Below are 57,149 nucleotides of genomic sequence, written 5' to 3'. Positions count from 1 at the left end.
CGGTGGATGCGGCGTTGCAGCAGCGGCTGCTGGCAATGGACGGGGTAAGCGAAGCGATGGTGGTGCCGGAGGAGCGCAGCGTCTATGTGAAGATAGACAGCAAGGTGACCAACCGTTTTGAAGTGGAACAGGCGGTTGCGGGTTAAAGGTGAAGCGCCCTCCCCCGCACGGGAGAGGGCACACCATTAATCGCGGAAGTTCTTAAACTGGAACGGCTGGCCTAAGTTACCGCCGCGCACCAGCGCCATGGCGGCCTGCAGGTCGTCACGGGCTTTACCGGTCACGCGGATCTCTTCACCCTGAATCTGCGCCTGCACCTTCAGTTTGCTCTCTTTAATCAGCTTGATGATCTTCTTCGCCGTTGCGGCGTCAATCCCCTGCTTGAGCTTCGCTTCAACAAACCAGGTTTTACCGCTGTGGACAAACTCTTCCGGCACTTCCAGCGAGGTGCCTTCAATGCCGCGCTTTAACAGCTTGGCGCGCAGGATATCGAGCAGTTGGTTGACCTGGAAGTCAGACTCGCTTAGCACCTTGATGGTTTTGTTGGTTTCGTTTAATTCAAACGTCGCTTCAATGTTGCGAAAGTCGAAACGCGTGGCCAGTTCACGGGTCGCATTCTCAACGCCGTTTTGCACTTCGCGCAGATCAATTTCGGAAACAATATCGAAAGATGGCATCTTTTCTCTCCCTCTGTAATTTCAGCGATGCATAATACCCGCACTGTGTATTAACACAATCTTGAATACTGGAAGCTTAGCTGACAGCGCTATACTTATCGCTGTAACACCTGGCGCAGTTGCAGGTGAGGAGGAATAATGAGAATTACCGTACTGGGATGCGGCGCCTTAGGGCAACTGTGGTTAACAGCACTGTGCAAGCAGGGACATGAGGTACAGGGCTGGTTACGTATCCCGCAACCTTATTGCAGTGTGAACCTGGTTGAAGAAGACGGCACGATTTTTAACGAGTCCCTGACGGCTAACGACCCCGATTTCCTGGCCCGCAGCGATCTGCTGCTGGTCACACTTAAAGCCTGGCAGGTCTCCGATGCGGTAAAAGGGCTGGTTGCCTCGCTCTCGCCCGCCACGCCGGTGCTGCTGCTGCATAACGGCATGGGCACCGTTGAAGAGCTGAAATCCCTGCCCAATCCGCTGCTGATGGGCACCACCACCCATGCTGCGCGCCGCGATGGCAATGTGATTATTCACGTCGCCAGCGGCATCACCCATATTGGCCCGGCGCGCGCGCAGGATGGCGAGTTCAGCTACCTGGCCGACACGCTGCAAATGGCGCTGCCGGATGTCGCCTGGCACAACACCATTCGCCCTGCACTGTGGCGCAAGCTGGCGGTGAACTGCGTGATCAACCCGCTGACGGCGCTGCGCGACTGCAAAAATGGCGATCTGCGCGACGCGCCGGAAGAAATAGAGAAAATCGCCCGCGAAGTGGCGGCGGTGATCGAGCGCGAAGGCCACCATATCTCCGCCGACGAACTGATCGCCTATGTTCACCAGGTGATTGAGAGTACGGCGGAGAATATCTCATCGATGCTGCAGGATGTGCGCGCGATGCGCCATACCGAGTGCGATTACATTACCGGCTATCTGCTCAGACGCGCCCGCGCGCACGGCATCGCGGTGCCTGAGAATGCCCGGCTGTTCGACCTGATTAAACGTAAGGAGAGTGAATATGAGCGCATCAGCTCTGATATGTCTCGCCCCTGGTAGTGAAGAGATGGAGGCGGTCACCACTATCGATCTGCTGGTGCGCGGCGGGATCGCAGTGACCACCGCCAGCGTGGCCAGCGACGGCGAGCGCGTCATCACCTGCTCGCGCGGCGTAAAGCTGCTGGCCGACGCGCCGCTGGTTGAGGTAGCAGACGGCGATTACGACGTTATCGTGCTGCCAGGCGGGCTTAAGGGCGCGGAGTGCATGCGCGATAACCCGCTGCTGGTAGAGACCGTGCGCCAGTTTCACCTCTCCGGGCGCATCGTTGCGGCGATTTGTGCCGCCGCCGGCACCGTGCTGGTGCCCCATGAGATCTTCCCGATCGGCAATATGACCGGTTTTCCTGGGCTTAAGGAGACGATCCCGGAGGCGCAGTGGCAGGATAAGCGCGTGGTATGGGATCCGCGCGTCAATCTGTTGACCAGCCAGGGGCCGGGCACGGCGATTGATTTTGGTCTGAAGATTATCGATCTGCTGGTCGGGCGTGAAAAAGCCCACGACGTGGCGTCACAGCTGGTGATGGCGGCAGGGATTTATAACTACTACGAAGCGTAAGCTTTGGCGCTGAATGCCGGATGGCGCTGGCGCTTATCCGGCCTACGGGTAGGTGCGGTCTGTCTGCCGGATGGCGCTGACGCTTATCCGGCCTACGGGTACGTGCGGTTTGTGTGCCGGATGGCGCTGACGCTTATCCGGCCTACGGGTACGTGCGGTCTGTCTGCCGGATGGCGCTGGCGCTTATCCGGCCTACGGGTAGGTGCGGTCTGTCTGCCGGATGGCGCTGACGCTTATCCGGCCTACGGGTAGGTGCGGTCTGTGTGCCGGATGGCGCTGGCGCTTATCCGGCCTACGGGTAGGTGCGGTCTGTCTGCCGGATGGCGCTGACGCTTATCCGGCCTACGGGTAAGTGCGGTCTGTCTGCCGGATGGCGCTGGCGCTTATCCGGCCTACGGGTAGGTGCGGTTTGTTTGAATGCTATGCGGTAAACGATTGATGGCATGTTGCACCGCGTAGGCCGGATAAGGCGAAGCCGCCATCCGGCACAATCCACGGTGCTATCCATGGCACAACGTAAAACTACGGGCGATAAACCTTCACATTGGTAAAGCCCTGCTCACGCAGATAGAGCGCCTGCAGGCGGCTCATCACGCCGCGCTCACACCACAGCAGCCAGGTTTTGCTCTGATCGAGATCGCCAAACTTGGTGCTCAGCTTGTAGAACGGCAGCGACACCACATCTACGCCTTCCAGCTGCAGCGGCTTGTCATCCTGCTCGTCGATGGAACGGATATCAAGGATCGCGTCATTTTCACCGAAGCCGGTTACCGTTTCGACTTCCACCACCTCTTCCGAGGTCTGCTGCGCGATTTCACGAATATCGATATTGCTCGCTTCCGCGACCACTTTCTCAAGGATCGAGAAATCGAAGTTCGCCTCTTCCGCTTCAATCTTCCCTTTAACCGCTTTTACCGTCGGTTTTTTGGAGATCACGCCGCAATACTCCGGCATGGTGCGGGCAAAATCTTCGGTGCCGATTTTGCGCGCCAGATCGATGATGTGCTCTTTATCGTGAGAGATAAGCGGGCGCAGGATCAGCGTATCGGAGACGTTATCAATCAAACGCAGGTTGGTCAGCGTCTGGCTGGAGACCTGGCCCAGCGCTTCGCCGGTCACCAGCGCCTGCACGCCGTAGCGCTCGGCTACCTGAGAGGCTGCACGGACCATCATGCGTTTCAGCACCACGCCCATCTGGCCGTCGTCGACTTTCTCGAGGATCTCGCCCACCACCGGCTCAAAGTTGATCGCCACAAAACGCACGCGATGGGAACTGCCGAAGCGGTTCCACAAATAGTGCGCCACCTGACGGACGCCGATTTCATGCGCCGCGCCGCCAAGGTTAAAGAAGCAGTAGTGTACGCGGCAGCCGCGACGCATCAGCATATAGCTGGAGACGCCGGAGTCGAACCCGCCGGAGATGAGCGACAGCACATCTTCCTGCGTGCCGATCGGGAAGCCGCCAATACCTTCATAACGGCCCTTCACCAGCAGCAGGCGATCGTCTTCAATCTCCAAATGCACGGTCACATCCGGGTGGGTCAATTTAACCTTTGCCGACGCAACGTGTTGATTAAGGCCGCCGCCGATGTAGCGTTCTGCTTCGATCGAGCTAAACTCATGTTGCCCGCGGCGTTTTACCCGCACGCAGAAAGTTTTGCCTTCAATCGCATCGCGATACTGCGCCAGCGCTTTCTCAAAAATGTCATGCAGAGAGGTAAAAGGAACATCCTCTACTTCCAGCACATGGTGAATGCCCGGCACGCGGGTCAGCGCATCGCGGATGGCCAGACGTTGGTTCTCGTCTTTGGCGCGCACTTCAATATGGTCCCAGTGGCGCACAACGGCGAGCGCCTCATCGTAGTGCTTCAGAACGTTACGAATGTTCCCGGTCAGAATTTTAATAAAGCGCAAACGCACAGATTGGCTTTTGATGGTGATTTCCGGGAACAATTTAATGATAAACTTCATGGCGGCAATGGTTCGTTGGCAAGCCTGCAAAGGCCTGTAGAGGAAAATTTACAGCAGCCCTTACCCGCGGCTGCATCCAGGCGCGGAAGTATACCACCATCGCGAAGATCATGTGCAACGCATTACCACTGAGCGTTATTTGCTATGTGCCCCGACTTCGCTACCATAACGTAGTCGGAATAATAGAAGAGTCAGACATTCACTATGCCAAAGAAAAACGACGCACCCGCCAGTTTCGAAACCGCACTGAGCGAACTGGAACAGATTGTCACTCGTCTTGAAAGCGGCGAACTTCCGCTTGAAGATGCCCTGAACGAATTCGAGCGCGGCGTCCAGCTGGCCCGCCAGGGACAGGTTAAGCTTCAGCAGGCGGAACAGCGCGTACAGATCCTGCTCTCCGATACCGAAGAGGCGCCGTTAACCCCTTTCGCTCCGGATGCTGAATAGATGGATTTCAATCAACAACTGCAGGCCTGCGTTGAACAGGCCAACGACGCGCTGCGCCGTTTCATCGATCCCCTGCCCTTTCAGAACACTCCGCTGGTTGAGGCGATGCAGTATGGCGCACTCTTAGGCGGTAAGCGCCTGCGCCCCTTTTTGGTTTATGCCACCGGCCGCATGTTCGGCGTCAGCCAGCAAACGCTGGACGCGCCCGCCGCGGCGGTGGAGTGCATTCATGCTTACTCATTAATGCATGACGATCTGCCGGCGATGGACGACGACGATCTGCGTCGCGGTCTGCCCACCTGCCATATTAAATTTGGCGAAGCCAATGCCATTCTCGCGGGCGATGCCTTGCAGACGCTGGCCTTCTCGATCCTGACGGAAGCGCCGATGACGGATGTCGCCGCAGAAGATCGCCTGGCGATGGTCGCCACCCTCGCAAACGCCAGCGGCGTTGCCGGGATGTGCGGCGGGCAGGCGCTGGATCTGGCGGCAGAAAATGAGCAGGTTTCTCTGGAAGGGCTGGAGCAGATCCACCGTCATAAAACCGGGGCGCTGATCTGCGCGGCGGTAAAAATGGGCGCGCTGAGCGCCGGGCAACGCGGTCGCGACGCGCTGCCGCTGCTCGAACGCTACGCACAGTGTGTCGGCCTGGCGTTTCAGGTTCAGGATGACATCCTCGATGTGGTCGGCGATACTGCGACCCTTGGCAAACGCCAGGGTGCTGACCAGCAACTGGGTAAAAGCACCTACCCCGCACTACTGGGCCTTGAGCAAGCCCGCACGAAAGCCCGCGATCTGATTGACGATGCCCGCCAGGCGCTGAGCCTGCTGTCGGCGCAATCGCTGGATACGACGGCACTGGAAGCACTGGCGAATTACATAATCCAGCGTGATAAATAACGATATAACACGATGAGTCCGAGTCTCTGATGAGTTTTGATACAGCCAAATACCCGACGCTGGCGCTGGTTGATACCACGCAAGAGTTGCGCCTGCTGCCGAAAGAGAGTTTGCCGAAACTGTGCGACGAGCTGCGTCGCTACCTCCTCGACAGCGTAAGCCGCTCCAGTGGACACTTCGCCTCCGGGCTTGGCACGGTTGAACTGACCGTGGCGCTGCATTACGTCTATAACACGCCCTTCGATCAGTTAATCTGGGACGTCGGCCACCAGGCCTATCCGCACAAAATCCTCACCGGCCGCCGCGACAAAATCGGCACCATCCGGCAGAAAAACGGCCTGCACCCCTTCCCGTGGCGCGGCGAGAGTGAATATGACGTGCTGAGCGTCGGTCACTCCTCTACCTCCATCAGCGCCGGGATCGGCGTGGCCGTGGCGGCAGCGAAAGAGAATAAGCAGCGTCGTACCGTCTGCGTGATTGGCGATGGCGCCATCACCGCGGGTATGGCGTTTGAGGCGATGAACCACGCCGGGGATATTCGCCCCGATATGCTGGTGGTTCTCAACGACAACGAGATGTCGATCTCCGAGAATGTTGGCGCGCTGAATAATCATCTGGCGAAGCTGCTCTCCGGCAAGCTCTACTCCACCCTGCGCGAAGGCGGGAAAAAAGTGCTCTCCGGCGTGCCGCCGATCAAAGAGTTGCTGAAACGCACTGAAGAACATATCAAAGGCATGGTCGTGCCGGGCACGCTGTTTGAAGAACTGGGCTTTAACTATATCGGCCCGGTGGACGGTCACGATGTGCTGGGCCTGGTGCAGACGCTGCGTAATATGCGCGATCTGAAAGGCCCGCAGTTCCTGCATATCATGACCAAAAAAGGGCGCGGCTATGAGCCGGCCGAGAAAGATCCCATCACTTTCCACGCGGTGCCGAAGTTCGATCCGACCAGCGGCACCCTGCCGAAAAGCAGCGGCGGTATGCCGAGCTATTCGAAAATCTTCGGCGACTGGCTGTGTGAAACCGCCGCGAAAGATAACAAGTTAATGGCCGTTACCCCGGCGATGCGCGAAGGCTCCGGCATGGTTGAGTTCTCGCGCAAATACCCGGGGCAATATTTTGATGTCGCCATTGCCGAGCAGCACGCGGTCACTTTTGCCGCCGGGCTGGCAATCGGCGGCTACAAACCGGTGGTGGCAATCTACTCCACCTTCCTGCAGCGCGCCTACGATCAGGTGATCCACGACGTGGCGATCCAGAAGCTGCCGGTGCTGTTTGCTATCGATCGCGCCGGGATTGTTGGCGCGGACGGCCAGACCCACCAGGGGGCGTTTGATATCTCCTATCTGCGCTGCATCCCGGAGATGGTGGTGATGACGCCAAGCGATGAGAACGAGTGCCGCCAGATGCTCTTTACCGGCTACCACTACGCGGATGGCCCGAGCGCCGTGCGCTACCCGCGCGGTAACGCGGTCGGCGTGACGCTGGAGCCGCTGGCGAAACTGCCTATCGGTAAAGGCGTGGTGAAACGTAAAGGCGAGAAGGTGGCGATCCTTAACTTCGGTACTTTGCTGCCGGAAGCAGCTAAAGCCGCCGAGGCGCTGAATGCGACGCTTATTGATATGCGCTTTGCCAAACCGCTTGATGAAGCGCTGATCCTGCAGGCGGCTTCGCAGCATGAGGTGCTGGTAACGCTGGAAGAGAACGCCATTGCGGGCGGTGCCGGTAGCGGCGTTAACGAAGTGCTGATGGCGAAGCGCAAACCGGTGCCGGTGCTCAACCTCGGCCTGCCGGACTTCTTTATTCCGCAGGGTACGCAGGATGAAGCGCGCGCAGAGATTGGCCTCGACGCGGCCGGTATCGAATCGCGCATCAAAAACTGGCTCGCCTGATTCCGCCCTTTTCCGCTCCTGCTATGCTTAAGCCTAATTCGTGACCAGCAGGAGTGGAACCATGCAATACAACACATTAGGGAAAACAGACCTCAAGGTCTCCCGCCTTTGCCTTGGCTGTATGACCTTTGGCGAGCCGGACCGGGGTAAACATGCCTGGACGCTGCCGGAAGAGAGCAGCCGCCCGATTATCCAGCGCGCGCTGGAAGGCGGGATTAACTTCTTTGATACCGCTAACAGCTACTCCGACGGCAGCAGTGAAGAGATCGTTGGTCGTGCGCTGCGCGATTTCGCCCGCCGCGACGAGGTGGTTGTTGCTACTAAGGTTTACCATCAGGTCGGCGATCTGGCTGAAGGCCTCTCCCGCGCGCAGATCCTGCGCTCCATTGATGACAGCCTGCAACGCCTCGGCATGGAGTATGTCGATCTGCTGCAAATCCACCGCTGGGACTACAACACACCGATTGAAGAGACGCTGGAAGCGCTGAACGATGTGGTGAAAGCGGGTAAAGCGCGCTATATCGGTGCATCTTCCATGCACGCCAGCCAGTTTGCGCAGGCGCTGGCTTTGCAGGAGCAGCACGGCTGGGCGCGCTTTGTCACCATGCAGAATCACTACAACCTTATCTATCGTGAAGAAGAGCGCGAGATGCTGCCGCTCTGCTACAAAGAGGGCGTGGCGATTATTCCGTGGAGCCCGCTGGCGCGCGGACGTTTGACCCGCCCGTGGGGGGAAACCACCGCCCGCCTGGTTTCTGATGAGTTTGGCAAAACGCTGTATAGCGAAACGGATGCTAACGATGCGCAGATCGCCGAACGTCTGGCAAGCGTGGCAGAAGAGCTGGGTGCGTCGCGTGCGCAGGTGGCGCTGGCATGGTTGTTGAGTAAGCCAGGCGTTGCCGCACCGATTATTGGCGCGTCCCGTGGGGATCAGCTGGAAGAGCTGTTAGGCGCGGTAGCGTTAACGCTGAAGCCGGAGCAGATTGCCGAGCTGGAGATGCCCTATAAACAGCACCCGGTGGTGGGGTTTAAGTAACGCGCGGATAAGTTGCCGGATGGCGGCTTGCGCCTTATCCGGCCTACGCCCAAATGTTAATTCGGTGTCGTAAGCCTGATAAGCGCAGCGCCATCAGGCATTTTCCACCGCATCCACATGCCAGCCCGGAATCGTAGGCCTGATAAGCGCAGCGCCATCAGGCAATTGCCACCGCATTCACATGCAAGCCCAAAACCGTAGGCCTGATAAGCGCAGCGCCATCAGGCAATTTCCACCGCATTCACATGCCAGCCCGAAACCGTAGGCCTGATAAGCGCAGCGCCATCAGGCATTTCCACCGCATCCACATGCCAGCCCGGAATCGTAGGCCTGATAAGCGCAGCGCCATCAGGCATTTCCACCGCATCCACATGCAAACCCGAAACCGTAGGCCTGATAAGCGGAGCGCCATCAGGCATTTCGCCGCAGCCTGATAGTGCTAAATCAGCCCAATCGGCCAATGATGACCAATCACATAGAGCAACCCGGCGGCGACAATCCCGGCGACGATATCGTCGACCATAATCCCCATGCCGCCATGCACGTTGCGATCGAACCAGCGGATCGGCCACGGCTTCCAGATATCAAAAATGCGAAACAGCACAAACCCAAGCGCGACCCACTGCCAGTCATTAGTGGGCAGCGCCATCAGGGTGATCCACATGCCGATAAACTCATCCCAGACGATACTGCCGTGATCGTGCACGCCCATATCTTTTGCCGTCTGATGGCAGAGATAAACACCCAGCGAGATCCCCAGCATCACCAGCAGCGAATAGAGCTGCCAGGGCAGGAAGGTCATCAGCCACCAAAAAGGGATCGCCGCAATCGAGCCCATGGTGCCGGGCATAAACGGGATTAAACCGCTGCCAAACCCGGTCGCCAGCAGGTGCCACGGGTTACGCATAGTGAGACGGCTTTTGGCGATATCTTTATCTTTAGTGCGCTGCAAAATGGTCATATCCTTTCCAGTCGAGGGTGACGGCTTTTCCCTCGCGAGTGAAGTAGAGCCCCTCCCCGTCCGCGCCCATCTGCCCGATGCAGGTAAACGGTGCGCCCAGCTGTCCAATCGCCACATCCAGTGCGCCGCGATTCAGCTCAGGTACGGTAAAGCAGAGTTCATAATCCTCTCCGCCGGACAACGCCCAGCGCAGCGCCTGATCCGGCTCGACGTGCCGACGCATGGCATCCGATAACGGCATCGCATCAAGATCGATCCGCGCGCCAAACCCGCTCGCTTTCAGGATATGCCCGAGATCGGAGATAAGCCCGTCAGAGAGATCGATGGCCGAGCTTGCGAGGTTACGCAGCGCCTGGCCCTGCAGCACGCGCGCCGTCGGGCGCAGATGGCGCTTCATAAGATAAGCCGCATCATCGCTGTCGCTGACGGTTAAACGGTTTTGCAAAATCGCCAGCCCGGCAGCGCTGTCGCCCGGCGTACCGGTGACATAGATCCAGTCGCCCGGCTTCGCGCCGGAGCGCTTCATCGCGCGGCCTGCCGGCACGTAACCATGAATACCAATGGTCATCGACAGCGGCCCGCGGGTGGTATCACCGCCGATAAGCTGCATATCGTAATAGCTGATTTGCTCAAACAGACTGTCGCTGAAAGCCTGCAACCACGCTTCGTCCGCTTCCGGGAGCGTTAACGCCAGCGTCAACCAGGCAGGATCGGCACCCATCGCCGCCAAATCGCTAAGATTAGAGGCCATTGCTTTCCAGGCCAGATCGGCAGGATCGATATCGGGGAGAAAATGGTTACCCGCCACCAGCGTGTCGACGCTGATCGCCAGGGTCTGTTTTTCGGGGACATTGAGCAGCGCACAATCGTCACCGATACCGGTTTCGACGTCGCGACGTGAAGTTCGTACGCGGTCAAAATAACGGGCAATCAGGGAGAATTCACCGCATGCCATACGTTATTCCTCTGTAGAAAAAAGAAAAAGCCGGGACCGGCGCGCTGAAAGCGTCGCCCGTCACCGGCTTGCGGATCACTTCTTGTGGGGACGGATCGCAGGTGCGGCTTTATCCAGCACGCCGTTCACAAACTTATGGCTGTCTTCAGCGCCAAAGGTTTTAGCCAGTTCGATAGCTTCGTTGATCGCCACTTTATAGGGCACATCATCACGTTTTGAGAGTTCGAACAGCGCGATACGCAATACCGCTTTCTCAACCTGACCCAGCTCTTCGAGCAGACGGGAGAGGTATGGCTTCATCAGGCCATCGAGATATGCGCTATTAGTCGCCACCCCGTTCAACAGTTCACGGAAGTACACGACGTCAACATCTTTCACGTCCTGTTCCGCCAGGAACTGGTATTCAACATCAGTGATGTCGTTCTGGGACAACTGCCAGGAGTAAAGCGCCTGAACGGCACACTCACGGGCGCGGCGACGAGCAGCAGGTTTCACGTAATTCCCCTTACAAAATTCAAGCCTTGATGGCTTTCAATACATTAATCATTTCAAGCGCGGTCAGTGCGGCTTCCGCACCTTTATTACCGGCTTTGGTGCCAGCGCGTTCGATGGCCTGTTCAATACTTTCTGTGGTGAGCACGCCGAATGCGACCGGAATGGCGCTCTCCTGCGCGACATGCGCCAGGCCATTGCTTGCGCCGCCTGCCACATACTCAAAGTGCGCAGTACCGCCGCGAATCACGGTGCCGAGCGCAATCACGGCATCATATTTGCCGGTTTTCGCCAGCTCGCCAGCGGCCAGCGGCAGCTCGTAAGCGCCCGGAACCCACACGACGGTGATGTTATCGTCCTGCACCTGACCAATACGTTTCAGGGCATCGATCGCGCCTTCCAGCAGACTGTCATTGATAAAGTTGTTGAAACGCGCAATGGTGATGGCGACGCGAGCGTCCGGAGCAGCAACGTTGGCTTCAATAATGTTCATACACTTCCTTCACAGGTTCAGTTCGGACCCCGCAGGGGGGCGGATTTTAGCATACTATTTAACGCGCTGCTTCCCTTTTACAGCAGGCTTCACGCGTTGGTGAGGTGCAGGCAAACATCAGGGCCAACCTGCCGTATCTCACTGAAATTAAAGCGCGGCGCATCGGCAAGCGCCATTAATCCTGGTAACTGGCAGAGCCCGCGCGCATCGCTGCCTAACAGTTTAGGCGCAAGATAGACCACCAGCTCATCAACCAGACCCGCGTTCAGCAGCGCGCCAGCAAGCTCTGCGCCCGCCTCGACCCAGACGCTGTTAATCTGCTGTTTACCGAGCATCATCATCAGCATCACCAGATCGGCATGGCCGTTATGTTCCGGCACGATGATTTCGCGCACGCTCTCAGGCCACGCGCGCGCATCGGCTTTGGTGCGCGCAAACCAGGTCTCCCCCGGCTGGCTGACGACGTTATGCTGCGGCGTCACGCGGTTCTGGCTATCAATAATAATGCGCAGCGGCTGGCGCAGATCCGCTTCGGGATAGCACGCCTGGGTATCGCTGTTTAATTCGTTCCAGCGCACGGTCAGCGACGGATCGTCTGCCAGCACCGTGGCGCTGCTGCTGAGAATGGCATGGCTTTGCGCGCGCAGCTGCTGCACGTCGCGTCGCGCCTGCGCAGAGGTGATCCACTGGCTTTCGCCGCTCGCCATTGCCGTGCGCCCGTCGAGCGACGCGCCGAGCTTAAGCTGAAGATAGGGAAAACCGGTGCGCATACGTTTGAGAAAGCCTTTATTCAGCGCTTCGGCCTCGCTCATCATCAGGCCGTGGCTCACCGCAATCCCGGCCTGCTGGAGACGATAAAGCCCACGCCCGGCAACCTGCGGATTGGGATCCTGCATGGCGGCAACGACCCGCGCTACCCCGGCGGCAATCAGCGCATCGCAGCAGGGCGGCGTACGCCCGTGGTGGCTGCAGGGTTCCAGCGTCACATATGCGGTACCGCCGCGCGCGCGATCGCCCGCCATGCGCAGGGCATGTACTTCCGCGTGCGGCTCACCGGCGCGGTAGTGAAACCCTTCACCGACAATCTCGCCACCGTTAACAATCACGCAGCCGACGCGCGGATTCGGATGGGTGGTAAAGCGGCCGCGCTGCGCCAGTTTCAGCGCGCGCGCCATGTAGATTTCATCCTGCATGATCAATCCTGTAGACGGGCGATCTCTTCGCCAAATTCGCGGATATCCTCGAAACTGCGGTAGACGGAGGCAAAGCGCACATAGGCCACTTTATCGAGCTTTTTCAGCTGCTCCATCACCAGATTGCCGATCATCTTACTCGGCACTTCGCGTTCGCCGGTTGCGCGAAGTTGCGATTTAATATGGTTTAACGCCATTTCTACGTCATCGGCGCTTACCGGACGCTTCTCCAGCGCTTTCAACATGCCGCTGCGCAGCTTGTCTTCATTAAAGGGTTCACGCACATCATTGCTTTTTACTACGCGCGGCATCACAAGCTCTGCCACTTCAAAGGTGGTGAAACGCTCATTGCAAACCAGACACTGCCGACGGCGGCGAACGGATGAACCTTCTCCCACCAGGCGAGAATCGATGACTTTGGTGTCCACGGCGAAACAGAATGGGCAATGCATACGGGGTCCTGACGTGAGAGTTAACTGAAATCTATTTTAACCTGAAGTGGCATGACAACAAAGGCAGACCCTTTTTGAGACAATGGATCGATGGCAAGGCCGCGGTTGCGATCTACCATTACAGCGATCCTCCCCTTCAAGGAAACAGACGCAATGACAAGACGTTACCTAAGAACACTGTTGCTGGGAAGCCTTTTTACCCTCAGCGCCTGCGCTCCGCAAAGCGAAGTCCGCCAGCTCCACCAAAGCGTCAGTACGCTCAATAAAGAGATGAGCAAGCTGAACCAGGAGACGGTCAAAATCACACAGCAAAACAGCCTTAACGCCAAATCAGGCAGCGGCGCCTATCTGCTGCCCGGCGCCAATACGCCTGCGCTGCTGAAGAGCCAAATCGGCACACTGCGTATGTCGCTGAAAGATATGGCGCCAAACGCCGCCGGGACGCGCGTTGTGCTGCATATTCAGGGCCAGTCCAACGATCCGCTGCCCGCCTTTAGCGGCACCATTGAGTATGGTCAGCTTCAGGGCACTACCGAGAACTATCAGGAAGTAAATGTACAGAATCAGTTGATCAACGCCCCGGCCAGCACGCTGGCACCGAGCGATGTCGACATTCCGTTGCAGCTTAATGGCATCACGCCTGAGCAACTCGGTTTTGTGCGCGTTCACGATATCCAGCCGGTTAACGCGCAGTAACCTCTCTTCTGCGGGCGAGCCTCTCGCCCGCCCTTTCGCGGCTCCGTTTTTTTAGCCACTCTGCAACGTTGATATTCATCAATTGGCATTATCAATAAATGTCAGTACAATCGCCGCCGTTTAAACGACGCAAACGTGAACGCAATCGATTACGTATATGTCAATAATGTGAAACAACACATATTTTTGTGAGCGTGGATACTTATAATAGGCACGCAGAAATATGAAACATTTAGCAATTTAATGCGTGCTTACTTTCACTCCCGTCTGGGATCTTAATCAGTGGCGTAATGATGAAAAAAACTCTCCTCGCAGCCGGTGCCGCACTGGCGCTTACCGCTTCTTTCTCTGCCAGCGCAGCGGAAACCAGCAAACCTGAATTTGTCTCCGACTGGTGGCATCAGAGCGTGAACGTAGTGGGCAGCTACCACACCCGCTTCGGGGCTATTCCGCGTAACGATACCTATCTGGAATATGAAGCCTTCGCCAAGAAAGATTGGTTCGACTTCTACGGCTACCTGGATGCGCCGGTCTTCTTCGGCGGCAACTCCGGCGCGAAGGGGATCTGGAACCACGGCTCTCCGCTGTTTATGGAGATCGAACCGCGCTTCTCCATTGATAAGCTGACCAACACCGATCTGAGCTTCGGCCCGTTCAAAGAGTGGTACTTTGCCAACAACTACATCTACGACATGGGCCGTAACGCCGGTGGTCGCCAGAGCACCTGGTACATGGGTCTGGGCACCGATATCGACACCGGTCTGCCGATGAGCCTCTCCCTGAACGTCTATGCGAAATACCAGTGGCAGAACTACGGCGCGCCAAACGAAAACGAGTGGGACGGCTACCGTTTCAAAGTGAAATACTTTGTGCCGATCACGCCACTGTGGGGCGGCCAGTTGAGCTATATCGGCTTCACCAACTTTGACTGGGGCTCCGATCTCGGCGATCGCCGCTACTACAACAATGGCCAGCAGCAGCGTACCAGCAACTCGATCGCCTCAAGCCACATTCTGGCACTGAGCTACGATCACTGGCACTACTCCGTCGTTGCCCGTTACTGGCACAACGGCGGCCAGACCAAAGATGATGCGATCCTGAACTACGGCGCGGGCGATTTCAGCGCCCGCACTACCGGCTGGGGTGGCTACCTGGTGGTTGGCTACAACTTCTAATGTAACGCCTGAAAAGCCGACCTCGAGTCGGCTTTTTTATGCCCGAACGCCGCTGAATAAAAATCTGAAAACAGACCTTTCCAGTACACCAGTACCAATCCTCCCCATCCATTGCTCATCGCCATGCTTTAAAATCCGCTCCTGAGAGGAATTTACTCTAAGGAAAAGAGAACCATGTGGGCCGTAGAAATGGAGGGCATCAGTAAGAAATATTTACTGGGCCAGGTGTGGGTAGATGCCCTTAAAGACGTCACGCTCAACATTGCAGCAAACCGCTTTACCGTCCTGTCCGGGCAATCCGGCAGTGGCAAAACAACCCTGCTTAATTTAATCGGCGGCATCGATCGGCCCGACAGTGGTTATCTGGCAATTGCCGGCCAGCCGATGGCGGAGCTGGATGATGACCAGTGCAGCGACTTTCGCGCCCGCCACCTCGGTTTTATCTTCCAGAACTTCAACCTTATCCCGGTGCTGACCGTGCGCGAGAACATTGAAGTTCCGCTGCTGATTCAGCATAAAAACCCGGCATATCGCCAGCAGCGCATCGATGAGATGCTCGACAATGTCGGTCTGGCGCATAAGGCCGACTCGCTGCCGAATCAGCTCTCCGGGGGGCAGCGCCAGCGCGTTGCCATTGCCCGGGCGCTGATCCACCGTCCCGCGCTGATTGTCGCCGACGAACCTACTGCCAACCTCGACAGCAAAACCGGTGCCGCCATTTTGCAGCTGCTGCGCCATTTACAGCGTGAATACGCCGTGACAGTGGTCTTCTCCTCCCACGATCCGCAGGTGATTGCCGCCGCGGACGATCTCTATGTGGTGCATGACGGCAGCGTCACGCGCCCGGCAATGGTGTAAGGGGGGGATAATGCAAACCACAACGCTAATGAAACATGCCCTGCGCAACTTACTGCGCAGCCGCCGACGCACGCTCTCGACCCTCTGCGCCATTATCGTCGGGGCGATAGGCATTCTGCTGTTCGCAGGCTATAACCAGTCGATTGAGTACAGCCTGCAAACTACCTTCGTGCGCGACAAAGGCCATCTGCAGATCCAGCAGCGGGACTATCTTCTGCACGGCACCAGCAACCCTGCGCTGTACAGCATTCATAACTATCAACAGATCGTCGATATCCTCATCCGCGATCCGGTGCTGAAAAAGATGATCGCCGTTACCACGCCGGTCCTCTCCCTGACCGGGCTCGCGGGCCACTACGCGGTTGGCACCTCGCGTCCGGTGTTGATCTATGGCACAGAGGCCGTCGGACAGGCGCAGCTGGATAAGTGGGATGAATATCAGATAGGCGCAGACCTTATCGTCCGCAAACCGCTGACGGGTACCCAACCGGAGGCTGCGCTGATTGGCCGCGGGCTGGCCCGTCTGCTGCTGCTGTGTGATTTTGTAAAAGATCAGCCCTGCGCGCCGCCGCCGTCGAGAGAGAACAATGCCAGCGCACTACCTGACGATCTGCTGGCGCTGTCGCAAAGCGCCCGCGATACGCGTCCACCGGCTACGGGATCGCATATTGAGCTGCTGGCCGCCTCCGCCGCCGGTGCGCCGAATATTATCCGCGTCAACGTGCTGGGCACCCAGCCGCAGCAGGCGCGCGAGCTGGATGACACCGTAGTCAGCCTGCATCTGCGTCAGGCACAGCAGCTGCTTTTCGGCCAGGAGACGCCCGGCGTGACGGCAATCCTGCTCCAGCTGCACAGCACCAAAGAGATGGAGGCCGCACGGGCGCGCCTGCGGCAGATCTTCGCCAATAAACTCTCCGGCGAACCACTGGCGGTGTATGACTTCACACAATTACAGCCGCTCTACAACCAGGTGCTGGCGATGTTCGGCAAGATCTTCTCATTCCTGCTGGCGCTGATCCTCTGCATTGCGCTCTTCACCGTCGGCAACACCATGAATATGGCAGTGATGGAGCGCACGGTGGAGATCGGCACCCTGCGCGCGGTGGGGCTAAAACGTGGCGATATCCAGCGCCTGTTCCTGAGCGAAGGCGCGCTGCTGGGCGCGATTGGCGCAGTCTCTGGCGTGCTTATCGCGCTGGCGCTGGCCTGGCTTATTAACCGCTCCGGGATGACATGGCAGCCACCGGGCGTTACCTCGCCGCTGCCGATCCGCATCAGTATCTGGGGAGAGTGGCGCATGCTGGCCAGCGTCACGGGCACCCTGCTGCTGGTGACCGTGCTCTCTTCCTGGTGGCCTGCACGACGCGCCTCGCGGGTGTCGATTGTTGAAGCGCTACGCCATATCTGATGCAACACCCTGAATAAAAAGGAGGAATTCATGTCATTACGGAAAAAGAGCCTGACATCAGCGTGGCTGACCATCCTGTTGATCGGCGCCGCACCGGCGTACGCGGCGCTGAGCGCCCAGCAGATCCTGAAAAAAAGCGATGAGGTACGTAACCCGGATCGCTCCTTCAGCCTGGTAACCACGCTTATCAGTTATAAAAATGGCAAACAGCATGAAACCAGTGAACTGATACTCTACTCCCGGGTTGCGCCGGACGGCGGCCAGTTTCGCAGCCTGCTGCGCTTTATCAGCCCGCAGCGCGATGCCGGTAAACTGACGCTGAAAAGTGGTCGCGATTTGTGGCTTTACGATCCCACAAGCCAGGCCAGCGTGCCGATTTCGCCGCAGCAGCGGCTGATGGGGCAAGCCTCCAACGGCGATGTCGTTACCGCAAACTGGGCGGCGGATTACCAGGCAAAGCTGGTGGGAGAAGAGCGCATTCAGGATGGCGAGCGGCAGATGCGTGACTGCTACCACCTGCATCTGGAGGCGCAAAACAGAGATGCGGCCTATCCATCGATGGATTTATGGGTCGATAAAACCGACTTTAAGAGCCGCAAAGCGGAGTTCTATGCCGTTAACGGCAACCTGCTGAAAACCACCTTCTATCGCCGCTATGCGCCCGTACTGGGCGGCATCCGCTCGACGGAAGCGGTAATTATTGATGGGGTTAATGCGCACTGGGTTACCGTGCTGCGCCAGAAGGATTTTCAGTGGCGCGATGTGCCGGAGTCCTGGCTGCAGCGTGATTTTCTCGCCCATTTTCGGGATGCGAATTCATGACACGATCGCCCCTTTCCCTTCTCTGGCTTCTGCTTCTCGCCGCACTGCCGGCAGCACCGGCGCTGTCGCAGCAGGATGAGACCCTGGCAGCCCTCGATCTGGCTGACAGCGCCGAGTTTAACCCCGACGCCTACCAGGCGCTGAATATGATGTTTGAAGCGGCCAGCAGCATTAATCAGCAGCAGGAGAAAGAGCAGCGGCTGTCGCTGGATATGCGTCTGGATGCGCCGCTGGGTGAGAAGTGGCGGCTGGTGCTCTCCAACCGCCTGGATAGCCGGTTTACCCACCGGCTTAGCGAAACCCGCTATACCAATACCCTGCGCGAAGCGTGGCTCAGCTACCACCTGACGCCACAAACGATGCTGGATATGGGCCGCATCAACACGCGCTACGGCGTCGCGCTGGGCTATAACCCAACGGATTTTCTCGGTCGGGGCACCGTGCGATCCATGACCTCTGCCGATCCGGAAACCCTGCGTAACAACCGGATGGGCAATGGGATGGTGCGCCTGCAGCACTTTTGGGACAACGCCGCCGTTAGCGCGCTCTGGGCACCTGAAATCCGCAGGGGCAGCGCCGATCGCAGCGCCAGCCTCGACTGGCAGGCCAGCAACCCGCGCGACCGCCTGCTGCTTAGTGCCAGCTACCGCTTTGCGGAGAATTTCAACCCGCAGTTACTGCTGTTTAAAGAGCAGCAGCGCGAGCCGCAGTTTGGCCTCAATCTTTCGCGGGTGCTCTCCCGCTCAACGCTGATTTATGGCGAATGGGCCGGCGGGCGTCAGCCCTACAGCTGGCAGGAGACGCTGCTGCCAGAGAGCCAGTGGGATATCGCCTGGCGTAACCGCGTAGCGGCGGGACTCACCTGGACCGGCGAGAGCGATCTGACGCTGCGGCTCGAAGGGCACTACAACGGCAGCGCCCAGCCGACCGTAGCCGGGCAGGATCCCCGCCGCAGCGTGCTGTTGCAGGCTTACTGGAAAGACCTTTTCGCACAGTACGATCTCAACCTGATTGCGCAGCGGGATCTGCAGCGGCATACCAATATGGGCTTTGCCGAACTGCGCCGCCATCTTGGCTCGCTGGATGTGGCATTGCAGTGGCAAAAGGTCTACCTGCTAAATCTGAGTGAGCGCCGCTGGCAGATCTCACTGGATTACTGGCTGTAAACCATCGCCCAGCCGATGCAGGCGAGAATAATGGCGGGGCCAAATGGAAAGGGCTGCTGGCGCGCGGCGCGAAACAGCAGCAGCCCGCTCGCCAGCCCGATGAGTGCGGCGATCAGCATAATATCGAATAGCGCCGGTAAGCCGTGCCATGCGCCGATGCCGGCAAAGAGTTTCATATCCCCTCCCCCGATGCCCTCGCACCCGCGCCAGCGCGCAAACCCATAGTTGAGCAACCACAGGATAGAGAAGCCGACCGCCGCGGCCAGCATATGTTCCTGTAGCATCGCAAGAAGTGGCTGGCGGCACCAGGTGCAGAGTAGCGCCAGCAGTATAAAGGGATACGTCAGCACATCAGGCAGCAGCATATGGTCGATATCGATAAAAAACATCGCCACCAGCAGACTCAGCAGCGCCAGCGTCAGCAGCGCCGCCAGGTTGACGCCATCATGGGCTATCACCGCCGCAAACAGCAACGCCATCAACACTTCAACGGCCGGGTAGCGAACGCTTATCCGCTTGTGGCAACAGCGGCTGCGCCCGCGCAGCCACAACCAGCCGAGCAGCGGAACATTGTCGCGCGCGTTTATCCGTGTCCGGCAGTGGGGGCAGAACGACGGCGGCCAGCTCAGGCTTATCGCTTCCCCCTGCATTTTTCGCGGTAAACGGTAGATCACCACATTAATAAAACTGCCGAAAATCGCGCCGAGCAGCGCAAAAAAGAGGCTTTCCACAGGGTTATCGCTCCGGTTTATTAAGCAGCGAGCGGCAGGCAGAAGGGAGCGGTGCGGAGAGCACCTCCGGGGTTTTGAACAGCCACTGTTCGTAGCGCTCCGCCTGTTTGAAGTTCTTTATCTCAGGTGGGAAGAGCGTGTGGCGCAGCGGCGTACCGTGGCCTTTGCTGTAGACACCCACCCAGCGCCCCTGTTTGTCATAGCTCATCCCCCAGTCGCGCGAGCCGGTGAGCGGATCGGCAAACCACTGCCGCAGATGGGCGACGGGCTTTTTATCGCGGCTATCCTGTAGCAGATCGTCAAAGCCGAGCGGAAAACAGCCGCTGCCCTTTTTCTGATAACTGTGGATCGCATTGCGGATCTGCACGCCGCGAAAAAAGAGCTCCTCCTCCTGCTGCTGGCGAAAGTGCACCTCGCGCGAGCGGGTCTCTTTCAGCAAGGAGAGCGACAGCATGGTGAGCATCAGCAGCACCCACAGGTAGGTGAAACCGCCCTGCGCTGCGGGCTTACTCCTGTGCATTTTCCTGCTCCGGCAGGGAGGGCGAAGTAACATCGATAATCTGATCGTTCTCATCACGCTTCACTTGCCAGTTGTTGCGTCGCTGGGTGACGGGATCTAAGGGAATATCAAACAGGTACCCCTGCTCAACCAACTCCTCCAGTTGCTCCGGCCCGCTCAGACGATCGTGACGCCAGGCGGCAATCGCCGCGCGCAGAGCGTTACGGTTATGCTGCAACACCACAATTTTTGCGCGCTCGGTTTGATTAAAAAAGCGCGGAGCGACCAGCGTCATCAGCGTGGCGATAATCGCCATCACCACCAGTAACTCGATCAGCGTAAAACCCTTTTCACCACTGCGCATACGGCACTCCATTCAGTCCGGGCTGCATGCTGGTGGAGCTGACATCCCAGATATCCTTCCCGCCGGTGCTTTCACCGGGTGCCTGCGTCGAGGCGCGCAGCCGCCAGGTCTCGCTGTTCGGCTTGCCTTCACAGTCGCAGAAGGGATCGCGCGGGATGGCGCGCAGCAGGTAGATCTTCTCCCGGTTGGCCGACTTTTTATTGATCACGCCATCCACCAGTTGATTCAGCGACACCGGCCAGTTCGACATACCCGCCTCTTTTTCGATAATCCCCTCTTCGCTCAGTTGCGCATAGCGGTCGAGAGCGGTGCGGATCTGGCGCAGCGCCACGCGCAGCGCCTCTTCGTTGCGCTGCTGGATCTGACGCTGGTAAATCGGGATCGCGGCGCTGGCAAGCGTGGCGAGCAGCGCCAGCGATACCAGCATCTCAATCAGCGTGAAGCCGTTGCGCCGCGCCATTACGGCTTGCCTTTGGCAAGGGTTGGCGCCGGCACTTTTTTCAACGCCGGAAAGGTGGCCGGTGGCGTCAGCGGCGGTGGCGCAAAGTGCGAGGCTTCAGGCGTCTCCTCTGCGGCAGGCGGCAGGTAGGCGCTTTCACCCGGCGCATCTTCGCTGCCCATCTCAATGGTGTTGATATGGGTGCCCGGCAGGTCGATGCTGCGCTCAATGGTCGGCGTGATCAGCAGCACCACTTCGGTTCGCTCATGGTTACTTTCATGGCTGCCGAAGAATTTGCCGAGCAGCGGCAGATCCGCCAGCCCAGGCAGACCGTTCAGCCCTGCACTGTCGCTCTCTTTGATCAGCCCCGCCAGCATCTGCGTCTCCCCGTTCTGGCTGCTGAGCACGGTGGCCGCGTCGCGGTTGTTGGTACGATAGTAAGCGACGCCATCTTTTGAGTGTTCGGCGCTGCCGATGGTGCTGAGGTTAAACTTCACATCCATCGAGATGGTGTTATCGACGCTGATATCCGGCGTGACTTCCAGTTTCAGGCCAACATCCTGATACTCCACCTGCTCTTGTGAAAAGCTCTCAGAGATACTGCTGGTCAGCACCGGGATGCGCTCGCCAATCTCCACCACCGCCTTTTTATTGTTTTTCACGCGGATGCGCGGGTTCGCCAGCACGCGTCCATGGGAGCGGATCTTCTGCATATTGGCGCTCAGCCCCTGGCCGGAGCCGAGATTGACGAACATATTATTTTTATTCAGGGCGTTAATGGCGATATTGCTGTTGCCGGACTCGATAGCGTTAAAGCCTATGCCAATCTGCCCGGGGAAGTTGATGCCCAGGGTTTCAACATCTTTGGCGTCCACTTCCAGCACCTCTACCGCCAGCGTCACCTCCGCTTCCGGACGGTCGAGGGTCAGCAACAGCTGCTCGGCTTTTTCCACGCTTTCACGCGGGCCGCGAAAGGTCACCGAGTTGGTGCGCTCATCGACATGCACATCGCGCAGCTTAATCAAATTACGCAGCGCCACATTCAGCTCTTTCGCTTTGGCGTAACCGAGAAAGACCGTTTTCACTACCGTATCTCGGTAGAGCTTCTCTTTCTGCATCGTGGCGGGATAGATCAACAGCGTGTTGCCATTGAGGATCTTTTTACGCAGCTGGTTGGAGAGCAGCAGCAGATTGAGGGCGTTCTCCGCGCTGGTATCGTGGGCGATCAGGCTGGCGGTGGCCGCATCGGAGACATCCTTATCGTAGATGATATTGATGCCGGTAATCTGGCTGATGGCGGCAAAGATCTCCTTCAGATTATGTTTGCTGAAAGTGAAGCTAACGGGCTTGCGCAGCTCGCGCTTGATCTTCTTCTCCGGCTGATTCTGCACGGCTATCTCACGCATCAGACGGTCACGCATCTCTGCCGCCTGCGGCCAGCCGGGCGACTCTTCCAGGATCTGCTGGATTTTGGCTAACGCCTGCTCCGGGTCGGTTTGATACTGCGCCCGCGCCTGTTGGTAGAGCTTATCTAGTACGCGCAACCGGTCGATTTTCTGTAACCCCTGCTGCGCGACAAAGTGGCCGGGCTGATAGCGCAGCACCGCTTCCCATGCACGGCTCGCCGCAACATAGTTATTTTTCGCCGCCGCCTGGCGGGCGGTCGTGATATAGCCCTCCACTAACTGCGTCACCAGCAACTGCCGCTGTGTTCGCAGCTTCACATCCTGGGGGTGGCTCTTAAGCTGGCTATCGATACGCTGCAACGCATCACGCAGCGACGCCGTATTGACGGGGGCGGCATCTTCCGGTGCGACGGGTTTGCTGCTTGCGCAGCCGGTCAGCAGCGCAAGCGCACACACCATAGTGAGAATCGGTTTTTTCATTGTGTTGTTACGGCTTGTGTAGTCAAAGAGTTAAGGCTGATGCTGTACGGCTCATGCCCCGGTAATGATTCAAAAAGCAGGCTGTCCTGCGCCATCGCCTGCAGTCGCCAGTCGGGAGTGATCAGGCCGCCTGGCCGGATATACCCCGCTTTACGACAGGCGTCACAGAGCAGCCAGTTACGTGCGCCATCCGTCAGGATGACGATGCGCATGCCGTTGCGGATCCACAGCCCCACCGCGCGAAAAGGGAACGTGACGCGCTGCACCTTTGCCACCGGCGCGGGCGCGGCCGCTTTCGTTGCCGGTGCGTTATAGACCGGGAAGAGATCGGCAATCGCGCTGGCATCATCCGTGACATGCAGCGGCCGGTTCGCCTGGCGCGGCGGGCGCGTCTCATCTGGCGCAGCCTGGCTCATCTCGGGGCCGTTTTCTGCACCTTCGTCGGTGACATGCACCCAGAGAAGCAGCCCGGCGGTCAACAGCAGCAAGATTTTCAGATATCGCGGCAGCTTCATGACGCCTCCAGACCCGATGCCAGACTCAGTGTTAACTGCAGCGTGATCAGCAGATGGGCGCTCTCCGGGCTGGCGCGGCTGATGGCGAGCCTGTCGACATGAAAGATCAGGCTCTTACTCATGGTGATGAGGGATCGCGTCAGGTTTTTCCACTCGCCCTGCAGCGGAATGGTCAGCGCCAGCGCGCGTTGACGCCCTTTGCCGTTTTTGCCGAATTGATAGCGGCTGCCGTCAACCTGCAAATGGTTCTGCTGAAAAATGTCGAACACCGCTTTCACCTGCTGATACTCGGTGTCATTCAGCGTGCGCTGTAAGAGCGCCGCGCTATTGTCAGGCTGTGGAGAGAGCGCCAGTGGTTTATCTAACTGCAGCTCCAGCTGCGCATTTTCACCGAGAAGCTGGCGCTTTTCCGGCGCGAGCGCGCACTGCCAGTAAGCGGCCATCAGCAGTGGTACGAGCGCCGCCAGCAGCGGTGCCCTGCCCGTTTTTTCCACGACAGAGGCCAGCGACCAGCGTAGCCAGGGTAAAGAGTGGGAAAATCTCATATGTTCACTCAGAGCCGGGGGTTGTTGGGATAGATGACTATCAGCGTGGCGTTGACCGCCCATTTCTGGCTGAGCTCCTTTGACGGCGTGTGGTTTTGCAACTCAACTCGCGCCGGGATAGCCTCCAGACGGGTGCTGAAATCGAGCAGCGCCTCAAGAGAGATCGCTTTGACCTGCAGCCGCACCACTTTTTTCTCCGGCTCAACGCTGACGTTCATGATCGCTACATCGGGCAGGAGTAATTTCGCCAGCGGATTCAGCATCGCCACCACCTGCATGGCGGCTCTCGCATCGGGCTGATGTTTTTTCATGCGCGCTGACAGACCGCGAACAATTTCATCCCGCTTCGCCACCGTCTCCAGCAGGTGCTGATGCTGGCGCTGTAGCGCGTCGCGCCGTTGATAATCGTTGATACTCGCCAGCAGCAGCCCGCCGGTCAGCAGCAGCACGACACTCATTACCGGCCAGGCGGCGCGAGGACGGTAGTGAAAACAGGGAGCGGGCCAGCTTTTAAAAGCCGATATGGAAAACATCCTTACTCCCTTGTGGCATCAATATTGTTGAGAAAGAAGTGCGGAACGGCGCTATCCAGCCCCATCAGCCGCGCGGTCTGGGCAACCTGCTGCCGCGCGCTCACGCCCGCGTCATTGTGCAGACACCACGCCTGCTGCCACTGCCCGTGCTGGCGCGAGACAAAGATTGTCGACTGCTCATCACGCAGACAGAAGAGTGCATCGGCAGGGAGTGCGCCGCGCCACGCGCGAAGCTTTTGGTGCAGCGCCACATGAATACCGCCCACACGCAGTTTCCATTTACGGGCGGTGAGCAGTAACGCCTGCCAGAGCGCTTCATCAATCGCCGCCGCCAGCGCCGTTGCGCCGAACTGCACCGAGATAAAGGAGGTTTTACACGCCAGAACATGGCGCCAGAAGGGTTGCCTGGCGGCCTCGGTGGCGGCGAAGCTGCGTAACTCCTCCGGCGTGTTCAGCCCGGGCTGCCAGGGCACGGTAAAGTAGTGGATCCGGCTGCTGCTCAGGCAGAAGCTGAGCTTTCCCCACCAGGGCAATCCTGAGGTGTGGGCGCGTAACAGCTGGTCGAGCGCCTCATCCAGCGCGGTCTGTGCGGTTAACGCCTGTTCGCCAAGCACCCGGTTGCCCCGGCGCAGCACCAGCCGCTGCGGATGAATGTCGCACTGCAACTCAGGCGGGAGGAGTGATAACACGGTTGATCTCCGAAAAAGTGGTTTTGCCCTCCAGCACCGCGCGAATGGCAACGTTATGCAGCGGGACAAAGCCTTCTGCTAAAGCGATTTCGCGCATCTGGCGCACCGAGGCGCGCATCTGGAGCGCCTCTTTCATCCTGTCGCTGAACGGCAAAACTTCCGCCAGCGCCAGCCGGCCACGAAACCCACTCTGTCGGCAGGCCGGGCAGCCGCGCCCTTTACGCCACACCGGCGTCAGGGTGTGTAGCGCGCTCTGCTGCCACTGATGAAGATCCTGCTCGCTCGGCTGCGCCTCCTCCAGGCACTGCGGGCAGATGCCGCGCACCAGCCGCTGGGCCAGCACGCCGCGTAGCGCGGAGAGCAGGCTGTTGGCATCGACGTTCATATAGAGAAAACGCTCCAGCACACTGAAGACATCGTTGGCGTGAACGGAGGAGAGCACCAGGTGCCCGGTGAGCGCAGCCTGCACGGCGATGCCGGCGGTTTCGCTGTCGCGGATCTCACCGACCAGAATGGTGTCGGGATCGTGGCGTAATATGGCGCGCAGGCCGCGGGCAAAGGTCAGCCCTTTTTTGTCATTGACGGGAATTTGCAGCACATCGTTAAGCTGATACTCAACCGGATCTTCAATGGTGATGATCTTATTGTCGCCGGTGTTCAGCTCGCTCAGCGCCGCGTAAAGGGTGGTCGATTTGCCGCTGCCGGTCGGCCCGGTGACCAGCACCATGCCGTGCGGCTGGTGGGTTAACAGGCGGATTTCGCGCAGCGTATGGTCGTCAAAACCGAGCGTTTCCAGGCTCAGGGTGCTGCTATGGGACTTGTCGAGCACGCGCAACACGGCATCCTCGCCGTGAATACCCGGCACCACCGAGACACGAAAATCGACCGGGCGCTGGTGGATCATCGCTTTAAAGCGACCATCCTGGGGAATGCGCCGCTCCGAAATATCCATGCTGCTCAGCACTTTAATGCGCGAAATAATCTGACCGGACGCCTGAATACCAGGGCAGTGACGAATAGCGTGAATGACACCATCAACGCGGTATTTGACCGCCAGGCCGTCCGGCGCGGCGCTCAGGTGGATATCGCTGGCGCGGCTCTGGATCGCATCATAGAGCGTGGCATTAACCAGCTTGATAATCGGGTTGCTCTCACTGGCGATATTGCCGGGGGTGATCTCAAGGATCACCTCATCTTCGCCCTCTTCATTTGCCTGCTGCTCAAGCTGATCGAGCGTGCGCTGCTGGCGGGTCAGCGCCTCAAGCTGCTCGCGTAACCAGCCGGGCGAGGCAATGGCAAGCGTAACCGGCAGCCGCTGCGCCCACTGGCGTAGCGCCAGCGAAAAGGGATCGCTCAGCAGCAACCACTGGCGATCGCGCCAGCACACCGGCAGGACATGCATCGCCAGCGCGTCATTGAGGGGAATATGCTGAAAATCGACGGTGACCTCATCCTCCGCCTCCGGGGCAAAGAGCGCGATACCGAGTGCCGCGGCAAGCGCGGGTAGCGCGGCGGGTTCGGCGTCAATCAGCTTCTCAAACGCCTCGCTGCGCCCGGCTTCATCAACTGCCAGCAGGTCATCAATCAGGGTGGAAACTTCCGGCTGCGACATCATCAGGACATACTCCCGGCCATCTCAAAAATGGGCATATAGAGCAGAAACACCACCAGACCGACGATGCCGCCGACGATCATCATCAGTAACGGCTCAAAAATGCGGGTGAAGGTGTCGATGGCGCGCTCCAGCGCCTCGTCATAAAAGCCCGCGATGCGTTCGCACATACCGGCTAACTCCCCGCTGCGCTCGCCGACTTGCAGTAAACGCATCGCCACCGGGGTGGTTAAATGCTGGCTTTCCAGCGACTCCGAAACGCTCTTGCCCGCCATCACATGCTCCACCACGGTGTTGAGCTGGGAGTGGTGGCTGACCGGGATCACCGACTGGGCAAGGCGCAACGCATGGGTAACCGGTACGCCGCCATCGAGCAGCAGACCAAGGGTGCGATAGAAACGCACCAGAATGGTGAGGAACTGTTGCTGGCGCAGCTGGGGGATTTTCATAGCAGCGCTCATCAGTAGCTGTTTGGTCCAGCTCTGTTTACACACCACGATCAGCGCGCCAATCGTGGCGATGGTGCCCATTAACAGCTCCGGCCCCGACTGCTTAACCAGCTGTCCCCACCACAAAATCAGCTCGGCGCTGCGGCTGAGGGTATTCACCCCTTCAAACACCTGTGAAAAGCTGGGCACGATAAAGCCCAGCAGGAAACAGACAATCAGCCCGCCAACCGTCAGCACAATCAGCGGGTAGGTTAAAGTGCCGCGAATGCGCTTACGCAGCTGTTCGAGGCGCTGTTCATAGAAGTGGTAGCGTTTCAGGGCGTTGGCCAGTTGGCCGGTTTGTTCAGAAGAGGCGACGGTATTGACTAACAGCGGTGGAAAAATGTCGGGCTGGGCGGCCATCGCCTGGGATAACTGGCTCCCGGCGTAGAGCTTCTCCAGCAGCCCCTCCAGCATCTCCAGCGCCTGTTCATCGCTGGAACAAGCGCAGAGTGTCTCGATCGCTTCGGTCACCACCAGCCCGGCATCCAGCAGCGCCATCAGCTCCTGCGTAAAGAGCGTCAGCGAGACGCGCTTTGTCGGGTGCTGAACCTGTTGCGCCACGCGCAGCACCACATAGCCTGCCTGTTGTAACTGGTGTCTGGCTGAAATGGGCGTATCGGCCTGGGTGCGGATTTTTTTGCGTTTACCCTTTTCTAAATAGGTCACTTCCCAGGTGCTCATTTTTCCCATGCCGCGAACTCCTTATCGTTACTTTTCAGCCCCTGATAAATACGCGCCACTTTTTGGCTATAGCGCAGGCGAGCTAAATGCGTTTTCCTGTTACGGGCGTTCCCGGCGTTATAGGCGCCAACCGCTTCCCAGTTATAACCAAACTGGCGAATTTGCCCGGCCAGCACCCAGGCGCCCGTTATTACGTTTTGGCAAGGGTTAGTAATAAGCGAGCGCGCGGTGATGTGATATTGCCTGAGCTGCGCAAAATGCTGGCTGTTGATCTGCATTAAGCCGACATCCGTGGAGCCATTACGATTTTTATGCACCGCCGTTGGTGATAATCCCGATTCAACCACAGCGATCGCTTTTAATAATGCCGGCTCAATACCGTAACGCGCGCCTGCGCGTTGCCAGCAATGCGCTTCAGCGCTATGCCCCGCCAGCAGAATAAGTACCAGCATTAGCCGAATCATTATCAGAAGCCGTAGACAATGGCCTTGCCATTATTATCAGTGGTAGAAATATCCACTTCGTAGACGCTTTGCGATTGTCGACTCGGGTTGTGCCACTGATACTCTTTGCCCCACGGATCATGAGGAATTTTTTGCGCAAGATAGGGGCCGTTCCAGTTATTGACGTTATCGGGCTTCTCAACCAGCACATTTAACCCTTCTGACTCTGAAGGATAACTGCCGGTATCCAGCCGATATTGCGTTAATGCATCGGCAAAGGCATGCATCTGTCGTAACGCGGTTTTTTCTTTTGCCTGATCAACATTGGAAAATAATTTCGGGCCAACAAAGCCGGCCAGCAGCGCAATGATCATTAATACCACCAGCAGCTCAAGCAGTGTAAAACCCTGCTGCTGATTAATCCTAAGGCGTTGTTGATAATTCATGATTCACTTGCTCACTCAAAGAATTGCCGTTTACCGTGGCTATTCTCCCCCGATGCAACAGAGACGAAAGCTGATTGCTCCCGCGGCATTAAAGAATGCTCTACCCGCGCGCGGAAATCTCTTTTCCGTAAAAGGCCGCTGATTTTTCTTACTGGTCAGATAGAAATAACGTCAGGAACGCCGTATGGTGCTTTTGTACTCTTCATTCCTACAGGACGTTGGGAGGATAATTAATGCCAATTAATATATTGATTGCCGATGAGCATACGATAATACGCCGGGGGATGACCTCAATGATTAACTCTCTGAAAGCCAGTAATATCAACACAGAGAGGTTAGATATAGAGGTTGTCGGCGACACACATGAACAAACAGAACTACTGAATATTCTCGCAAATAAACAAGTTGACCTTCTTTTCCTCGGCTACGGGCTGACCACAATTAAAACCGGAAGCCCCTTATCAGAATTAGATGGCATCGCGCTGGTTAAATGGATTTCAGGCCGCTACCCCAAAACAAAAATCATCTTCTTATCTCCGTATAACAACACCAATCTTATTAGAATTGCCCTCGAAGCCGGCGCCAAAGGGTATATCAGCCGTAATACCAGTGAGCGCACATTATGGCGCGCCATGGCCACTGTCTTAATGGATGAAGTCTATATTGAGCGCGGCTTAATGGACTCTCTTTTCCGCCGCGATGCCATCACGCCGCAGGAGCTCTCCACGCGCGAAAGTGAAGTATTACGCCTGCTCTGCCGTGGTCTCTCATTAACCACCATCTCCAGACGTATGAATATCAGCATTAAAACAGTGAGCGCACATAAACTGCGGGCAATGGCGAAACTGAATGTGCGAACCGACTGTCAGCTCTACTGCCTGCTGTTCCAGACGCGGATGTTTGATATCGCGATGTAACTACAAGGCCAGCCATTTCACTTAACACCGCCACTGCGCCAGCGTAATAAAACAAGGCCATCCACTTTGCTGTATGACCTTGTTTTTTCTACCGCACCCTATTTCACTTCGCTCCAGACTTCATGCACACCCGGCTGGTTGCCACGCGTCCACCAGCGCGCCTGATACTCTTTGCCGTTCCACTTCACTCTGTCGCCGCCAACATAGACGGTGTCGCTGTGCCACTGCGCCGGGAGATCGCTCTGGGGATCCTCGTCCGGGGCTGGTGCGGGCGCGTTATGGCCGCCGAAATCGACATCAATCACGTTGTAAAAGGTAGCGCCTGTATCAGCGACATCCCACGCCGCGAGGATCACATGGTAACCCTCCCGTTCGGGGATCGTGCACTCATGAGGCATATCCGGACCGGCGCTGGGCCGAATGTTATTCCCTTCGATATGACAAAATGGCTTGCTCTCAAAAGAGGCGCGCGTCAGCGGCTGGGCAGGGTTCCAGTCGCTCTTCGTCAGGTAGTAATCCCACGATTTGGTTTTGTGCGGCGCGGTATAGGTCCAGGTGAAAGCATGTTTGCCCGCGCTAATAGGATGTTTCGCCCAACGCGTTTCACTCTGCTCATCCAGCCGCCCCATGGAGGCTAATCCCGCGCTGGCGAGATGACCATCCGCAGGCCCTCTACTGGCCGCAGGAAAACCATCAGGCCCTTCAACGCTCTGCATCTCATACAGCGGACCGCTGCCGCAATCTTTATTTTGGTAGCCCATATTGGCATTGCACATATATGCGCGTGATGCCGGGAGAGAGACATAACCATGCGCCAGCGCACCGCCTGCCATACATAATGTAATAACCGCCAGGCCTATTTTTGAATAAGTCATACGTGCTCCGTTTAGTAGGGAAATAGATCCACGCAGTTAAATTAATCGCTTATCGCCCTCGCAGTAATATCAACCTTCTTTTATCCCTTCAGAGGCAGCGTAATAAAGCGAGGAAAATTCCCAGCCGGGACAAATAAAAAAAGGCCGCAATGAAAATATTGCGGCCAAAACATCAAAAAGATTAACTCAACTAGAACTTACTCAATTACCTGCCACACTTCATTCGTGCCTGGCTCATTAGCACGGGTCCACCAGCGTGCTTTATACTGCAGCCCTTTCCACGAGACTTTATCACCGCCGACATAAATCTTATCGTACTTCCACTCATCAGCAGCCACGGGATTATCCGGGATAGTGACGCTGCCCTCCTCCGGCACATGCTTAATGGTCAACGTCAACGGCAGGGAGTCATGCACGCCATCGTTTACCGTCAGATTGAAGACCAGCGTGCTCTCCTGATCCGGCGCATTGAGCGTAAAACTCGCTTTCTGCTGGTTAGCATTAGTCAGTGTCACATGCGGGCCAGAAACCTGCGTCCAGCTCCAGCTAAGTGCTGCACCCTCTGGATCCGTTGATGCCGAACCATCAAGCACCACAGTTGCGGCGCCGGTCACCGTTTGCGGATAAACGGCGTTCGCCACGGGGATATGATTCTCCACTTGCGGTACATCGCCGCCCGCCGCCTGTTTCATCTCATTGAGGTAGCTCACCTGGTCCGGGAAACTGAGCTGAACATTATTGGAGCCAAGCGCCCAGACGAAGACACCGCCGTAACCCTGCTCTGCCTGCCAGGCCGCACGCGTCAGGTTATTCTCTTTGGATTCAACATAGCGGCCTTCCGGCCCCCACTGGGAGTTGATGGTATTGCCGAGAATAATCTTCTTCTTGTCGCCCACCGCACGCGCGTAGTTGGCCATCGCGACGTCATAGCGGAAACGCGGACCGGCGTCATAGGTCATGACATTAAAGAAGTCGAACACATCGCGCCCGGCGGTGAGCAGCCCCAGCACTTCGCCGTGATGCGCCGAACGGGCATCCTCAATAAATGAGCAGTTTTCCATCACCGATGGGCTGGCGCAGGATTCAGGATCGGCCCCGACGTGATAGGTCGTCAGGCTCAGCACTTTACCGCTGTTCGGCCCGAGCAGCGACTTAACGCGTTTCGCGAGGATCAGCAGGTTTTGGTTCTCCTGCGGCGTCAGGCGGGCCACTTTTTCATAGTCGAAATCGATGCCGTCCAGTTGAACCGTGCCTGCTTTCTGAAAACTCGCCATATTGCAGGTTTTATCCCAGTTGGCGCTTAAGCAGCCGCCGACCATCTCTTCCGGCTTCATATCCTTTTTGTAAACCGGGAAGTCGGTTTTCAACAGTTTAACCAGCCCCTGCGCAATCTTTTCGCGGCTCGCGGCATCGGCAATATAGCCCCACATTCTTTCATAGGTCTCCCCCCCGAAAGCAACCAGCATACGTTTAGAGGGCGCAGCCAGCTTGGTCTGTGTCCAGGAGGTATAGGAAGGAGAGAGCCAATACGGGTCATACTCAGCAGGCTTAATGATGTTGTCAGAAGAGGAGATCTCACCATTCTGATTCCAGCCGCCAAAGGAGAGGAAGAAAGTATCAACATTGGACTTCTCTAACTGGGTCGCGGCGTCCTGTGGAAGACCCCAGGATGTCAGGTAACTCATGATGCGGTTATTTTCAGCCGCTAACGCAGATTGCGTCAGTAATACTGAGCCAATCAGGGCAGCTAAAGAGAGCTTTTTCAATGTAACCTCCTGTTACAGGGTAAGTAATTATTCTGTCCTCCATATTAATCCCGGCCATTAATAATCCTATTAGCGCCCTCTTTTCCGGATTGAGAAGCGAGAGGTATTAACAAGGAAAATTCCTGGCAACAATTGATGCTGTTTTTCACTCGCCAATTAGCGCCGCGTTTATATTATCCATTGTGCAATCTCCTGCTGGCTGCAGGGTTTAAATAAACAGCCATCCATCCCCGCTTGCTGGCACTGCTCAATAATCTCTTGCTGGGCAATAGCGGTAAAACCCAACAGCGTCGCACGGGAAATAGCCTGCTGCTGCTCCTGCAGACGAATGGTTTTCGCAAGCGTAAAGCCATCCATCAGCGGCATATTGCAATCCATCAGAATGTAATCAAACGGTTTATGGGCATGCCATGTTGCCAGCGCCTCTTCTCCGCTTTGCGCTTCGATCACCTGGTGGCCGAGCAGCTCAAGCTGGTGGCGCAGCAGCAGCAGGTTTGGTCGGTAGTCATCAACAATCATCACCCGCCTGCCTTTGACGGTCGAAACCGGTATCGCGGGCAGGCTTCGCTGCGCGGGACAAGGGCCATGTGACGGCGGTAACGTGAGTTGCAGGGTGACGCAGGTGCCTTTGCCTGGCGTGCTGTTCAGGGTCAGTTTCCCCGCCATTAACTCGCACAACGCCCGGCAGATGGCGAGGCCAAGACCCGAACCGTTTCGAGCACCATCCTCATGGGGGCCGAACTGTACAAAAGGGGTAAAAAGCCGCGCCTGGTGCTCTGGCGCAATGCCCGGCCCGGTATCGGTGACGCTCAGCGAAACCGCAACCCGCTGTGCATCCGTTATCTGGTGGGAGAGCGTAATGCGGATCTCCCCTTCACGGGTGAATTTAATGGCGTTACTCACCAGGTTGGAGAGGATCTGCTTGTAGCGCCAGGGGTCAATCAGCACCGGACAGCGCGCGCCGCCCACAACCGAAAACCGGAGAGCAAGCTGCTTCTGCTCGCTTGCCTCTTCAAAGAGCAGCACCACGGATCGGGTCAGGCTAACCAGCTCCTGCGCAGAGGGTTCAAGGGGCATATGACCCGACTCGATGCGCGACATATCCAGCACATCACCGACTAACGCCAGCAGATCTTTAGCCGCGTCGTGCGCCACCTCCAGCATCGGCTGGGCACGTTGACTCTGCGCATTCTGTTTAATTTGTAACTCCAGAATGCCCAGGATCGCATTGAGCGGCGTACGGATTTCATGGCTTACCATGGCGAGAAAGTGGTTTTGCATAAGATTTGCGGCTGCCTTCTCATCGCGCGGCAGGTTGTGCCTGCGCTTTCTGCGCTGTGCGAGCCCGTAAAACAGCAGCAGGAGAAGCACGCCCATACATATGGCGCTCAGCAAACCCGCATCATGCCAGCGCGCAGGGAGAGCGGCACGTGCAGGCAGAGAGAAGAACAACAGCCCCGGCACACAAGTAAGCCATAAGAGGCGAGAACATGGATCGCTGCGCATCATCTGCTCCGCTTAAATAGGTTCACCATTAAGAACAGGGAGAGCTATTAAACCGTCAGCATCGCGTTAACAGTGCGCGGGTAACAGCCTCCTACATTGACGAAGCGACGCAAACAGCACTGAAATAAAATTGATGCGCATCTTTTCGCTCTCCTGCGTGCTTATGACCCCGTTATCCAGCAGCGCGGGCAGGCGTTCCATAATGATGCAGCTGCGTCTGGCGTGGCTCATGCCCAGCAGATGCCAGGAGGATTTCATTCGGTGGGCGATGTCAGCGATTGCCGTGAACGGCGCCTGCGCAGGCAGGCTGGCGAGGTGCTGGATATCGTCATTAAGTGTCTGAATTAGCACCGGGATCATCGCGTTAACTACCGCCTGCTGCCCGCCGGCAAGCGCGTTTAGCTCACTGAGGTTCAGCATCGGTGGCGCGCTACCGGGCAAGGTGTCGGTTATCGGTAAAGGAAGCAGCCTGTCAAAACCGTTAAGACGCAGCAGAGAGGGATTTAAGGTTTCCAGGGTTGCGCTACAGGCCAGCAGCAGCGCTGGTGGCGCGAAGGTGCCGATCAGCCCGGCCGCCAGCACCCTGTCGATAAGCATCAGGCCCGGAGTGGGTTGATGGGTTAAATCAATCAGTAAGGCGTTCCAGTGCCGGGAGCGCAGCGCGCAAATGGCAAATTCACCCTCAATGACGTCGATCTTATTAAGAACATCTTGCTTACACTGCTGCGTTAAACGCTGCTGTTGCGATGCGCTAAAGGTGACGAGCAGGTTTGCTGGCTTCTTCATCTTTATGTCTAATCAGCTGGCCAGCCCAAGCTGTTGCAGCTGTTGATAGAGCTCATATTCGGAGGTGACGCCGAGCTTGCGCATTGCGCTCTTTTTTTGTGCGCTGACGGTCTGTTTGGTGCGGTTAAGGCGGGTGCTGATATCGCTCACCGTTAAGCCGCGCAGCAGCAGACGCAGCACTTCACTCTCTTTTGGCGTCAGGCTGATGCCGCTCAAGGCCGGTGCGTCGGCGGAGGGTTTGCTGGGGGCAAACGCGCCGGTGAGCCCTTTTATAAAATGCACTAACTCCGTTGAGAGCCCCGCTTTACTGAGCACGGCATGTACGCCGAGCTGGCGTAACGCGCGCTCAATTCCAGGGTTGTTGATCATTGTCACCACAATAATCACCAGTGCGGGCCAGCGCCGCTTAATTAGCTGAATAAGCGCAAGGCCATCGTTATATTTATCCCCTGGCATACTGAAATCGGTAATCAGAATATCGATATCATCACGTTCGAGTTTGCTTATTACGTCATCAGTGGTGAGCGCTTCGTCAACAATGTGATATTGCCCGGCAAGCGGTGTGAGTAATGCGCGCAGCCCCATTAAATAGATGGGGTGATCGTCTGCTATCAGGATCTTTTTTTCCATTACCATGCTTACGGATGTTGAGGTGGCATCGTCGTTACGAGAGTGGCGGCTACTCTAGCAAAAACCTTCCGGTGGAGGGTGAATATTTATTAGTAATAACGCAAGAGAAGTGAATAAATTTGCAGAAATAATATATATAACGAATAAAAATAATTAACCAATAAACGCTATGTATATTTCAGGCAAAAAAAAACCGCAACGTTACGCTGCGGTTTTTTATTATTGCTCGTTTGTTACGGCAGAATCGAGGGCTGATCCGCGCCCTCTTTTTCCACTTTCTGCTGCAGGAGATGCTCGCGCTTCATCCCAAGTTTCAGCGCCAGCGCTGAAGCAACATAGATGGAAGAGGCCGTACCGATAGAGACACCGATCAGCATCGTCAGCGAGAAGCCTTTCAGCATCGCGCCACCGAAGAGATAGAGCATCAGGATCACTACCAGCGTTGTGCCGGAGGTGATCAAGGTACGATGCAGCGTCTGCGTCAGCGAGATGTTGAAGATCTCATACGGCGTACCGCGACGGATCTTACGGAAGTTCTCACGGATACGGTCCGATACCACGATACTGTCGTTGAGCGAGTAGCCGATCACCGACATCAGCGATGCCACGATGGTCAGATCCACCTCGATCTGGAACAGCGACAGCACGCCCATGGTAATGATGACGTCGTGCGCCAGCGCGATAACCACGCCCGCCGCCAGACGCCATTCAAAACGGAAACCGACATAAACGAGGATGCTGATCAGCGCCACCAGCAGCGCCATGCCGCCGGTTTGTGCCAGATCCGCGCCTACGCTCGGGCCGACGAACTCAATACGCTTCACGGCGGCATTCTGGCTGGTCGCTTCGTTAATCACGCTAACCACTTTGCTGCCCAGCAGCTGCCCGCCGTTATCGCTCTGCGCAGGCGGCATGCGTACCATGATGTCGCGGCTGCTACCGAAGTTTTGCAACAGCGGATCCTGGAAGCCCGCTTTCTCCAGCGCTTCGCGCATTAAGTCCATATCCGCCGGTTTCTCCAGCGAGATCTCAATGACCGTACCGCCGGTAAAATCCAGGCCCCAGTTAAAGCCGCGAACACCCATCACAACGATGGAGAGGATCAGCAGCGCGCCGGAAATGATAAAAGCCCAGTTGTCCCAGCGCATAAAGTCCCAGACTTTACGGCCATGGTTCAATTGTTCAACAGTATAATCCTGTGCCACAACGCACTCCTCAGATAGACAGCTTGTTAATGCGTTTGCCGCCGTACAACAGGTTGACGATGGCACGGGTACCGACAATAGCGGTGAACATGGACGTCGCCACACCGATACCGGTGGTGATTGCAAAGCCTTTGATTGAGCCAGTACCGACCGCGTAAAGGATAAGCACTTTGATCAACGTGGTGATGTTGGCATCGAAAATGGACGAGAACGCGCCCTGATAACCTTCGTGAATCGCCTGCTGTACGGATCGCCCGTTGCTCAGCTCTTCTTTGATACGTTCGTTTATCAGTACGTTAGCATCCACCGCTACCGCAAGGGTTAGCACGATCCCCGCAATCCCCGGCATGGTCAGTGTTGCACCCGGCAACAGGGACATAATGCCGACAATCAGCACCAGGTTCGCCAGCAGCGCTGAGGTCGCGATCAGGCCAAACTTCTTATAGAAGAAGAGCATGAAGATGATCGACACCGCCAGACCAGCCAGACACGCTTCCAGACCCTGAGTGATGTTCTGCGCCCCAAGGGTTGGACCGATGGTACGCTCTTCCACGATCTGAATCGGCGCAATCAACGCACCCGCGCGCAGCAGCAGTGACAGCTGACGCGCTTCGTTGGCGTTTTCGATACCGGTAATACGGAAGCTGTTGCCAAGGCGAGACTGGATATTGGCGATGTTGATCACCTCTTCCTGCTTCACCAGCACCGAACGACCGTTAGCATCTTTTTTACCGCTGTCTTTGTACTCCACAAACAGGGTCGCCATCGGTTTATTGATGTTGTCCTTGGTGAAGTTAGACATGATGTTACCGCCCGCGCTGTCCAGTGAAATATTCACCTGCGGCACGTTGTACTCATCCATACTTGAGGTTGAGTCGGTAATGTGGTCGCCGGTGAGGATCACGCGTTTGTACAGCACAACTGGCCGCCCATCACGTGTCTCTTTCACTTCGGAATCACCCGGAATACGGCCATTTGCCGCAGCGGAAGCATCGACATTGGTGTTAACCAGACGGAACTCAAGCGTAGCGGTCGCGCCAAGGATCTCTTTCGCGCGCGCCGTATCCTGAATACCCGGCAGTTCAACCACGATGCGGTCAGCGCCCTGGCGCTGCACCAGCGGCTCGGCAACACCAAGCTGGTTTACACGGTTACGCAGGATATTGATGTTCTGCTGAACAGCATATTCACGGGCTTCGCTCAGGCGCGCATCGCTCATCACCACGCGCAGCACGTTATCGCCCTGATTAGAGAAGACGAGATCGCGATGACGGCCGGTCAGGTAGGTATTCGCCTGGTCGCGCGCCGCGCTGTCGCGGAACTGAATGCTAAGACCATAGTTATCTTCCTTACGCACGGTGGAGTAAGGAATGCCTTTTTCCCGCAGATCGCTGCGCAGGCTGTCGATATTCTGTTCCTGCAATTTGCCCAGTGCCGTTTGCATATCCACTTCCATCAGGAAGTGAACCCCGCCACGCAAGTCGAGGCCGAGTTTCATCGGTTCCGCTTTCAGGAGGGAGAGCCAGCGAGGCGTTGCCGGTGCGAGGTTGAGCGCGACAACATACTTGTCGCCTAATGCGCTAAGCAGGACTTCGCGGGCGCGCAGCTGGGTGTCGGTCGATTCAAAGCGAGCAAGTACCGTGCCCTCTTCCATCGCCACAGATTTCCAGCTGATCTTTTCTTTTGTTAGTTCGTTCCGGACCTGGATCAGAGTTTGTTCGCTGGCGGCGACACCGCGCGCGCCAGAGATCTGAACAGCCGGATCCTCACCATAGAGGTTGGGAAGTGCGTAAAGCAGGCCGACGATAAGGACGACGACCAGCATGATGTACTTCCACAAAGGATAACGGTTTAACACGGCAGTTCCCTTTGGGAAAAACGAAAATTACAGCGCCTTCATGGTGCCTTTCGGCAGAACGGCAGCTACGAAGTCACGTTTGATTACCACTTCAGTGGTGTCGTTCAGTGCGATAGCAATGTAGCCGGTTTCCGCTACTTTGGTTACGCGCCCAACCAGGCCACCGTTGGTCAGCACTTCATCGCCTTTCGCGATGGAGTCCATCAGCTTTTTATGCTCTTTGGTACGTTTTTGCTGCGGGCGCAGGATCATGAAGTAGAAAATCAGACCAAATACAACCAGCATCAGGATCAGAGACATCGGGCTGCCCTGTGACGGCGCGCCAGCTGCCGCTACCGCGTCAGAAATAAAAAAGCTCATTCAAATTCCCTCATTATTAAATTAATCAACGTTCAAAGGTGGAACCGGTCGACCCTGACGCTGGTAAAAATCTGCTACGAAGCTCTCTAATTTACCCTCTTCAATAGCCTTGCGTAAACCAGCCATTAAGCGCTGGTAGTAGCGCAGGTTATGAATGGTATTGAGACGCGCGCCCAGTATTTCGTTGCAACGATCGAGATGATGCAAGTAGGCGAGCGAATAATTGCGACAGGTGTAGCAATCACACTCGGCATCGAGCGGGCTGGTGTCGCTCTTATATTTTGCGTTACGGATTTTCACCACGCCGTTGGTCACGAACAGGTGGCCGTTACGCGCGTTACGCGTCGGCATGACGCAGTCGAACATGTCGATGCCGCGACGCACGCCTTCGACCAGATCTTCCGGTTTACCTACGCCCATCAGGTAACGCGGTTTATCTGCGGGGATCTGCGGACAGACATGCTCCAGAATGCGGTGCATATCCTCTTTCGGTTCGCCCACAGCAAGACCGCCGACAGCGTAGCCATCAAAGCCTATCTCTACCAGACCTTTGACGGAGATATCGCGTAAATCTTCGTAAACACTGCCCTGAATAATGCCGAACAGCGCGTTTTTGTTGCCCAGCCCGTCAAAGCGGTCGCGGCTACGTTTTGCCCAGCGCAGAGACATCTCCATTGAACGTTTTGCGTAATCCCAGTCCGCCGGGTACGGCGTACACTCGTCAAAGATCATCACGATATCGGAGCCGAGATCGTACTGAATCTCCATCGACTTTTCGGGATCGAGGAAGATCGGATCGCCGTTGATCGGGTTACGGAAGTGAACGCCCGCTTCGGTGATTTTGCGGATATCGCCGAGGCTAAACACCTGAAAGCCGCCGGAATCAGTGAGGATTGGCCCTTTCCACTGCATAAAGTCGTGGAGATCGCCGTGCAGCTTCATGATCTCCTGCCCCGGGCGCAGCCACAGGTGGAAGGTGTTACCCAGAATGATCTGCGCACCGGTGGCTTCAACCTCTTCCGGGGTCATCCCTTTCACGGTACCGTAGGTGCCAACAGGCATAAACGCCGGCGTTTCAACCACGCCGCGCTCAAACACCAGCCGGCCGCGGCGGGCGCGTCCGTCGGTGGTATCCAGTTCGAATTTCATCTTTTCTCCAACACCAGATAGACAGTCTGATGATTACTCTCTGTTGCGGATTCACTCCACAACCTCGAATTGACCAATCCGCACGCAAGGCGTTATTGGCGCAGCCACTCTGGACGCGGGCACTGCCCGGGTCCAGAAGGGCACGTAAAATAGCCCTGTTAAGGGCGCTCTAAAATCGCCTGCGGATTGTACGTGATAAACATCGCGTCCCCGTAACTAAAAAAGCGATATTTTTCAGCAACTGCGGCGCGGTACGCATTCATGGTGTGTTGATACCCGGCAAAAGCAGAGACCAGCATGATCAGCGTCGATTCCGGCAGGTGGAAGTTGGTCACCAGCGCATCAATCACTTTGTATTGATAGCCCGGATAGATAAAGATTTGCGTGTCGCCGAAGAAGGGTTCGATCAGATCCGCTTTTGCCGCCTGCGCGGCGCTCTCCAGCGAGCGCACGGAGGTCGTGCCAACTGCCACGACGCGGTTGCCGCGCGCTTTTGCCGCCAGCACCGTATCAACCACCTCTTGCGGCACTTCGGCATATTCGGAGTGCATGATGTGATCTTCGATGCTATCAACGCGCACCGGCTGGAATGTCCCGGCACCAACGTGCAGCGTGACAAACGCCATCTCAATGCCTTTATTGCGCAGGCGCTCGAGCAGCGGCTCATCAAAGTGCAGGCCAGCTGTCGGCGCGGCAACGGCGCCAGGCTTCTGGCTATAGACCGTTTGATAGAGTTCGCGGTCGGCGTCTTCATCCGGGCGATCGATATAGGGTGGCAGCGGCATATGGCCGATGGCGTTAAGGATATCGAGCACCGGGCGCTCATCGTGGAATTCCACTTCAAACAGCGCGTCGTGGCGGGCGACCATGGTAGCCTGAATATCTTCCGCGTCGCCCAGCAGCAGCTCGGCACCCGGCTTCGGCGCTTTCGAGGCGCGAATATGTGCCAGAATACGTTTATCGTCGAGCATGCGCTCAACCAGCACTTCAATCTTGCCGCCGCTGGCTTTACGCCCGAACAGACGTGCCGGAATCACGCGGGTGTTGTTGAACACCAGCAGGTCGCCCGGGTTGAGCTTATCGAGCAGATCGGTGAAAGTACCGTGCGTCAGCGCGCCTGTTGGGCCATCCAGCGACAGTAAGCGACAGCTGCTGCGCTCAGGCTGTGGATAGTGGGCAATCAGGGATTCGGGTAACTCAAAGGAGAAATCGGTAACGCGCATGACACTGACTCGAGACATAAAATAAGAGGCGGGTAGTCTAGTGCCCACGCCCCTTCGCTGCAACCGTTAGCCGCTTTTGGATAAATAATAGAGATGAATTTTTTAGCACACCTGCACCTTGCTCACCTGGCGAACAGCTCCCTTGCCGGTAACCTGCTGGCGGATTTTGTTCGCGGCAACCCGGAAAACCTCTACGCACCGGAGGTGGTGGCGGGGATCCATATGCATCGCCGTATTGATGTGCTGACCGACAATCTGCCGGAGGTGAAGGTCGCCCGCGAGTGGTTTCGCCCCGAAACCCGGCGGGTCGCGCCGATTACGCTTGATGTGATGTGGGATCACTTCCTGTCGCGCCACTGGGCAAAGGTTTCGCCCGATATCGAACTGGTGGATTTTATACATTATGCCCATTCGCAGGTAGCGACTATTCTGCCCGACTCGCCGCCGCGTTTTATCAATCTGAACAATTACTTATGGTCGGAGCGCTGGATGGAGCGCTACGGCGAGATGGCGTTTATTCAAAATGTGCTCAACGGCATGGCGAGCCGCCGTCCGCGGCTGGAGGCGCTGCGTGACTCATGGCAGGATCTTGATGCCAATTATCACGCGCTGGAGACGCAGTTCTGGACGTTTTACCCACGCATGATGGCGCAGGCGCGCGCGGGGACGTTGTAAACGCCGTCACGTTTGGCATTGCATTGCCGGATGGCGCTACGCTTATCCGGCCTACAAAACCTGCGCCGTACCATCCGGCGTTGATGATCGCCTCCCGTAGGCCGGATAAGGCGTAAGCCGCCATCCGGCACTTTATCGGCGTTAAACTTTAGGACTCTGCGCTTCGCGCCAGATGCGGATCGCCATCCACGCCAGCACCGCGACGCCGAGCACTAAAGCCCCCCACACCAGCAACGTTTTCCACATCCCCTGCTGTTCGGTGACGGAAGTCGCCGTCATGCGCGCCTCGCCACCCAGCTTGACGTTTTCTCCCACAAACGCATCAGGAATCGACGCGGGATCGAGCTGCTTACGCAGATCCGGCGGGATCAGCGTATCCGGCGTGACGGCGGCAGGCTGTGCCGCTTTATTTCCCCACGCCAGCATAAACGGCCCTTTCCCCTGGGCGTTAAACACCAGCGCCAGCCGATCGCGGCTGCCGGAGACCTCAGGGAGCGTGTCAGGCAGTCGCGCGTCCAGCGTGGTAATGCGCACCGCCTGTACCGTCTCGCCCGCCAGTTCCACCGGTGCGGATCGCTGCCCGTTACGTTGCCAGAGCACGGTTTTGGTCAGCGGCTGCCACGGTGAGGTGGATGTACGGCGAATGGCAATCTCTGCCGGCAACACAGCATCGTCGTTAAAACCAACCGAGAGAGAGCGGAACGGCTGTGGCTGCGGCCATTGATATTGCGCCTCGGTCGGCGAAATCTGCCGCCCGTTGCCTGTCATCTCCATTTTTTCAAGCGGCGCAGGCTGGCGGCCAGGCATAGCTGTCGCCTCGGAGATAGTGACCGGCAGGTTTGGCGTATCAAACACCAGCAGCAGATAATGGCTGCCATCGGGTAACTGCATTTCCGGGAGTTGTATACGATCGAGCCTGAGCTTGTCGTTCCCGCTCGCCAGCGCCATTACCGGCGCATCATCCTGCAACGTATCCCAGCTGCGCATATCGCGGCTCACCAGAACGGAGACTTTGCTGCGCCAGTTCTGGTCGTTTTCCTGCCAGCCGAGTTTGATCTCGCCAAGAGTAAACGTGTTGGGCAGAGTAGAAGGCAGCACCAACAAATAGCTCTTTCCGACCGGTTTGGAGGCGTCGCCTTCAATACGGATCTCGACCCCGGACGGCGCCTGGAGGCGCACAACATTCTCCTCCTGTGCCGCGCCGCTTGCGGGCGACGCATCCAGCGGAAAGACGCGCAGCGGCACCGCTTCAGGGGTCGCGGTTTTGGTACTTTGCGTTTCAAGGGCGAACGGTACCCGCTCACCGTCCTGGTTAAACACCCGCACATCGCGCAGATCTGGCCACGCGCTGTGGGCATAGACCTCCTGCGGCAGATCAACGCGATACCAGGAAGAGGGCTGCGGCGAATCGAGCATCACGCCGCGGGCATAATCTTGCGGTTTCTCAGGGAGATCTGCGGCGCCCGCCGGGGCGCAAAGCAGCGTACTTAACAGTAATCCGTACAGCCTTTTCATTGTCCTTCTCCCTCGTTCTCTTCCCGCGCCGCTTTGGGCGGCAGGGGTGAAAAATAGCCCACAATCAGCACCAGCACCGCGACGCCGATAAAGGCGATGGCGCGCGCCAGCCCGCCGCCGCCCGCGCTGTCGACCAGCATCAGTTTCAACAGCACAACGCCCAGTAACCCTCCACCCACCAGCCACTGCTGGCGGGCCTGCCGACGCGTCGCGCGGATCATCACCACCAGCGCAATCAGCATCCAGAAGAGAGCAAACGTCGTCTGGATAAGCCGAGACGCCCACAGGCTTTCCGCACTCCACGTCACCTCGCCATAACAGGAGAGCGCGCGCAGCAGGATGCCATTCAGCCACCAGAAAGCCAGCGCAGCGAGCGCAGCGAGCGCCCACGGGCGGGCGCTCCGGAGATCGGGCGCGAAATGGGGATAGTGTTTCCAGGCAAATTGGGTGTAGAGCCACACGCCGAGCAGCGCGAACGCCGCGCCCTCTTCCAGCGGATTGAGCAGCGGCAGGTACGGCATGCCCATCACCTTGCCGTCGTTCAGGTTGGCAAACAGCAAGGCGATAATGAGCAGCGGCACCAGCGGTGCCAGCGCCTGCGCGCCATAAAGCGCAGGCCAGACGCGGAACGGCCACAGATTACGGCGCACCGCCGCCAGCGTAAGCATAATCACCGCGCCGCCCGCCGCCATCGGCAGACCCCAGCGCCACGGCGCGTTACCCCACGGCAGCGAGTCTACAAACCACCACAACTCGCTGCCAGCCGCGATCAACAGCAGCCAGAAAAGGGAGAGGTGCAGCCCTTGCGACAGGCGCGGTATCAGCGTGCTGCCCGCTTTACGCAGCAGTAATAGCGCGGAAGGCAGCGCCACGCACCAGACCAGGTTTTGCCAGCCAGAGGCCAGCAAGTGCCCTTGAGCAACCAGACACTCGCCGATTAACAGCGCCATCGCCGGCCACAGCAACCATTGGGCAAGCCCAAGTTCCGGCCAGGCAAAACGCAGGCTGCCTGCGCGCCATAGCCATACAGAGAGCGCCACCAGTAGCAGCAGACCAAAGCCTACCTGCATCGACTGCGGCAGTATCAGCTCTGCCGCGCCCGCCAGTGCGACAATCCAGAAGAGGATACCGCCCGCCAGCAGCAGCCAGCTCCCCTCGCGGCGAAGAGTGCGCCACAGCCACGCGCCAATCAGCCAGCTTGCGCTGAGTACGGCAAAGATCATCAGCGTCGAGAGCGCATTGATGCCGTCAGCGGCGGCCCACAGCGCACTAAAGAGCGCCAGCAGTAACAATGCAGTGCCGCTGTAGCTCATGCGGCGCTGCTGTTGCTGCACTCCGAGCCACAGCACACCCAGCCCCTCAAGTGACCAGGCCATCGCCGTCCAGCGCGCGGACAAGGCCAGCGGAATGGCGAGCGTAGCGAATGCGCCGCCCAGCGCCAGCGCGGCGAGCACCAGAGGTTTACCGGCTGTCGGGAAGCGTTTAAGGGCAACGGCGGCCAGCGTCAGGTAGAAAAGACCAAACCCAAGGGCGCTGAACGCCGGGCCGTAGGTCCAGTGCTGGGTCATGGCGTACTGCATGCCAAAACCCGCCAGCGGCGGTGCAAACAGCAGCACACCGTCGATAATGCGCTCGCCCCGGCGCTGGGCGCGCAGAGAGAGCCCGACGCTGAAGACGCCGAAAATCAGCAGATTAGCGATCAGGAAGAGCTGGCAGCTGAGGTAATCTTCCGGGCGATAACTGGCAATGCCCCACAGGGCGGCCACGCCAAAAGTGAAGAACATGCCAAGGATATTCAGCTCGCGCCAGTGCTGCCATACGCTGATGGCGAGAATACCGACGGAGAGCAGAAGATAGAACGAGAAGAGCGCGATATGGCTCCCGCCGCCGGTTGAGAGCAGAATCGGCGCAAGATAGCCGCCGAGGCTTGCCAGCAGCGCCAGGCTTAGCGCGCGTTGCAGCACCGCAAGCCCGACGCTCGCGGCGCAGATCACAATCAGCAACGCAAAGGCGAGCGTCATCGGCAGCATCTGCCAGAGGCGAAACGCGCCAAACACCGTGAGATAGAGTGCGCCGACCGCCCCGCCCTGCAATATAAGGGCAAAGACCGTCTGTTTATGCCGCAATCGCCAGCCGAGAACCAGCAGCACCAGCGCGACAACCGCCACGGCGACAAGCCGCAGCTCCAGCGGGAAGAGCGCATATTCAACGCTGTAACGCAGCAGGAAAGAGAGACCGATAAACAGCAGCACCACGCCAAGTTTCGCCAGCGGGTTGCCCTGCATAAACCAGCGTACCAGCGCGGTAACCACGCCCCAGGATTCGCCGTCCGGTGCTTTCGCCTCTTCACGTTCGCGCACCACAGGTGCAGGCGTAGGCGTCGGCTCTGCCGTCGCGACTTTGCGCCCCCAGACATTGGCTGCGGGTTGCGGCTGTGCAGGGGGGATTTCGCTTGCCGCAATCGGCTGCGGCTCAGGAAGTGGCGGTGGCACCTCAGGCGCTGCGCTTAGCGGCTCGTTTATCGGCTCAACGGCCGGCTCCTCGCTTACCGCAGGCGCAATTGCCCGTTGTTCGAGTATGCTGACGCGCTGGCGCAGCAGTTGCAGTTCGACCTGCGTGGCAAGGCTGCGGCGCCAGGCGACAATCGCCATTATCGGCACCACGACCAGCGCCAGAATCAGCACGATGACACCGAATATCAGAAGACCATCCATGTACTTTCGCCTTCGCTAAAGGGGAGACGTTACGCCCGCCTCCCCGCACGCAGGCTCAGGAGGCAGACCAGACAGAAGCGCTGATAGCTGAAAGCGTCAGCACGCCGTCCTGTAGGTTACCTGTACCTTCCAGAAGCCGCCACTGTTTCGCTTGCAGCAGCGGTGAATCTTCCAGCACTACGTCACACGCCTCGCCACGGTTAATGGCAATCAGCACCCGCTGCTGGCGATAAACGCGCAGAAAAACCAGCACATCCTGCCGGGCATAGACCACCAGACAACCGCCGTGACGCAGCGCCTGGCTGCGGGCGCGCAGCTTTGTCATCCGCTGGTAGAGCGCCAGCAGATGGCTATCCTGCTGCGCTTTATCCCACGGGAAGGGCTTGCGGCAGAAGGGATCGTTCGCACCATCCAGCCCTACTTCATCGCCGTAGTAGATGCAGGGCGTGCCGGGCCAGCAGAAGAGCCACACCACTGCCAGCGGCAGGCGGGCGAGATCCTTGCCGAGAATGGTTTTAAAGCGCGGCGTATCGTGGCTGTCGAGCTGGTTAAACATCCGCAGCTGCTGCTGATGCGACAGCGCAGCGCGGTAGTTATCCATCCACGCGGCGCAGGTCTGCGCATCAATACTCTGCGGATCAAGGGAGATATCGGTATTGGCAAGAAACGCCCACACCGGCAGGGTAAAGCCGCGGTAGTTCATCGCCGCATCTTCCGCATCCGCCTGTAACCACTGGCGCGCATCGCCAAAGTGTTCGCCCACCACATAGGCTTGCGGCTGGGTCTCTTTCGCCGCCCGGGTGATGCCGCTTACATGATGCAGGTTGTTCCGCGCTCCGCCGTTTTCGCCCAGCATATGCACCACGTCGAGCCGCCAGCCGTCCATATTCCACGGCGCTTTCAGCCAGTGACGCACAATGCTCTCCTCGCCCTGATAGATCTCCTCAATCAGCGACGAAGAGCGGTAGTCGAGTTTCGGCAGGCTGGCGTAGCCCAGCCAGTCATGGGCGTAGCCGTTCTCATCAAAGTTGTACCAGCTGCGCCAGCGCGAATCGGGGTTATGGCAGGCACCGCCGGTGGCGCGGTTATGGCGGTCGAACCAGCCGTGGGAGTCGCCGGTGTGGTTAAAGACGCCGTCGAGGATCAGCCGTATGCCGTTCTCCTGCGTGTTATGGCGCAGACGCAGTAGCGCCTCGTCGCCGCCAAACTGCGGGTCGACGTGGCGATAATCTTCGGTGTCATATTTATGCACGCTGGGCGCGACAAACACCGGGTTGAGGTAGAGCGCGGTGATGCCGAGCTTTTTCAGGTACGGCAGCTTTTCGCTGATGCCGTCCAGATCGCCGCCGTAGAAGGTCGACCCGCCCGCCTCGCCGGTGAGCGGCTCATCCCAGTCACAAAAACGAATTTCGCGCCCTGCGGCGTGGTGCCAGTAACGCTGATCCTGCTGCGCGGTGCGCGCTTCGCTACGGGCAAAGCGATCCGGGAAGATTTGGTAGAAGACCTGATCGGCGACCCACGCCGGGCCGTCATCGGGCGCATCGATGGCAAACTGCTCAAGCCTGGCGGGCGGGAAGCGGCTAAACCCCTGCGGGGTAAACCAGATCTGGCGATCGTCCCACAGCAGCTTAAAACTGTAGCGGCGGCGCGGCTGGCCGTTGCTGATATCAATGGCGGCGCGCCAGAGGTTGACGCCATTATTGGCCGTGTTGCGCGCGCGGTGCATTGCAACCGGCGTCTCTTCGTTATCGATCTCAATTCGCAGCGTGACGCGCGACGGTAAATCCGTGCCGCGCAGCCAGAGGTTAATGATTAACTGCTGCTGGTGCGCTTTGACAAACGGCGCGACGGGCAGGTGCCATGCATTCAACATCAACGATCCCCTTTACATAATCAGGATCACTGTAGCCAACGTTCGGCCCGGCCCGCCTCCTTCTTTCAACTTTTTTAAGGGGTTGAGAGACGGGGCGCAGAGATAAGACAGAAAAATGGGGGAGAAACCGTAGGCCTGATAAGCGTAAGCATCATCAGGCACAGCGCCGGGTGGCGGCTGCGCCTTACCCGGCCTACAAGGGCGAAACAACGCCGGAGAATTTACGTCGGCGTTTAAATGCGCAGTGATCGTAGGCCTGATAAGCGTAGCGCCATCAGGCATAACGCCGGGTGGCGGCTACGCCTTACCCGGCCTACAAGGGCGAAACAACGCCGGAGAATTTACGTCGGCGTTTAAATGCGCAGAGATCGTAGGCCTGATAAGCGTAGCGCCATCAGGCATAACGCCGGGTGGCGGCTACGCCTTACCCGGCCTACAAGGGCGACACAACGCCGGAGAATTTACGTCGGCGTTTAAATGCGCAGAGATCGTAGGCCTGATAAGCGTAGCGCCATCAGGCACACCGCCGGATGGCGAAACAACGCCAGAGAAGTTACGCCCGGCGCTTAAACGCCCAGCCAATCAGCAGCAGCACAATCCATGCAAAGCCGACATAGAGCGAAATGCGGGTTTCCGGGTGCCAGCCAATCAGCGCGATGATAAACACCAGGAAGATCAGCCCGGCAACGGTGGTCGCCACGCCGCCCGGCACTTTAAACTTCAGCGCTTTCACTTCATCCGCCGAGAGGCGACGGCGGAAACCAATCTGCGACAGCAGGATCATAATCCACACCCATACCGTCGCGAAGGTCGCCAGCGAGGCAATCACCAGGAAGACATTCTCCGGCATGATGTAGTTGAGATAGACCGCCATCAGCAGCGCCAGCGTCATCACCAGCACCGTTACCCACGGAATGCCGCGGCGGGAGGTTTTGGCGAACATCTTCGGCGCACTACCCTGCTCCGCCATGCCGTGCAGCATACGCCCGACGCCAAACACATCGCTGTTGATCGCCGACAGCGAAGCGGTCAGCACGACAAAGTTCAGGATGCTGGCGGCAAAGGTGATGCCCATATGCTGGAAGGTCAGTACAAACGGGCTACCGTTGGTGCCCACCTGGTTCCACGGGTAGATCGACATAATCACGAACAGCGTACCGACATAAAACACCAGAATACGCATCGGCACCGAGTTGATGGCGCGCGGAATCGACTTCTCCGGCTCTTCCGCTTCACCGGCGGTAATACCGATGATTTCAATGCCGCCGTAGGCGAACATCACCATTTGCAGCGCCATCACCGTGCCCAGCCAGCCGTTGCTGAAGAAGCCGCCGTGGCTCCAGAGATTACTGATGCCGGTCGGTTGCCCGCCGTTGCCGATACCCCAGATGATGATGCCGAAACCGGCGGCGATCATGATGATAATGGTGGCGACTTTAAAGAATGAGAACCAGAACTCCAGCTCGCCGAAGACTTTTACGCTCATCAGGTTGATGGCGCAGATCAGCAGCACCACGCTCAGCACCCAGATCCAGTGCGGCACCGTCGGGAACCAGACGCCCATATAGATACCGAAGGCGGTAACGTCGGCGATGGCGACAATCAGAATTTCAAAGCAGTAGGTCCAGCCAGTGATATAACCGGCCAGCGGGCCGAGGTTTTCCTGCGCATAGCGTGAGAAGGAGCTGGCGGAGGGGTTGTGCACGGACATCTCGCCCAGCGCACGCATAATGATATACGCCGCGACCCCGCCGATAATGTAGGCCAGCAACACGCTGGGCCCGGCCATTTTGATGGCGTCCGCGGAGCCGTAAAACAGCCCGGTGCCGATCGCTGAACCCAGCGCCATAAAGCGAATGTGGCGGGTGCTTAGCCCACGCTTCAGCTTATTCGTACTTTCCATCGTTTCCACTGCCGTTATTCATCACAAAAAATAAAAAACCACGGAGTGCGCTACCCCGTGGTTCAACAAACCGTGCTTGCTGCTGTTAATGCGCGCTGGAAGTCACCTGACGTCCCGCCGCGCGATCCCAGATAGCGGCCAGAACCACCATCACCAGGCTCGGCAACAGCCAGGCCAGGCCCTGTTCCGCCAGCGGTAAGCGCTGTGTCCAGAGCGGAAGGTGCTCAGCAAACGCGGAGGCTTTCACGCCGTCAAGGATACCAAAAAGCAGGCTGATAAACATGGTCGGCGCAATTACGCGGGTGGAACAATGCCAGAAAGAGCGGGTAAAGCTCAAGACCACCAGCACGATACACGGCGGATAGATCATGGTCAGCACCGGAATCGAAATCTGGATCAGGTGGCTCAGACCGAGGTTTGAGACCGCCATTGAGAAGATGCCGAGGATAAATACCAGCGTACGGTAAGAGAGCGGCAGGTACTGGGCGAAGAACTCTGCGCAGGCGCAGGTCAGGCCAACCGCCGTCACCAGGCAGGCGATGAAAATCAGCGCTGCCAGCAGGAAGCTGCCCGCACCACCAAAGGTGTGCTGGACGTAGGCATGCAGAATTGCCGCGCCGTTAACAGACTGATCGACCAGCGTCGCGCTGTCCGAACCGAGGCGGAAGAGTGCCAGGTAGAGCAGCGTCAGACCAACACCGGCCATCAGGCCCGCCCAGACGGTGTAGCGGGTCAACAGACGCGCTTCGGTCACGCCGCGCGAACGGGCGGCATTGACGATAACAATCCCGAAGACCATCGCGCCGAGGGTATCCATCGTCAGGTAGCCATTGACGAAACCGTTAGAGAACGGCGCGGTCTGGTAGGCTTCCAGCGCGTGGCTGATCGGGCCGGCCGGCCACACCAGCGCGGCGATTGCCAGAATCGTCAGGGCGATAATTTTCAGCGGTGCGAGGAAGTTGCCAACGGTATCAAGCAGTTTGCCCGGATAGAGAGAGACCAGGATCACCAGCGCAAAGTAGACCAGGCTGTAGATCAGCAGCGCCATAGAGCCGTCGCCGGTCAGCGGCGCGATGCCCACTTCAAACGAAACGGTTGCGGTACGCGGCGTGGCGAACAGCGGCCCCACGGCCAGATAGCAGACCGTTGCCAGCAGCACGCCAGCGACTTTGCCGATCGGGGTGCTGAGGCTATCAATGCCGCCGCCCACTTTCGCCAGCGCAACCACCGTTAGCACCGGCAGGCCCACTGCAGTAATCAGGAAGCCCAGCGCCGCCGTCCAGACGAATTCACCCGCCTGTAAGCCGACCATTGGAGGAAAAATGATGTTACCTGCGCCAACAAACAGCGCGAAGGTCATAAAGCCCAGCGCGATGATGTCACGCGGTTTTAAGTGATGGGTCATAATGTTTACTGCCTGTGGATGTGGTGTCGTAAATATGTTGAATAATTAGCCTCTCCGCACCGGACAATAACGCATCATTAACGCGTTAAATCAGCGGGAAATGCTTAATGCACTGCGTGGCGAAGAATAGTTTTTCGGTTTACCACGCAAACACAGTCGGTCTGACAATGCATGGGGCGCAATTTAAACGCTTATAACGTTTAAAGGCAAGTCGGGATCGCAAAACCAGATAGTTATACTAAACAGTAGAAACCAGCCAGTGAAAAACTCTATTTATCAGAAAAACACGTGGCTGATCGTGCGAACAAAAAAGCAACAACCGTACAAACTACGTTGCAGGCGCGGGATGAGGCGAGGCAGAGCGGCTCGCCGTAACGAGCCGCCGGAAAGATAAGCTGACAAGGTGGTTATGGGTGGGCGTTTTTGGCAATCAGGCGTTCCGGCAGGACAAAGCTAAAACGCGTCCCTTTGCCCGGCGTGCTGCTGATATCAAGGCGGCTGTCGTGGTGATTAACCGCATGTTTGACTATCGCCAGCCCAAGCCCGCTGCCGCCCGTCTGGCGCGAGCGCGCTTTATCCACGCGGTAGAAACGCTCGGTGAGGCGCGGAATATGCTCGGCGGCGATCCCCGGCCCATTATCCTCAACGCTGAACTCCGCGCCGTGCGCCACCGGCTGCCAGCGCACGATAATGTGCGTCCCGGGGGGGGTGTGATTCACGGCGTTATAGACCAGATTGGAGATGGCACTGCGCAGTTGCTCTTCACTGCCCAGAACTTTCAACTGGCTGTCGATTTCAAAGCTGAAGCTCTGTTTCTGCTGGCTGAGGGTTTGCGCTTCCCGCTCCACCACGCGCAGCATCATCGGCACATCAATCACTTCATTTGCGCCATGGGTCGGCGCAGCTTCGATTTTTGACAAGGTCAGAAGCTGGCGCACCAGCCCCTCCATCCGCGAGGTTTGCTCGCGCATGGTGTGTAACGCTTTTTCACGCGGCGCGCCTTCCAGCGTCTGCTCCTGCATCATCTCAAGGTAGCCCTGCAACACCGTTAGCGGCGTGCGCAACTCATGGCTGACGTTAGCGAAGAAGTTGCGTCTGGCCCCTTCCAGCTGGTGCATCTGCGTGACATCGCGCGCCACCATCAGCAGTTGTTGCTCGCTGTAGGGCATCACGCGGATCTCTAAGTGGCGACCGTTGTTAAGCACCAGATTGAGCGGTTTGCTGAAGGACTGGCTTTTCAGGTATTGGGTAAATTCGGGGTAGCGCAGCAGGTTGAGGATGTTCTGCCCGTTATCATCGGGCCAGCGCAGCCCCAGCAGCTGTTGCGCAAGGCCGTTACACCAGAAGATCATCCCCTCTTCCGTGGTCAATACCACCGCATCCGGCAGCGACTCGGCGCCGCTGCGAAAGCGTTTAATCAGGTTGCCCAGCTCGCGGCGGCGCTTTTTATTGCGCATCTGCATCTGATGCAGGCCGTAGAGCAGCGGCTCCCAGCTGCCGGTGCCGGGCGGCGGCGTCATGCTTTTATCGACCCATAGCCACCAGGAGAGACGCAGCAGATTCCAGAAGTGCCAGATCAGAAGCCCGGTCACTGCCGCCAGCAAAAACCACGGCAGATAGCCGAACATCGCGCCCAGAATAAAGGCGGGGATACAACAAAGGAGGAGCTCCAGCACCAGCCTTTTCCATGACAGCCTTTCCAGCACGCGTCACACTCCTGTCAAATTTCAGAAACGGGTCGAAAAACGATATCCCGTGCCGCGTACCGTCTGCACCATCCGGTCGTGTCCACTCCCTTCCAGCGCTTTACGCAGACGACGAATATGCACGTCTACGGTTCTGTCTTCAACATAGACATTGGTGCCCCAGACGTGGTTCAGCAACTGTTCGCGGCTGTAAACGCGCTCCGGGTGGGTCATAAAGAAGTGTAAGAGTTTAAATTCGGTAGGGCCCATATCGAGGGGATTTTCGCCGGTCATCACGCGATGGGAGGAGGGATCAAGGCTTAAGCCCTGCATCTCAATCACCTCTTCCACGGCCATTGGTGAAATGCGGCGCATCACGGCTTTAATGCGCGCCACCAGCTCTTTCGGTGAGAAGGGCTTGGTGATGTAGTCATCGGCGCCCGTCTCAAGACCGCGAACGCGATCTTCCTCTTCACCGCGCGCGGTGAGCATCATCACCGGAATATCACGGGTCATCGCTTCGCGCTTCAGGTGCTTGATAAATTGAATGCCGGACCCGCCGGGTAACATCCAGTCCAGCAGCACCAGATCCGGCCAGGGTTCATTAAGCTGGTTTACTGCGCTGTCGAAATCTTCCGCTTCAACCGGTTGAAAACCATTTTGTTCGAGCACAAAGCACACCATTTCACGGATCGGTGCTTCGTCTTCCACGACCAGAATTCGTCTCGCCATCATTCGCCCTGTATTAATTAGTCTGCAGTATAAATAGCGTCGCCATTATGCGTCAGTTTTATGACAGATTTATGAATAACATGACCGCTATATGACCCAGCCCGCGCGATTGTGACAACGCTAATTTGCGCCAGGCGATGTCCCTGACCCGCTTAATGTTTATAATCGCCGTTATGCTTTTTTGCCACGGGATCACTATGCGCATTCTTCACACATCGGACTGGCATCTCGGCCAAAACTTCTACAGCAAAAGCCGCGCCGCCGAGCACAGCGCTTTTCTGGACTGGCTGTTAACCACGGCCGGGCAGCAGCAGGTCGACGCCATCGTGGTGGCGGGCGACATTTTCGATACCGGATCGCCGCCAAGTTACGCCCGCGAGCTCTATAACCGCTTTGTGGTCAATTTGCAGCGCACCGGCTGCCAGTTAATCGTGCTGGCAGGCAACCACGACTCTGTGGCGACCCTTAATGAATCAAAAGAGATCCTCGCTTATCTCAACACCACCGTGGTTGCCAGCGCGGGCGTTGCGCCGTTTCTGCTCTATCGCCGCGACGGCGAACCCGGTGCGGTCTTCTGCCCGGTGCCCTTTTTGCGCCCGCGCGACATTACCGTCAGCCAGGCGGGGATGTCCGGGCAGCAAAAGCAGCAGCACCTGCTGGCCGCCATCACCGACTACTATCAGCAGCAGTATCAGGCCGCCTGCGACCTGCGCGGCGATAAGCCGTTACCGATTATCGCCAGCGGACATTTGACTACCGTTGGCGCGAGTAAAAGTGACGCAGTGCGTGATATCTATATCGGCACGCTGGATGCTTTCCCTGCACAAAACTTTCCCCCGGCGGATTACATCGCGCTCGGCCATATCCATCGCGCGCAGAAAATCGGCGGCACGGAGCATATTCGCTACTGCGGCTCACCGATCCCACTGAGCTTTGATGAGACGGGAAAAAGCAAAGGGGTCAATCTGGTGACCTTCGCCGATGGCAAGCTGGCAGAAGTCACCACTATTGACGTGCCCGCCACTCAGCCACTGGCAGTGATTAAGGGCGAGTTTGCCGATATCTGCCGTCAGCTTGAGCAGTGGCGCGATGCCCCCGCTACACCGCCGGTGTGGCTCGATATTGAGATTGTCAGCAGCGACTATCTGGTCGATATGCAGCGCAAAATCCAGCAGGTGACGGAAGATCTGCCCGTCGAAGTGCTGCTGGTGCGCCGCAGCCGCGAGCTGCGCGACCGTCTGCTCGCCGGTGAGCTGCGTGAAACTTTGAGCGAGTTAAAAGTGGAAGAGGTTTTTGACCGCAGGCTGGCACAGGAGGAGCTCGACGAGATGCAGAGTGCGCGCTTACATACGCTGTTCAGCGAGACCCGCCAGGCACTGGATGAGGAGAACGACGCATGAAGATCCTCAGTTTACGGCTGAAAAATATCAACTCGCTGAAGGGCGAATGGAAAATCGACTTTACCGAAGAGCCCTTCGCCAGCAACGGGCTGTTCGCCATTACCGGGGCCACCGGGGCCGGGAAAACCACCCTGCTGGATGCCATCTGCCTCGCTCTCTATCACGAAACGCCGCGCCTTAGCACCCTGTCACAGTCGCAAAACGACCTGATGACCCGCGATACCGCCGAATGTCTGGCGGAGGTGGAGTTTGAAGTCAAAGGGGTTGCCTATCGCGCCTTCTGGAGCCAGACGCGCGCCCGCGGGCTGGCGGATGGCAATTTACAGGCCCCACGCGTCGAGCTGGCGCTCTGCGAAACGGGGAAGATCCTCGCCGATAAGGTCAAAGATAAGCTCGATCTCACCGCCTCCCTCACCGGGCTGGATTATGGTCGTTTCACCCGCTCAATGCTGCTCTCGCAGGGGCAGTTCGCCGCATTCCTCAACGCCAAACCGCGCGAGCGCGCCGAACTGCTGGAGGAGCTGACCGGCACCGAGATCTACGGGCAGATTTCGGCGATGGTGTTTGAGAAGCATAAGAGCGCCAAAGGCGAACTGGAACAGCTGCGCGCGCAGGCCGAGGGCGTCGTGCTGCTGGACAGCGAGCAGCGAGCGCAGCTTGAGCAACGTTTGCAAGTACTGACTGACGAAGAGCAGACGCTGCTGAGCGCCCAGCGCAGCACGCAGGCGCAGGCACAGTGGCTCAGCCGCGAAGCGGAGCTACAAGCGGCGCGCGGGCGGGCAAAAGCGACGCTGGCGCAGGCGCTGCAGGCGCGTAATGACGCCAGGCCGCAGCTTGCCGCTCTTGAACTGGCGCAACCGGCGCAGCAGCTTCGCCCGCTGTGGGAGCGGCTTGAAGTGCAGCGTAAAGCCCTGACGCGTACCCGCACGCAGAGCGAGGAAGTGAATACTCGCTTACAGGCCAGCCTGTTACAGCGCGCGCAGATACGCGCCAGCGCCGCGCAGCAGCAAGCCTCGCTGCTTGCGTCGCGGCAAACCCTGGAGGCGTGGTTAAACGAACATGCCCGTTTCCAGCGCTGGCAGAGTGAATTAACCGGCTGGCGGGCGCTCTTCAGCCAGCTGGCGGAGGAGAAAAAGCAGTGGCTCGCGGCGCAGCAGCGGGTGCAGAGCCAGCAGGAGCGCTTGCGCACGCTGCCACTCTCCACCCTTGAGATGAGCCTTGAGGAGACGGCGGCGGCGATGGCGCTCTGCGCGCAAAACCGCCCGCTGCGCCAGCAGCTTACCGCCCTGCACGCCCGCTATGCGCCGCTGCGCAAGCAGTTGAGCCAGCGCCAGCAGAGCCTGCTGGATCTGAAAGCGGAGCAGGAGAAACTGACCGCCGAGCTGGCGCACAAACGCGAGCAGTATAAAGAGAAGAATCAGTTACTGAACGAGGTGCGCACCATTTGCGAGCTGGAGAGCCGGATTAAGGATCTCGAAAGCGAGCGCGCGCGCCTCCAGCCCGGCCATCCCTGCCCGCTGTGTGGCGCAACGGAACACCCGGCGGTCGCCCACTATCAGGCTATCGAGCCGGGCGTCAATCAGACGCGCTTTAATGCACTCGATCTGGAAGTCCGCACGATGAAGGAAGCGGGCGTGGCGCTCGGTGAGCGGTTAAAAGGCCTTGCCGAGCGTTACGAGAAAGATGAGCGCGAAGCGAAACTGCTTGAGGAAGAGGAGCGCAGCTGGCTTGAGGCGTGGGCAAAGGCCTGCGCCGCGCTGAACGTCACCCTTGAGCCGCAGCGCGATCTCAACAGCTGGCAAAGCGCGCAGGATGCCTATGAGCATCAGCTTTATCTGCTCAATCAGCGCCTCACCCTGCAACAGCAGATCAATGAGCTGCGCCAGCAGAGCGAGCAG

Annotated in this window: 55 protein-coding genes (2 of these 55 cut by a window edge); 17 read left to right on the top strand and 38 right to left on the bottom strand. The window is 57.9% G+C overall.

The window, feature by feature from the left end; all coding sequences use genetic code 11:
• On the top strand, positions 1-146 hold the final stretch of the coding sequence (locus ABIC80_RS20900) for an MFS transporter (protein ID WP_312606256.1). Its footprint begins 1,216 nt before the window's first position; the window shows 146 of its 1,362 coding nt (coding positions 1,217-1,362); the start codon falls outside the window, past its left edge; its stop codon occupies positions 144-146.
• Positions 147-185: 39 nt separating this feature from the next.
• Here ABIC80_RS20900 and ABIC80_RS20895 read toward each other — a convergent pair whose 3' ends face one another.
• Complete coding sequence (locus ABIC80_RS20895; RefSeq protein ID WP_023481915.1) at positions 186-677, bottom strand: YajQ family cyclic di-GMP-binding protein; 492 nt, start codon at positions 675-677, stop codon at positions 186-188.
• Between the two features lie 138 nt (positions 678-815).
• On the opposite strand from ABIC80_RS20895, the gene panE reads away from it, so the two are divergent.
• Together panE and yajL are read left to right on the top strand one after the other, a co-directional pair.
• Entirely contained in the window at positions 816-1,727 is a 912-nt protein-coding gene (gene panE / locus ABIC80_RS20890; protein ID WP_312425096.1) for a 2-dehydropantoate 2-reductase, read from the top strand.
• The gene (gene yajL / locus ABIC80_RS20885; protein WP_200580919.1) at positions 1,690-2,283 is read left to right on the top strand and encodes a protein deglycase YajL; all 594 of its coding nucleotides are present in this window, start codon (positions 1,690-1,692) and stop codon (positions 2,281-2,283) included. The genes panE and yajL overlap by 38 nt, the downstream gene beginning before the upstream one ends.
• A 522-nt stretch (positions 2,284-2,805) precedes the next feature.
• Here yajL and thiI read toward each other — a convergent pair.
• A complete protein-coding gene (thiI, locus tag ABIC80_RS20880) occupies positions 2,806-4,254 on the bottom strand; it encodes a tRNA uracil 4-sulfurtransferase ThiI (protein WP_042712110.1) in 1,449 nt (482 codons plus the stop codon).
• A 204-nt stretch (positions 4,255-4,458) separates the two neighbouring features.
• Between thiI and xseB the strand changes: the two genes are divergently transcribed.
• The 4 genes from xseB to ABIC80_RS20860 all read left to right on the top strand — a co-directional run bounded on the left by xseB (position 4,459) and on the right by ABIC80_RS20860 (position 8,529).
• On the top strand, positions 4,459-4,701 hold the full coding sequence (gene xseB / locus ABIC80_RS20875) for an exodeoxyribonuclease VII small subunit (protein WP_054804400.1): 243 nt from the start codon (positions 4,459-4,461) through the stop codon (positions 4,699-4,701).
• Positions 4,702-5,601 (top strand): (2E,6E)-farnesyl diphosphate synthase, encoded by a 900-nt coding sequence (ispA, locus tag ABIC80_RS20870; protein ID WP_200135553.1) that lies wholly within the window; start codon positions 4,702-4,704, stop codon positions 5,599-5,601. It abuts the gene before it with no gap.
• A 29-nt stretch (positions 5,602-5,630) separates the two neighbouring features.
• On the top strand, positions 5,631-7,493 hold the full coding sequence (gene dxs, locus ABIC80_RS20865; protein ID WP_094419514.1) for a 1-deoxy-D-xylulose-5-phosphate synthase: 1,863 nt from the start codon (positions 5,631-5,633) through the stop codon (positions 7,491-7,493).
• Between the two features lie 61 nt (positions 7,494-7,554).
• Positions 7,555-8,529: an aldo/keto reductase gene (locus ABIC80_RS20860; protein WP_200135552.1), complete on the top strand. Its 975-nt coding sequence runs from the start codon at positions 7,555-7,557 to the stop codon at positions 8,527-8,529.
• Between the two features lie 439 nt (positions 8,530-8,968).
• Here ABIC80_RS20860 and pgpA read toward each other — a convergent pair whose 3' ends face one another.
• From pgpA to nrdR, 6 genes are all read right to left on the bottom strand, one after another.
• Positions 8,969-9,490, bottom strand: coding sequence for a phosphatidylglycerophosphatase A (pgpA, locus tag ABIC80_RS20855; RefSeq protein ID WP_263753110.1), 522 nt, complete (start codon positions 9,488-9,490; stop codon positions 8,969-8,971).
• Entirely contained in the window at positions 9,468-10,445 is a 978-nt protein-coding gene (gene thiL, locus ABIC80_RS20850) for a thiamine-phosphate kinase (protein WP_042712116.1), read from the bottom strand. Before thiL ends, pgpA begins: the two co-directional genes overlap by 23 nt.
• 75 nt (positions 10,446-10,520) lie before the next feature.
• Positions 10,521-10,940 (bottom strand): transcription antitermination factor NusB, encoded by a 420-nt coding sequence (nusB, locus tag ABIC80_RS20845; protein WP_023481929.1) that lies wholly within the window; start codon positions 10,938-10,940, stop codon positions 10,521-10,523.
• A 19-nt stretch (positions 10,941-10,959) separates the two neighbouring features.
• Complete coding sequence (ribH, locus tag ABIC80_RS20840) at positions 10,960-11,430, bottom strand: 6,7-dimethyl-8-ribityllumazine synthase (protein ID WP_042712118.1); 471 nt, start codon at positions 11,428-11,430, stop codon at positions 10,960-10,962.
• Positions 11,431-11,519: 89 nt separating this feature from the next.
• Positions 11,520-12,623: a bifunctional diaminohydroxyphosphoribosylaminopyrimidine deaminase/5-amino-6-(5-phosphoribosylamino)uracil reductase RibD gene (gene ribD / locus ABIC80_RS20835; protein WP_429178458.1), complete on the bottom strand. Its 1,104-nt coding sequence runs from the start codon at positions 12,621-12,623 to the stop codon at positions 11,520-11,522.
• A 2-nt stretch (positions 12,624-12,625) separates the two neighbouring features.
• A complete protein-coding gene (gene nrdR / locus ABIC80_RS20830; RefSeq protein WP_054804396.1) occupies positions 12,626-13,075 on the bottom strand; it encodes a transcriptional regulator NrdR in 450 nt (149 codons plus the stop codon).
• Positions 13,076-13,228: 153 nt separating this feature from the next.
• On the opposite strand from nrdR, the gene ABIC80_RS20825 reads away from it, so the two are divergent.
• From ABIC80_RS20825 to ABIC80_RS20800, 6 genes are all read left to right on the top strand, one after another.
• Entirely contained in the window at positions 13,229-13,771 is a 543-nt protein-coding gene (locus ABIC80_RS20825) for a DUF3251 domain-containing protein (RefSeq protein ID WP_200580916.1), read from the top strand.
• 293 nt (positions 13,772-14,064) lie between these two features.
• The gene (locus tag ABIC80_RS20820) at positions 14,065-14,946 is read left to right on the top strand and encodes a nucleoside-specific channel-forming protein Tsx (RefSeq protein ID WP_042712126.1); all 882 of its coding nucleotides are present in this window, start codon (positions 14,065-14,067) and stop codon (positions 14,944-14,946) included.
• A 174-nt stretch (positions 14,947-15,120) separates the two neighbouring features.
• Positions 15,121-15,804 carry an ABC transporter ATP-binding protein gene (locus ABIC80_RS20815; RefSeq protein ID WP_094419509.1) on the top strand — a complete coding sequence of 228 codons (684 nt, stop codon included), beginning with the start codon at positions 15,121-15,123 and terminating at the stop codon, positions 15,802-15,804.
• Between the two features lie 10 nt (positions 15,805-15,814).
• Positions 15,815-17,212, top strand: coding sequence for an ABC transporter permease (locus ABIC80_RS20810; RefSeq protein ID WP_094419508.1), 1,398 nt, complete (start codon positions 15,815-15,817; stop codon positions 17,210-17,212).
• 30 nt (positions 17,213-17,242) lie between these two features.
• Positions 17,243-18,034, top strand: a complete 792-nt coding sequence (locus tag ABIC80_RS20805; protein ID WP_429178457.1) for an outer membrane lipoprotein-sorting protein — start codon at positions 17,243-17,245, stop codon at positions 18,032-18,034.
• The gene (locus ABIC80_RS20800) at positions 18,031-19,200 is read left to right on the top strand and encodes a hypothetical protein (protein ID WP_429178456.1); all 1,170 of its coding nucleotides are present in this window, start codon (positions 18,031-18,033) and stop codon (positions 19,198-19,200) included. Before ABIC80_RS20805 ends, ABIC80_RS20800 begins: the two co-directional genes overlap by 4 nt.
• Here ABIC80_RS20800 and ABIC80_RS20795 read toward each other — a convergent pair.
• The 13 genes from ABIC80_RS20795 to gspG are packed head-to-tail and all read right to left on the bottom strand — an operon-like array spanning position 19,188 to position 29,074.
• On the bottom strand, positions 19,188-19,931 hold the full coding sequence (locus tag ABIC80_RS20795; RefSeq protein WP_429178455.1) for a prepilin peptidase: 744 nt from the start codon (positions 19,929-19,931) through the stop codon (positions 19,188-19,190). The genes ABIC80_RS20800 and ABIC80_RS20795 overlap by 13 nt on opposite strands.
• A 4-nt stretch (positions 19,932-19,935) precedes the next feature.
• Positions 19,936-20,451 carry a hypothetical protein gene (locus ABIC80_RS20790; RefSeq protein WP_263753119.1) on the bottom strand — a complete coding sequence of 172 codons (516 nt, stop codon included), beginning with the start codon at positions 20,449-20,451 and terminating at the stop codon, positions 19,936-19,938.
• Positions 20,438-20,794, bottom strand: coding sequence for a type II secretion system protein (locus ABIC80_RS20785; RefSeq protein WP_429178454.1), 357 nt, complete (start codon positions 20,792-20,794; stop codon positions 20,438-20,440). The genes ABIC80_RS20790 and ABIC80_RS20785 overlap by 14 nt, the downstream gene beginning before the upstream one ends.
• Positions 20,781-21,254, bottom strand: coding sequence for a type II secretion system protein (locus ABIC80_RS20780; protein ID WP_429178453.1), 474 nt, complete (start codon positions 21,252-21,254; stop codon positions 20,781-20,783). Before ABIC80_RS20780 ends, ABIC80_RS20785 begins: the two co-directional genes overlap by 14 nt.
• The gene (locus tag ABIC80_RS20775) at positions 21,254-23,119 is read right to left on the bottom strand and encodes a secretin N-terminal domain-containing protein (protein ID WP_429178452.1); all 1,866 of its coding nucleotides are present in this window, start codon (positions 23,117-23,119) and stop codon (positions 21,254-21,256) included. Before ABIC80_RS20775 ends, ABIC80_RS20780 begins: the two co-directional genes overlap by 1 nt.
• Positions 23,116-23,634: a hypothetical protein gene (locus tag ABIC80_RS20770; protein ID WP_429178451.1), complete on the bottom strand. Its 519-nt coding sequence runs from the start codon at positions 23,632-23,634 to the stop codon at positions 23,116-23,118. The genes ABIC80_RS20775 and ABIC80_RS20770 overlap by 4 nt, the downstream gene beginning before the upstream one ends.
• Positions 23,631-24,179, bottom strand: a complete 549-nt coding sequence (locus ABIC80_RS20765) for a hypothetical protein (RefSeq protein ID WP_429178450.1) — start codon at positions 24,177-24,179, stop codon at positions 23,631-23,633. Before ABIC80_RS20765 ends, ABIC80_RS20770 begins: the two co-directional genes overlap by 4 nt.
• A gap of 8 nt (positions 24,180-24,187) precedes the next feature.
• Complete coding sequence (locus ABIC80_RS20760; protein ID WP_429178449.1) at positions 24,188-24,712, bottom strand: hypothetical protein; 525 nt, start codon at positions 24,710-24,712, stop codon at positions 24,188-24,190.
• 2 nt (positions 24,713-24,714) lie between these two features.
• Positions 24,715-25,401: a hypothetical protein gene (locus ABIC80_RS20755; protein WP_429178448.1), complete on the bottom strand. Its 687-nt coding sequence runs from the start codon at positions 25,399-25,401 to the stop codon at positions 24,715-24,717.
• On the bottom strand, positions 25,379-27,016 hold the full coding sequence (locus ABIC80_RS20750) for a GspE/PulE family protein (protein WP_232045061.1): 1,638 nt from the start codon (positions 27,014-27,016) through the stop codon (positions 25,379-25,381). The genes ABIC80_RS20755 and ABIC80_RS20750 overlap by 23 nt, the downstream gene beginning before the upstream one ends.
• Positions 27,016-28,194, bottom strand: coding sequence for a type II secretion system F family protein (locus tag ABIC80_RS20745; RefSeq protein ID WP_094419498.1), 1,179 nt, complete (start codon positions 28,192-28,194; stop codon positions 27,016-27,018). The genes ABIC80_RS20750 and ABIC80_RS20745 overlap by 1 nt, the downstream gene beginning before the upstream one ends.
• Entirely contained in the window at positions 28,182-28,637 is a 456-nt protein-coding gene (locus ABIC80_RS20740; protein ID WP_225975698.1) for a transglycosylase SLT domain-containing protein, read from the bottom strand. Before ABIC80_RS20740 ends, ABIC80_RS20745 begins: the two co-directional genes overlap by 13 nt.
• 14 nt (positions 28,638-28,651) lie before the next feature.
• Positions 28,652-29,074, bottom strand: a complete 423-nt coding sequence (gspG, locus tag ABIC80_RS20735; protein WP_042712149.1) for a type II secretion system major pseudopilin GspG — start codon at positions 29,072-29,074, stop codon at positions 28,652-28,654.
• 233 nt (positions 29,075-29,307) lie between these two features.
• Between gspG and ABIC80_RS20730 the strand changes: the two genes are divergently transcribed.
• Positions 29,308-29,991, top strand: a complete 684-nt coding sequence (locus ABIC80_RS20730) for a response regulator transcription factor (RefSeq protein ID WP_034814117.1) — start codon at positions 29,308-29,310, stop codon at positions 29,989-29,991.
• A gap of 98 nt (positions 29,992-30,089) precedes the next feature.
• On the opposite strand, the gene ABIC80_RS20725 is transcribed toward ABIC80_RS20730, so the two are convergent.
• From ABIC80_RS20725 to queA, 10 genes are all read right to left on the bottom strand, one after another.
• A complete protein-coding gene (locus ABIC80_RS20725) occupies positions 30,090-30,866 on the bottom strand; it encodes a lytic polysaccharide monooxygenase (protein ID WP_429178447.1) in 777 nt (258 codons plus the stop codon).
• Positions 30,867-31,063: 197 nt separating this feature from the next.
• Positions 31,064-32,632, bottom strand: a complete 1,569-nt coding sequence (locus ABIC80_RS20720) for a PKD domain-containing protein (protein WP_429178446.1) — start codon at positions 32,630-32,632, stop codon at positions 31,064-31,066.
• Between the two features lie 168 nt (positions 32,633-32,800).
• Positions 32,801-34,009, bottom strand: a complete 1,209-nt coding sequence (locus ABIC80_RS20715) for an ATP-binding protein (protein WP_429178445.1) — start codon at positions 34,007-34,009, stop codon at positions 32,801-32,803.
• A 195-nt stretch (positions 34,010-34,204) separates the two neighbouring features.
• Entirely contained in the window at positions 34,205-34,924 is a 720-nt protein-coding gene (locus tag ABIC80_RS20710) for an Hpt domain-containing protein (RefSeq protein WP_429178444.1), read from the bottom strand.
• Positions 34,925-34,936: 12 nt separating this feature from the next.
• Positions 34,937-35,554, bottom strand: coding sequence for a response regulator (locus tag ABIC80_RS20705; protein ID WP_263753130.1), 618 nt, complete (start codon positions 35,552-35,554; stop codon positions 34,937-34,939).
• Positions 35,555-35,787: 233 nt separating this feature from the next.
• The gene (secF, locus tag ABIC80_RS20700; protein ID WP_094419490.1) at positions 35,788-36,759 is read right to left on the bottom strand and encodes a protein translocase subunit SecF; all 972 of its coding nucleotides are present in this window, start codon (positions 36,757-36,759) and stop codon (positions 35,788-35,790) included.
• A gap of 10 nt (positions 36,760-36,769) precedes the next feature.
• On the bottom strand, positions 36,770-38,617 hold the full coding sequence (gene secD, locus ABIC80_RS20695) for a protein translocase subunit SecD (protein ID WP_076769460.1): 1,848 nt from the start codon (positions 38,615-38,617) through the stop codon (positions 36,770-36,772).
• 27 nt (positions 38,618-38,644) lie between these two features.
• Positions 38,645-38,977 carry a preprotein translocase subunit YajC gene (gene yajC / locus ABIC80_RS20690; RefSeq protein ID WP_023481946.1) on the bottom strand — a complete coding sequence of 111 codons (333 nt, stop codon included), beginning with the start codon at positions 38,975-38,977 and terminating at the stop codon, positions 38,645-38,647.
• 21 nt (positions 38,978-38,998) lie between these two features.
• Entirely contained in the window at positions 38,999-40,126 is a 1,128-nt protein-coding gene (gene tgt, locus ABIC80_RS20685; protein WP_023481912.1) for a tRNA guanosine(34) transglycosylase Tgt, read from the bottom strand.
• A gap of 158 nt (positions 40,127-40,284) precedes the next feature.
• Positions 40,285-41,349 (bottom strand): tRNA preQ1(34) S-adenosylmethionine ribosyltransferase-isomerase QueA, encoded by a 1,065-nt coding sequence (gene queA / locus ABIC80_RS20680; RefSeq protein WP_429178443.1) that lies wholly within the window; start codon positions 41,347-41,349, stop codon positions 40,285-40,287.
• A 93-nt stretch (positions 41,350-41,442) separates the two neighbouring features.
• On the opposite strand from queA, the gene acpH reads away from it, so the two are divergent.
• Positions 41,443-42,024 (top strand): ACP phosphodiesterase, encoded by a 582-nt coding sequence (acpH, locus tag ABIC80_RS20675; protein ID WP_042712176.1) that lies wholly within the window; start codon positions 41,443-41,445, stop codon positions 42,022-42,024.
• 141 nt (positions 42,025-42,165) lie between these two features.
• On the opposite strand, the gene ABIC80_RS20670 is transcribed toward acpH, so the two are convergent.
• The 7 genes from ABIC80_RS20670 to phoB form a co-directional block, all read right to left on the bottom strand.
• Positions 42,166-43,539: a DUF3999 domain-containing protein gene (locus ABIC80_RS20670; RefSeq protein WP_429178442.1), complete on the bottom strand. Its 1,374-nt coding sequence runs from the start codon at positions 43,537-43,539 to the stop codon at positions 42,166-42,168.
• Positions 43,536-46,253 carry a DUF2339 domain-containing protein gene (locus ABIC80_RS20665; RefSeq protein ID WP_429178441.1) on the bottom strand — a complete coding sequence of 906 codons (2,718 nt, stop codon included), beginning with the start codon at positions 46,251-46,253 and terminating at the stop codon, positions 43,536-43,538. The genes ABIC80_RS20670 and ABIC80_RS20665 overlap by 4 nt, the downstream gene beginning before the upstream one ends.
• 55 nt (positions 46,254-46,308) lie before the next feature.
• Positions 46,309-48,126: a maltodextrin glucosidase gene (gene malZ, locus ABIC80_RS20660; RefSeq protein ID WP_429178440.1), complete on the bottom strand. Its 1,818-nt coding sequence runs from the start codon at positions 48,124-48,126 to the stop codon at positions 46,309-46,311.
• 553 nt (positions 48,127-48,679) lie between these two features.
• Positions 48,680-50,029, bottom strand: coding sequence for a proline-specific permease ProY (proY, locus tag ABIC80_RS20655; protein ID WP_124969491.1), 1,350 nt, complete (start codon positions 50,027-50,029; stop codon positions 48,680-48,682).
• 85 nt (positions 50,030-50,114) lie between these two features.
• Positions 50,115-51,434, bottom strand: coding sequence for a branched-chain amino acid transporter carrier protein BrnQ (brnQ, locus tag ABIC80_RS20650; RefSeq protein WP_042712184.1), 1,320 nt, complete (start codon positions 51,432-51,434; stop codon positions 50,115-50,117).
• A 407-nt stretch (positions 51,435-51,841) separates the two neighbouring features.
• A complete protein-coding gene (gene phoR, locus ABIC80_RS20645; protein ID WP_042712186.1) occupies positions 51,842-53,140 on the bottom strand; it encodes a phosphate regulon sensor histidine kinase PhoR in 1,299 nt (432 codons plus the stop codon).
• Positions 53,141-53,161: 21 nt separating this feature from the next.
• A complete protein-coding gene (phoB, locus tag ABIC80_RS20640; RefSeq protein ID WP_023481914.1) occupies positions 53,162-53,851 on the bottom strand; it encodes a phosphate response regulator transcription factor PhoB in 690 nt (229 codons plus the stop codon).
• A gap of 197 nt (positions 53,852-54,048) precedes the next feature.
• Here phoB and sbcD point away from each other — a divergent pair, with 197 nt between their 5' ends.
• On the top strand, positions 54,049-55,251 hold the full coding sequence (sbcD, locus tag ABIC80_RS20635) for an exonuclease subunit SbcD (RefSeq protein WP_200135530.1): 1,203 nt from the start codon (positions 54,049-54,051) through the stop codon (positions 55,249-55,251).
• Positions 55,248-57,149, top strand: the 5' portion of a protein-coding gene (sbcC, locus tag ABIC80_RS20630; protein ID WP_429178439.1) for an exonuclease subunit SbcC. The gene runs 1,239 nt beyond the window's last position; the window shows 1,902 of its 3,141 coding nt (coding positions 1-1,902); the start codon lies at positions 55,248-55,250; its stop codon lies off the right edge, out of view. The genes sbcD and sbcC overlap by 4 nt, the downstream gene beginning before the upstream one ends.

This window comes from Kosakonia sp. 1610 (genome assembly GCF_050435845.1).
GTDB lineage: Bacteria > Pseudomonadota > Gammaproteobacteria > Enterobacterales > Enterobacteriaceae > Kosakonia > Kosakonia cowanii.
This window is presented reverse-complemented; position numbering and strand designations above follow the sequence as displayed.

What these genes read in the sequence shown, in the direction of transcription:
- ABIC80_RS20895 (WP_023481915.1), bottom strand. Translation starts at nt 677, where the DNA reads ATGCCATCTTTCGATATTGTTTCCGAAATTGATCTGCGCGAAGTGCAA.
- panE (WP_312425096.1), top strand. Translation starts at nt 816, where the DNA reads ATGAGAATTACCGTACTGGGATGCGGCGCCTTAGGGCAACTGTGGTTA.
- yajL (WP_200580919.1), top strand. Translation starts at nt 1,690, where the DNA reads ATGAGCGCATCAGCTCTGATATGTCTCGCCCCTGGTAGTGAAGAGATG.
- thiI (WP_042712110.1), bottom strand. Translation starts at nt 4,254, where the DNA reads ATGAAGTTTATCATTAAATTGTTCCCGGAAATCACCATCAAAAGCCAA.
- xseB (WP_054804400.1), top strand. Translation starts at nt 4,459, where the DNA reads ATGCCAAAGAAAAACGACGCACCCGCCAGTTTCGAAACCGCACTGAGC.
- ispA (WP_200135553.1), top strand. Translation starts at nt 4,702, where the DNA reads ATGGATTTCAATCAACAACTGCAGGCCTGCGTTGAACAGGCCAACGAC.
- dxs (WP_094419514.1), top strand. Translation starts at nt 5,631, where the DNA reads ATGAGTTTTGATACAGCCAAATACCCGACGCTGGCGCTGGTTGATACC.
- ABIC80_RS20860 (WP_200135552.1), top strand. Translation starts at nt 7,555, where the DNA reads ATGCAATACAACACATTAGGGAAAACAGACCTCAAGGTCTCCCGCCTT.
- pgpA (WP_263753110.1), bottom strand. Translation starts at nt 9,490, where the DNA reads ATGACCATTTTGCAGCGCACTAAAGATAAAGATATCGCCAAAAGCCGT.
- thiL (WP_042712116.1), bottom strand. Translation starts at nt 10,445, where the DNA reads ATGGCATGCGGTGAATTCTCCCTGATTGCCCGTTATTTTGACCGCGTA.
- ribH (WP_042712118.1), bottom strand. Translation starts at nt 11,430, where the DNA reads ATGAACATTATTGAAGCCAACGTTGCTGCTCCGGACGCTCGCGTCGCC.
- ribD (WP_429178458.1), bottom strand. Translation starts at nt 12,623, where the DNA reads ATGCAGGATGAAATCTACATGGCGCGCGCGCTGAAACTGGCGCAGCGC.
- nrdR (WP_054804396.1), bottom strand. Translation starts at nt 13,075, where the DNA reads ATGCATTGCCCATTCTGTTTCGCCGTGGACACCAAAGTCATCGATTCT.
- ABIC80_RS20825 (WP_200580916.1), top strand. Translation starts at nt 13,229, where the DNA reads ATGACAAGACGTTACCTAAGAACACTGTTGCTGGGAAGCCTTTTTACC.
- ABIC80_RS20820 (WP_042712126.1), top strand. Translation starts at nt 14,065, where the DNA reads ATGAAAAAAACTCTCCTCGCAGCCGGTGCCGCACTGGCGCTTACCGCT.
- ABIC80_RS20815 (WP_094419509.1), top strand. Translation starts at nt 15,121, where the DNA reads ATGTGGGCCGTAGAAATGGAGGGCATCAGTAAGAAATATTTACTGGGC.
- ABIC80_RS20810 (WP_094419508.1), top strand. Translation starts at nt 15,815, where the DNA reads ATGCAAACCACAACGCTAATGAAACATGCCCTGCGCAACTTACTGCGC.
- ABIC80_RS20805 (WP_429178457.1), top strand. Translation starts at nt 17,243, where the DNA reads ATGTCATTACGGAAAAAGAGCCTGACATCAGCGTGGCTGACCATCCTG.
- ABIC80_RS20800 (WP_429178456.1), top strand. Translation starts at nt 18,031, where the DNA reads ATGACACGATCGCCCCTTTCCCTTCTCTGGCTTCTGCTTCTCGCCGCA.
- ABIC80_RS20790 (WP_263753119.1), bottom strand. Translation starts at nt 20,451, where the DNA reads ATGCACAGGAGTAAGCCCGCAGCGCAGGGCGGTTTCACCTACCTGTGG.
- ABIC80_RS20785 (WP_429178454.1), bottom strand. Translation starts at nt 20,794, where the DNA reads ATGCGCAGTGGTGAAAAGGGTTTTACGCTGATCGAGTTACTGGTGGTG.
- ABIC80_RS20780 (WP_429178453.1), bottom strand. Translation starts at nt 21,254, where the DNA reads ATGGCGCGGCGCAACGGCTTCACGCTGATTGAGATGCTGGTATCGCTG.
- ABIC80_RS20775 (WP_429178452.1), bottom strand. Translation starts at nt 23,119, where the DNA reads ATGAAAAAACCGATTCTCACTATGGTGTGTGCGCTTGCGCTGCTGACC.
- ABIC80_RS20770 (WP_429178451.1), bottom strand. Translation starts at nt 23,634, where the DNA reads ATGAAGCTGCCGCGATATCTGAAAATCTTGCTGCTGTTGACCGCCGGG.
- ABIC80_RS20765 (WP_429178450.1), bottom strand. Translation starts at nt 24,179, where the DNA reads ATGAGATTTTCCCACTCTTTACCCTGGCTACGCTGGTCGCTGGCCTCT.
- ABIC80_RS20760 (WP_429178449.1), bottom strand. Translation starts at nt 24,712, where the DNA reads ATGTTTTCCATATCGGCTTTTAAAAGCTGGCCCGCTCCCTGTTTTCAC.
- ABIC80_RS20750 (WP_232045061.1), bottom strand. Translation starts at nt 27,016, where the DNA reads ATGATGTCGCAGCCGGAAGTTTCCACCCTGATTGATGACCTGCTGGCA.
- ABIC80_RS20745 (WP_094419498.1), bottom strand. Translation starts at nt 28,194, where the DNA reads ATGGGAAAAATGAGCACCTGGGAAGTGACCTATTTAGAAAAGGGTAAA.
- ABIC80_RS20740 (WP_225975698.1), bottom strand. Translation starts at nt 28,637, where the DNA reads ATGCTGGTACTTATTCTGCTGGCGGGGCATAGCGCTGAAGCGCATTGC.
- gspG (WP_042712149.1), bottom strand. Translation starts at nt 29,074, where the DNA reads ATGAATTATCAACAACGCCTTAGGATTAATCAGCAGCAGGGTTTTACA.
- ABIC80_RS20730 (WP_034814117.1), top strand. Translation starts at nt 29,308, where the DNA reads ATGCCAATTAATATATTGATTGCCGATGAGCATACGATAATACGCCGG.
- ABIC80_RS20725 (WP_429178447.1), bottom strand. Translation starts at nt 30,866, where the DNA reads ATGACTTATTCAAAAATAGGCCTGGCGGTTATTACATTATGTATGGCA.
- ABIC80_RS20715 (WP_429178445.1), bottom strand. Translation starts at nt 34,009, where the DNA reads ATGGGCGTGCTTCTCCTGCTGCTGTTTTACGGGCTCGCACAGCGCAGA.
- ABIC80_RS20710 (WP_429178444.1), bottom strand. Translation starts at nt 34,924, where the DNA reads ATGAAGAAGCCAGCAAACCTGCTCGTCACCTTTAGCGCATCGCAACAG.
- ABIC80_RS20705 (WP_263753130.1), bottom strand. Translation starts at nt 35,554, where the DNA reads ATGGAAAAAAAGATCCTGATAGCAGACGATCACCCCATCTATTTAATG.
- yajC (WP_023481946.1), bottom strand. Translation starts at nt 38,977, where the DNA reads ATGAGCTTTTTTATTTCTGACGCGGTAGCGGCAGCTGGCGCGCCGTCA.
- tgt (WP_023481912.1), bottom strand. Translation starts at nt 40,126, where the DNA reads ATGAAATTCGAACTGGATACCACCGACGGACGCGCCCGCCGCGGCCGG.
- queA (WP_429178443.1), bottom strand. Translation starts at nt 41,349, where the DNA reads ATGCGCGTTACCGATTTCTCCTTTGAGTTACCCGAATCCCTGATTGCC.
- acpH (WP_042712176.1), top strand. Translation starts at nt 41,443, where the DNA reads ATGAATTTTTTAGCACACCTGCACCTTGCTCACCTGGCGAACAGCTCC.
- ABIC80_RS20670 (WP_429178442.1), bottom strand. Translation starts at nt 43,539, where the DNA reads ATGAAAAGGCTGTACGGATTACTGTTAAGTACGCTGCTTTGCGCCCCG.
- ABIC80_RS20665 (WP_429178441.1), bottom strand. Translation starts at nt 46,253, where the DNA reads ATGGATGGTCTTCTGATATTCGGTGTCATCGTGCTGATTCTGGCGCTG.
- malZ (WP_429178440.1), bottom strand. Translation starts at nt 48,126, where the DNA reads ATGTTGAATGCATGGCACCTGCCCGTCGCGCCGTTTGTCAAAGCGCAC.
- proY (WP_124969491.1), bottom strand. Translation starts at nt 50,029, where the DNA reads ATGGAAAGTACGAATAAGCTGAAGCGTGGGCTAAGCACCCGCCACATT.
- brnQ (WP_042712184.1), bottom strand. Translation starts at nt 51,434, where the DNA reads ATGACCCATCACTTAAAACCGCGTGACATCATCGCGCTGGGCTTTATG.
- phoB (WP_023481914.1), bottom strand. Translation starts at nt 53,851, where the DNA reads ATGGCGAGACGAATTCTGGTCGTGGAAGACGAAGCACCGATCCGTGAA.
- sbcD (WP_200135530.1), top strand. Translation starts at nt 54,049, where the DNA reads ATGCGCATTCTTCACACATCGGACTGGCATCTCGGCCAAAACTTCTAC.